Below are 56450 nucleotides of genomic sequence, written 5' to 3' on the forward strand. Positions count from 1 at the left end.
CGCCCCCTCCGGGCGGAAGACCGGCACCACCACTCCGGTGTCGGGCAGGCCCCGGTAGGCCACCCGCAGCCGCATGCCGATCCTCAGTTCCCCCTCGGGGCAGTCGATCACCTCGGCCGTCATGCGCGGCCCCTCGTCCAGGTCGACCACGGCGGCCGCGTACGGCAGGCGCGAACCGAAGGGCGGGAGGTCGTTCCGGTGGACGACGGACCAGGTGTAGAGCGTCGCGCCCCCGCCCGCCTCCTCCCAGCCGACGTCCGTGCTCCAGCAGTACGGGCAGAACTCCCGTGGGTAGTGGTGCGCCCGTCCGCACCCGGCGGCACGGCAGCGGCGTATCAGCAGCCGCCCCTCGGCCGCGGCGTCCCAGTAGGGGCGCGTGAAGTCGTCGATCTCCGGCACGTCGGCCCTGGCCGGTCGCGTCAAGGGGCCCTCCTCCCCGATCCGTTTCCGATCGTTTCGGCGCACACCCTGTTCCTGATGAACCGTCAGCTCAGTAATCTGACTTACCGTCAGCTTATCGGCCATTGAGCAGGAGTGGGCGAGAACGATGCTCGGATCGACTCACGGCACCCTCACCACCACCTCCCGTCCCGCCCGGGTGGCGGCCTGCGGCCGGCACCCGGGCCCTGCTGTCCATGGCACGACCGCAGCCGCCGAGGACACCGACGTCAGCGGGCGTCCCCTCTCCTCGGACGTCCCCGACCTCGACCGGCTCTTCCGACCCGAGACCATGGCCGTCATCGGCGCCTCCGAGGCCGAGGGCAGGCCCAACACCGCCATCACCCGGCAGCTCATCGACTGGGCCGAGCGCGTCGGCGCCCGCGTCCACCCCGTTCACCCCACCCGTACGACCGTGTTCGGCCTCCCCTGCCACGCCTCCGTCCGCGACCTTCCCGAGCGGATCGACCTCGCCGTCCTGCTCGTCGGCGACCCGGTCCCCGTGCTCGAGGAACTCAAGGGGATCCGGGCCGGGTTCGCCGTCGTCTTCGCCTCCGGCTTCGCCGAGACGGGCGCCGAAGGCGCCACTGCCCAGGCCCGGCTCACCGCCGCGCTCCAGGGCACCGGCACCCGGCTGCTCGGCCCGAACACCAACCTGAACGCCTTCGAGCGCTTCCGCGACGACCTCGACGGCCCCGCCATCGCCCTGATCACCCAGTCAGGCCACCAGGGCCGGCCGGTCTTCGCCCTCCAGGAGCTGGGCATCCGGCTCTCGCACTGGGCGCCGACCGGCAACGAGGCGGATCTGGAGTGCGCCGACTTCCTCTCCTACTTCGCCACCCGACCCGAGGTCGGGGCCGTCGCCGCCTATGTGGAAGGGCTCAAGGACGGCCGCGCGTTCCTGCTCGCCGCCGACCGGGCCGCCCGCCACAAGGTGCCCGTGATCATGGTCAAGGTCGGCCGGACCGAGACGGGCGCCCGCACCGCCGCCACCCACACCGGCAAGCTCACCGGCGCGGACGACGTGGTGGACGCGGCCATGCGGCAGTACGGCGTGATCCGCGTGAACGGCCTGGACGAGCTCCAGGACACCGCGGCCCTGCTCGCCCGCGCCCGCCCGCCCCGCGCCCAGGGCGTCGCCGTGTATTCGATCTCCGGTGGCACGGGAGCTCACTTCGCGGACCTCGCCTCCGCAGCCGGTCTCGACCTCCCCGTCCTGTCCGCCGGGAAGCAGAGCGAACTCCACCAGTGGATCCCCGACTACCTGAGCGTGGCCAACCCCGTCGACAACGGCGGCCACCCGGTCGGCGACTGGCGCGGACGGAAGATCATCGACGCGATCCTCGCCGACCCGTCCATCGGTGTGCTCGTCTGCCCGATCACCGGCCCCTTCCCGCCCCTGAGCGACCGCCTCGCGCGGGACCTCGTGGACGCGGCGGAGAAGACCGACAAACTCGTGTGCGTGGTGTGGGGTTCGCCCGTCGGCACCGAGGACGCCTATCGCACCACTCTCCTCGGCTCCTCGCGCGTGGCCACCTTCCGCACGTTCGCCAACTGCGTCACCGCCGTCCGTGCCTACCTCGACCACCACCGCTTCACCAGCGGCTACCGTTCCCCCTTCGACGACGCCCCGCGCACCCTGTCCCCGTCCGCCCGCAAGGCGCGGGCGCTGCTGCGCCCGGGCGAGCAGCTGAGCGAGCACGCGGCGAAGCAGCTCCTGCGCGCGTACGGCATACGCGTGCCCCGGGAACAGCTGGTGACCAGCGCCGCCGCGGCCGTCCGGGCGGCCGGTCAGATCGGCTATCCCGTGGTCATGAAGGCTTCGGGGCCGCGGCTCGCCCACAAGTCGGAGCTCGGCCTGGTGCGGATCGGGCTGACCTCGGCCAGCCAGGTCCGCGACACCTACCGGGAGCTGACCGAGATCGCCCGCTACGAGGAGCTGCCGCTGGACGGGGTGCTCGTCTGCCAGCTCGTCGGCCAGGGCGTCGAGATGACCGTCGGCATCACGCACGACGCCCTCTTCGGCCCCACCGTGACGACGGGCCTGGGCGGCGTCCTGGTGGAGGTCCTGGACGACACCGCCGTACGCGTGCCGCCGTTCGGCGAGGACCACGCGCGGGCGATGCTCGACGAACTGCGCGGACGTGCCCTGCTGGACGGCGTCCGAGGGGCTCCCCCGGCCGATGTGGACGCCCTCGTCGAGACCGTCCTGCGCGTCCAGCGCATGGCCCTGGAACTGGGCGACGGCCTCGCCGGACTGGACATCAACCCGCTCGTGGTGCTGGAGCGCGGCCAGGGCGCCGTGGCCCTCGACGCGCTGGCCGTCTGCCGCTGAGACACCGGGCACACCCGCCGTACCCCGCGCGGCCGGGCCGCGCCCGGCCGCCCGTAGGACAAGGAGCTTCCCCATGACGCTCTCCCCCCGTGAGACATCCCCCGGGACCGGTGGACGCGACGAACCGGACGGGTCCGCCACGTCCACCGGATCCGCTGAGTCATTGGTACTGCACGCCACTGACAACGGGGTGGCGTGGCTGACCCTCAACCGGCCCCAGACCCTCAACGCCATCACTCCTGACCAGCGCGAACACCTGATTTCCCATTTCGGGCGGGCTTCGTCCGACCCGGCCGTCCGGGCCGTGGTCCTCACCGGCGCCGGCGCGGGCTTCTGCTCGGGCGCCGACCTGCGGGCGGCGCCGGGAGCGGCCCTCACCGACCGCGCCCCCGGCGATGTGGCCCGGACGATCCGGGACGGCGCCCAGCGGCTGATCGGGGCGGTGCTGGACTGCGAAAAGCCCGTGATCGCCGCCGTGAACGGCACGGCCGCCGGGCTCGGCGCGCATCTCGCGTTCGCCTGCGACCTGGTCCTGGCCGCGGAGTCGGCCCGATTCCTCGAGGTGTTCGTCCGCCGGGGCCTGGTCCCCGACGGTGGCGGCACGTACCTGCTGACCCGACTCGTGGGCCCGCGCCGTGCGAAGGAGCTGATGTTCTTCGGCGACGCGCTCTCCGCCCCCGAGGCGGAACGTTTCGGCCTGGTCAACCGCGTCGTCGCGGACAAGGAGCTGGACGAGACGGCACGGGCCTGGGCCCAGCGGCTGGCCGACGGCCCGACCCGCGCCCTCGCCCTGACGAAACAACTGGTCAACGCCTCGCTCGACGCCGACCGCGGCACGGCGTTCGCCGCCGAGGCGGCGGCGCAGGAGATCAACGCCACGACGGCGGACGCGGCCGAGGGCGTCGTCGCCTTCCTCGAACGCCGGAGCCCCGCCTTCCGGGGGCGGTGACCGCCATGGGCGCCGGGTCCCGCGCACGGGGTATCGATCTCACACACCATCAGTTTCAATGGAGGTCATGATGGGACACGCCGGCATGGCGGACGTCGCCCTGCGGTATCTGCGATCGGCCGGCTCACCCGCCCCGGTCGCCCCGCGTCTTCCCCCGCTTCCCCGCCCGGCACTGCGGGCCGTACGAGCGGACGAGCCTCCTCCGCCGAACCCGGAGGACTTCCGGACGGTGCTGGGGCATTTCGCCAGCGGAGTCACCGTGATCACGGCACCCGGAGCGGACGGCGAGCCTCCGGCCGGCTTCGCCTGTCAGTCGTTCGCCTCGCTGTCCCTCGACCCGCCCCTGGTCGTCTTCATGGTCGGCCGTACGTCCACGACCTGGCCCCGTGTGGCCCGCGCGGGCGTCTTCTGCGTCAACATCCTGGGCTCCGGACAAGGAGCGCTGTGCCGAGGTTTCGCGGTCAGCGGCGCGCAAACGGCCGACAAGTTCGCCGGAGTTCCCCACACCCCCGCTCCGGCGACCGGTTCGCCCAGGATCGAGGGCGTGCCCGCCTGGGTGGACTGTGTGATCCACGCGGTGCACACGGCCGGGGACCATCTCATCGTCGTGGGGCGCGTGGCGGCCCTGGGGGCGGACGAGAACGCGGCGAGCGCCGGCCCCCTGCTGTTCCACCGGAGCGGCTTCGGCACCTTCGACGCGTTCGGGACGTACGACGAGGTGGCGTCCCGCCCCTGACAGGCGCGTCCGCCCGGTCGCGCCCCTCCGGTCACTTCTTCCTGTGCTTGACCATCTTCGTCAGTACGTAGCGCTTGCCGGAGCCCGGCTTGCCGATCTCGTGGAAGATCCGCGGCTCCTTCTCCGTACCGATGACGCTCCAGTCCCGTGACAGCTCGCAGGAGCTGATCCGCATGGAGACGCCCTGCACCCGGCCGCCGTCCTTGACCGGCGTCCAGGTGCCGGAGCCGTCGCAGTCCTTGGGCCGGTCCTTGCCCGTGCCGTCCCAGATGAAGTTGTCGAGCCCCTCCGCGATCGCGTTGCCGTCCGAATCCAGCTTGACCGTGCCGCCACGGCCGTCCGTCCAGGTGCCGGCGAGGTCCGACTTGGTCAGGCGCGGCGGCTCGTACACGCTCACCAGGCCCGTGCCGTAAGCCCCGGCGCCGAGCACGCCGACGACCAGCCAGGCCAGCAGGCCGTCACGCGTCACCCGGCGGGCCACGCTGCCGGAGCGGCTCTCACGAGCGCGACGAGCAGCCGCCCTGCCTGCCAGAGCGGCGGGCACCAGCACGGCCGTGAGGGCGCCCCACCAGATCGGATAGCTGAGCGGCCACGCGAGGGAGAGGCTGCCGAGCGCGGCCACGCCACCGAACACGACGACGGCCGCCGCGGCGACGGCGGTCGTGGCCCCGGCGGTCCACAGCGCGCCGGCGCTCCGCTCCCGCGCGTGTGCCGTCCGCCGGGCCAGCGTCAGCGCGGGCATGACGACGGCGGCCGTGACGAAGCCACTGAGCAGCACGGTCAGCAGCAGGGCGCCGAGGGCCACGGCGGCGATCAGGACGGGGCCCTTGGGAAGCCCGTCGTGCTCCCGGGAGAGAAGGACGAGCACACCGGCCGTCGCGGCGACGACGATCTCCGCGCAGAGCGCGGCCATCGAGGCGCAGAACGCCGCGCCGAACCCGTCGTCGCGCGCCGTCCGGTGCGGCGCTGCGCAGCACGGCGCGGACGCGGCGTCCGCCGCCTCGTCCGGTATCTCTTCCGCTACCGGATGCGGCTCAGCCTGCTGTGTCATGTCAGCCCCTCTCTCCAAGAAAGATTCCCCCAGAGGCCGCGAGGTTCCGTTCCCGCCGGTCCGGGACCATGCCCGTCCCGCCGGTCCGCCGGCAAGGAGGCCCGGGCACACCACCGCACCCACGGTGGCCGACGACGGACCATTCTTACCGAATAATCCGTCTTGGCCTGAATCCGGGCCCGCTCGGCACAAAAGGCACGGGCCAACCCCACACTCAGGCGACGGCCCGCGCAAGACCCGCGACGGGGATCACATGGAGGACGACCGGCTCACCGGTCGAAGGAGAGGACGCCTCGGGCCACCGTACGGTTGTTCATGTCGTCCATGGCCTGCGCGAATTCCTCGACGGGGTAGATCCGGCTGACGAGTTCGTCGAGCATCAGGCGGCCCTCTCGGTACAGCCGGGCGTAGAGCGCGATGTCGTGCTGCGGCCGGGACGAGCCGTAGCGGCAGCCCAGGATCGACTTGTCCAGATAGAGGGACGAGACCGGGAACGACGCCTCCGCTCCAATGGGCGGCACGCCCAGGAGGACCGCCTGGCCATGGCGCCCGAGGAGGTTCACCGCCTGCCGGACGAGCCGGACGTCGCCGACGCATTCGAAGGCGTGGTCGGCGCCGGCGGGCAGGACCTCCCGGACGACGGCGAGGACGTCGCGGCCGGCGGAGGCGTCGACGAAGTGCGTGGCGCCGAGGAGCCGGGCCGCTTTCTCCTTCGCGGGATTCGCGTCGACGGCGACGATCGGGGCGGCACCGGCGATCCGCGCGCCTTGCAGCACGTTAAGGCCGACCCCGCCCGCCCCGATGACGATGACGGACTCGCCCTGGCCCACGCGCGCGCGGTTGAGGACCGCGCCGACACCGGTCAGCACGCCGCAGCCGAGGAGGGCCGCCGGGGCCGGCGGGACGTCGGCGGGGATCCTGACGGCCTGGACGGCCTTGACGACCGTCCGCTCGGCGAAGACGGAGGTGGCCGCGAAGTGGAACAGCTTCTCCTCGTTCCGCCGGAAGGGCCTGCCGGGCCTGCCGAAGGCCGCCCGGCACATGGCGGGCCGTCCCCGGTCGCAGTCGGCACAGGCGCCGCAGGAGGCCAGAGTGGACAGGGCGACGTGATCGCCGGGTGAGACGTGTACGACGCCCGGCCCGACGGCCTCGACCACGCCCGCGCCCTCGTGCCCGAGGACCACGGGGACGGGGTGCGGGATGGTGCCGTCGACGACCGCGAGATCGCTGTGGCAGAGACCGGCCGCGGAGACGGCGACGAGCACCTCGCCGGGACCCGGGTCCCGTACCTCCAGGTCGTCGACGAACCGGGGCCGCTCGCCGTCGAAGATGACGCCTCTCATCAGTGGTGGTCCTCTCCGGGGGCAGGGCTCAGGACGGCCAGACGACCGACTGGAGTTCGCTGTACGCGTCGAGGGCGAACGAGCCGCCGTCGCGGCCGATCCCGCTCTCCTTGAATCCCCCGAAGGGCGTCTCGGGGTGCCGCTGGACGGTGTTCACGCCGACGTTTCCACTGCGGAGCCGGGCGGCGAGGGCCCAGGCGCGGCCGGTGTCGGCGCTGAAGACGTAGTCGTGGAGGCCGTACGCGGTGCCGTTGGCGATACGGACCGCCTCGTCCTCGTCGTCGAAGACGAGCACGGCCACGACGGGGCCGAAGATCTCCTCGCGGGCGACGGCCATGCCGGGGGTGACGTCCGTGATGAGGGTGGGGGCGACGTAGAAGCCCGGGCGGACGGCGGGGCGCGTGCCTCCGACGACGATGCGGGCGCCCTGGTCACGGGCCCCGGCGATGTGGGCCTCGACGCGGTCGCGCTGCTCGGCGGAGATCAACGGGCCCACGGCCGTGGAGTTATCCACAGGGTCCCCGACGATCAGCGACTCCGCGTAGCGTGTGAGACCGGCGACGACCCGCTCGTACAGCGACCGGTGGACGAGTACGCGGGTCGGCGCCGTGCAGATCTGCCCGCTGTGGAAGGACCAGACCGAACCGACCGCCCCGACCGCCGACTTGATCACCGCCTCGTCGGCGTCCTCCAGGACGATGGCCGCGCCCTTGCCGCCCAGCTCCATCAGGGTGCGCTTCATCGACCTCCCCGCGGCCTCGGCGATCTCCTTTCCCACCGCGCTGGAACCGGTGAAGCTGATCATGTCGACGCCGGGGTGCGCCACGAGCGCCTCCCCCGCTCCCGCGCCCGAGCCGGTGACCACGTTGAACACCCCGTCGGGAAGCCCGGCCTCGCGGCACAACGGGCCCAGCTCCAGGCAGCAGAGCGGGTCCTGCGGCGCCGGCTTCGCGACGACCGTGTTGCCCATGGCCAGGGCGGGCGCCGCCTTGCCCGCGAGATTGACGAGAGGGAAGTTGTAGGAGGTGATACAGCCGACGACGCCCACGGGGCGGCGTACCGCGGCGGCGCCGAGCAGGCCGCCGGGTGCGAGGGGGCTCGCCCTGACGGGGCGCGGTGCGAGAGGGACGACGCGCGATTCCGTCGCGCCCCGCGCGTACCGGTGGAAGCGTTCGGCGGCGGTAGGAAGTTGCATGGTCGAGGTGACGCGTGTCGTCGCGCCGGTCTCGGCCTGGAGGAGGGGCACGAGCTCCTCGCTCCGCTCGGTGATCAGATCAGCGATCCGGTCCAGTACGGCCGCGCGCTCGCGCGGATCCGTACGGGACCAGCCGTCCTGCGCGGCCCGCGCGGCGGCCACGGCGTCGGCGACTTCGGCGGGAGTCGACTCCGGGGCCTCCCCGACGACCTTCTCGGTCGCCGGATTGACAACTGGATAGTGCCCTTTTTCCGGCGCGCGCCAGGCGCCGGCGATCCAGTGCCCGTACGCCGTCATGTCCGTGCCTCCTTGGGCAGACCGAGTACGCGCTCCGCGATGATGTTGCGCTGGATCTCGTCCGAGCCGCCGTAGATGGTGTCGGCTCGGCTGAAGAGGAACAGGCGTTGCAGGGTGTCCAGCCGGTACGGGCTGTCGGCGCTCCAGGGGTCCGGCCCCAGGGTGGCGGGGGCGCCGCGCACCCGCATCGCCAGTTCACCGAGCCGCTGGTGCCAGCCGCCCCACAGCAGCTTGGCGACGCTGGGCGCCCCGGGGGTGTCCGCGGACCCCAGGGTCCGCAGGGCGTTCCAGCGCATGACCTGGAGTTCGGCCCATTGCCGTACGAGCCGGTCCCGTACCGCCGGCTCCTCTGCGGCGCCGGACTCCACGGCCAGGCGGACCACCCGCGCCAGTTCGGCCGCGAAGCCGATCTGCTGGACGAGGGTGGAGACCCCGCGCTCCCTGGCGAGGAGACCCAGGGCGACCCGCCAGCCGTCGCCCTCACCACCGACGAGGTGTTCGGCGCGGGCCTCGGCGCCGTCGAAGAACACCTCGTTGAAGTCGGTGTTCCCGGTCAGCTGGCGGATCGGCCGGACCTCGACGCGGCCGGGCTGGTCCATCGGCACGAGGAGGAAGGAGAGTCCGTGATGGCGCCGTGAGCCCTCGGTCGTGCGGGCGAGGACGAAGCACCAGTCGGCCTCGTGGGCGAGAGAGGTCCAGATCTTCTGCCCGTCGATCCGGTAGACGCGGCCGCCGTCGGCGCGTGTGGCGGTGGTACGGACACCGGCGAGGTCCGAACCCGCGCCGGGTTCGCTGTAGCCCTGGCACCAGATCTCCTCGCCCCGGGCGATGGCGGGGAGGAAGCGGGCGCACTGGGCGTCGTCGCCGTGGGCGAGAAGGGTGGGTGCCAGGAGGTTTTCGCCCAGGTGGCCGAGGCGAGCGGGCGCCCCGGCGCGGGCGTACTCCTCGGCCCAGACGACCTGTCCGGCGAGGGAGGCCGTGCGGTTGCCGTGGGTGCCGCGGTGGGGGCTCCAGCCGAGGCCGATCCAGCCGCCGGTGCCGAGTTCGCGCTCCCACGCGCGGCCGGGCGCGGGGCGTCCGTCGTCGTCCTGGTGCCGGGCCGTGTGTTCCGGCAGATGCCCGGCCAGCCAGGTCCGGGCCTCCTGGCGGAAGGCCTCGTCCTCCGGCCCGAATGCGAAGTCCATGGCGCTGTGCCTCTCCCTTCGCGGTCCGTCGTGTCACGCGTTGGGGCGCCGGCCGGAAGCGGCCGCGTCGGCCATCGCCCGGAGCCGGTCCAGCAGGGGCATCGGATCGGTGCCGACGGTCTCCGGGAGGATCTCGGCGATCCGTTCGGGGGTCCAGCGGTCCTCGGCGTAGGCGGCGCGCAGTTCGCGCGGCTGGGCCCAGACAGCGATCTTGGGTCCGGCGGCGGTGTAGACCTGGCCGGTGACGCCCTGCTCACGGGCACGGTCGCTGAGCAGGTAGACGACGAGGGGGGCCACGTCCTCGGGCTCGCCGATCTCCTTGAGTTCCATGGGGACGCCCGCGGACATCCGGGTGCGGGCCACGGGGGCGACGCAGTTGGCGGTGACGCCGTACTTGTGCAGCCCCAGGGCGGCGCTGCGGACGAGGGAGATGATCCCGCCCTTGGCCGAGGAGTAGTTGGCCTGGGACACGCTTCCCTGGTGGTTGCCGCTGGTGAATCCGATGAGGGTGCCGGCGCGCTGTTGGCGCATCACGGCTGAGGCCGCGCGGAAGACGGTGAAGGTGCCCTTCAGATGGGTGGCGATGACCGGGTCCCATTCCTCCTCGGCCATATTGAAGATCATGCGCTCGCGGAGGATGCCCGCGCCGCACACGACGCCGTCGAGGCGGCCGTACCGGGCGATCGCCGTGTCCACGATCCGCCGGCCGCCGGCCATCGTGGAGATGTCGTCCGCGACGGCCGTGGCCTCGCCTCCGAGGGCCTCGATCTCCTTGGCGACTGCGGTGGCGATCTCGCTCGAGGGCTCCTCGCCCGCCACGGACACCCCGTAGTCGTTGACGACGACCCTGGCCCCCTCGGCGGCGCACGCCAGGGCGACCGCTCTGCCGATCCCCCGTCCGGCGCCGGTGACGGCGATCACCTTGCCTGCCAAGAAGTTCCCCATGGTGTGGCCCCTCCCGCAGTTTCTGACGGTCCGTTAGATTTTTGAGGCAGCACGGGCGTGAGCACAAGCCCCACGACTGAAGCCGCGGCGGAGCCGCACAGGTGCCATCCGGGAGGACTTCCATGTCGTTGCCGTCCGAGTTCTACGAACTGGCCAAGCGTGTTAACAACTGGGGACGTTGGGGCGAGGGTGACGAGATAGGCACGCTCAATCACATCACCGACACGGTGGTGCGCGAGGCCGCCGCGACCGTGGCCGACGGAAGGCGAGTCCCGCTCGCGTTGCCCCTGCACCAGGACGGCGTACAGACGGGGGTGATCCCGGGCAGGATCAACCCGCTGCACACCATGGTGGCGATCAATGTGGAGCTGTTCGGGCCGGGCACCGTCGCCACCAGCGACGATGTCGTGACCATGGGGCTACAGGCCGGTACGCACTGGGACGGGCTCTCGCACGCCTCCCACGGCGGGAAGCTCTACAACGGCCGCCCGGCGGAATCGATCACCGCCCAGAGCCGCTCGGCCTTCAACGGCGTGGAGAAGGCCGGGCACATCGTCTCGCGCGGCGTACTGCTCGACGTCGCCCGCGCCAGGGGCGTGGACCGGCTCGACGGCGGCCACGCCGTCACACCGGAGGATCTGGAGGCGGCGGAGGAACTGGCCCGGGTCACGGTCCGGCCGGGCGACATCGTGCTCGTCAGGACGGGCCAGATCCAGCGCTTCCTGGCCGGCGACAAAAACGCGTACGCCCATCCCTCCCCCGGCCTGTCGATCCGCACGCCCGCGTGGTTCCACGCCCGCGATGTGGCCGCCGTCGCCAATGACACCCTCACGTTCGAGATCTTCCCGCCGGAGATCACGGACCTCTGGATGCCCGTACACGCACTCGACCTGGTGGAGATGGGCATGCCCCAGGGCCAGAACTGGAATCTGGAGGAACTCTCCGCCGTGTGCGCGGAAGAACGGCGCTACACCTTTTTCCTGGCGGCCATGCCGGAGCCGTTCGTCGGCGGGACGGGAACGCCCGTGGCACCTGTGGCGATCTTCTGACGACGGCCCCAGGGCGCGGGGACGCGGGGGGGCACGGGGGGACGCGGGGGCGACGCAAGTCCGGCCGCCCTCTGCCCGGCCGACATCCGGCCGGCACCTGTCCGGCCGACTCCGGGCGGGGCCCGGCGGGCTCCCGGGGCAACGGGTGGGCGGCGGCGCACAGATGCGCACCCCGAGCACGGCACCGTGCGCCGCCAACCAGCTCCGGCGCCTCAGCCCTGTGGTCGCGCCGGTTCGCGACCCGCACTCGCCAAGGCGGCCCAGGACAGCCGGACCTCTCGACGTCCCCTCGCAACGAATCGCTGCATCCAAGGGTGATCACGTGACCACTTCACGTCAACACCTGGTCTGGACTTTGTCGACTACGCCCGATTTGTCGCGGCGTGTTGTGGCTCGAAAGCACTACTCCAGCACGGCCCGCCACGATCGACCTCGCACCAGACGCGCTTGCCGGCACCCTCGCGCTGCCAGCCCCAGCGGTCGGCGAGCCCGTCCACCAACTCCAGACCCCTGCCGCCCGTGTCGCCACCCTCGGCCCACCGCCGCGCCGGCGGCCGGGCGCTGATGTCGGCCACCTCGACCCGGACCGTACCGGGCCGGGCCTCCGGCGCCGGGCCGGCGGGGCTCGCGGCGCCGGGGAGGAGCATCCGCAGGACGGCCGGACAGCCGGTGTGCACCACGGCGTTGGTGACCAGCTCCGAGATCAGCAGGATCAGCGTCTCGGCCAGCGGTTCGTCGAGCCCTATCCCACACCCGACGAGCCGCGACCGCGCCCACCTACGGGCCCGCCCCACTTCCGAGGGGTCGGCCCCCACCTCGATCTGCACCTGAAGCACCTGCACCGCTCACACCATCCGAACCGGCGGACACAACGCCTCGCTGCTCGATGAGATCACTGAGCGTGACCCCCTTCGGCGACAGCATGGTTGACGTACAGTCACCCCGACAAGCGCTTCGGGCATATTCCGGCGCAAAGAGGTATGCGTACTGCATACTGTGCTGCGCGCGCTTGAGGGTCTCGGACACCGGGGCATTCTCGCCTCCGGGCCGACAAGGACGAAGGGCGCTTCCCCACCCGGTACCGCTTCTTCGGCGGGACCGGATTTATTGCACCCCTGAACCACTCGCATCTCACGGAGAGTACCGGAAGTCCGGCACGACTCCACACAGTGACGAGTTGCGCGAAGAACACAACTCGATATCGACGCAGCGTGATCATTCCAGGCGGTAAGGGCGGCCTTTCGGTCGTGTCGATTACCCGGCGTTATTCGAATGGTTCGCGATTTCCGTCGGGCAATTCTCCGGGCGGGGCGAGCAGGGCCCGGGTCAGCGCCTCCTCGGCCTCGTCGGCCGACTGCCACTGCGTCCGCCTCAGCCAGGCCCGTTTCAGGTGGGGGTGAACATCCGCCTCCCAGGTGAAACCCATGCCGCCATGCACTTGCAAACAGTCGCGGGCATTACGGATCGCGGCCTCGTCCGCCAGCAGTTTGGCTCCGGCGATATCACTTTCGGTAGCCGTGAGTGACGCGGCATATACGCTTACACGTGCGAGTTCCGTACGGGCGAGCATTTGTGCGCACAGGTGCTGCACGGCTTGGAACGCGCCGATCGGGCGGCCGAACTGTCTGCGGGACTTCGCGTGGGAAACGGCCATGTCCAGGGTGCGGCCGGCGCTGCCGAGTTGCTGGGCGGCGGTCAGCAACGCCGCCTCCCGGCAGAGGCGGACGGTGCCGCCGTCGGCGCCCACGAGCGGCAGTTCCCGCACGTCCTTGGGCAGCCGCTCCACATGATGCAGCGGCGTCGTGGGGTCCACCGACCACAGCGGACGGCCCTGTAGCGCCTGCGGACCACGAGCGCCCGTCACCTCCAGCACCCGGGGGCAGTCGCCTCCCATGACGAGGTCCATGACGAGATCCATGACGAGCACGGCGTCGGCGACGGAGAGGTGCTCGACCATGCCGGGTCCCTCCAGGGCCGTCACCACGGTCTCGCCCTCGGCCGCGCCGGGGATCAGTCCGGCCGCCAAGTGGGTGGCGACGAGCGGGCCGGGGAGCAGATGGCGGCCCGCCTCCTCGAAGAGGAACACCGCCTCGGGCAGGCCGAGCCCGGCTCCGCCGTCCTTCTCCGAGAGCCTCAGGGAGAAGAATCCGCACTTCCCCAACTCCCGCCACAGAGAGCGGTCGAGAGTGTTTTCCGGCACTTCGGCATCGACGGACTCCCGGAGTTTCTCCCGGGGGAATCGCGCCGCCAGGAGCGCCCGCATGCCCGCGACCAGCGTGCGCTGATCGTGACTCGGCCGGAAGTCCATGCCCGTGGTCACCGCCCCTTGGGAAGGCCGAGGACGCGCTCGGCGATGATGTTCTGCTGGATCTGGGAGGTACCGGCGGCGATGGTGTAGGCGAGGGACGTGAGGCGCCCGGTGGTCCATTCGTGATCGGCGTCCAGTGAGAGCGGGCCCAGCACGTCGGCGGCCGCGTCGTAGAGCTCCTGCCGCGCCTGGGAATAGCGCAGTTTGAAGACCGAGGCTCCGGCACCGGGCACCCCGTCGCCGCCCGCACGGAGCGACGCTTCCGCCTCGCTCGTATTCCACTGGACGAGCCGCCACAGCGCGCCGAATTCGGCGTTGAGGCGGCCCAGTCGGCGCCGTAGGACGGGATCGTCCCAGCGCCCGTTCTCCCGTGCCGCGTGAGCCAGCCGCACGAGGGTGCGGCGGCAGGCGACGACTTCCCCCGCGAAGGCGGTGCCGCGCTCGTGGGAGAGCGTGACCATGGTGACGCGCCAGCCGTCGTTCTCGGCGCCGACGCGATGGGAGAGCGGCACGCGCGCCCCGTCGAGGAACACCTCGGCGAACTCCGCCGACCCGGCGAGGGTCCGCAGGGGGCGGACCGTCACCCCGGGGGCGTCCATGCGCAGGGCCAGCCAGGTCAGGCCCCGGCGCCCGGAGTCCGGGGGGCCGGTGCGGACGAGCAGTTCGCACCAGTCGGCGACCTCGGCGTGCGAGGTCCAGATCTTGCCGCCGGTGACGACATAGGCGTCGCCGTCACGGACCGCGCGGGTGCGCAGGGAGGCCAGGTCGGAGCCCGCGTCCGGCTCCGAGAAGCCCTGGCACCACACCTCCTCGCCGCGCAGGATGGGCGGGAGCCACCGGGCGCGCTGGGCGGCGGTCCCCTCGGTCGCGATGGTGGGGCCCGCGTGCAGGAGGCCGACGAAGTTGGCGCCGACGTAGGGAGCGCCCGCCCGTTCGGTCTCCTCCAGGAAGATCAGGTGCTTGCCGGGGAGCGCTCCCCCGCCGCCGGCGTCGGCGGGCCAGTGCAGTCCGGCGTACCCGGCGTCGTACAGCGCCCGTTGCCAGGCGCAGTCGTAGGCGCGACGGGCGGGCCAGTCGTCCGGTGACGGCTTGGGGGGCAGCTTGGGCAGCATCGTGTCCAGCCAGGCGCGGAGTCCCTGCCGGAACTCCTCCTCTTCCGCGGTGTGGGCGAGGTCCACCGGCTCAGCTCCCCGGCTCGTCGAGGTCCAGGTCCAGGTCCAGGTCGAGGCCCGGGTCGAGGTCCAGGCCGAGCATGCGGATGGCGTTGCCGCGCATCAGCTTGTGGACGGTCTCCTCGTCGAGGCCCTTCACATGGTCGAGCGCCACTTCCTTCGTGTGCGGCCACGTCGAATCCACGTGGGGGTAGTCGGTCTCGAAGGTGGCGTTGTCGCGGCCGACCGCGTCGAGTGAGGCGATGCCGTGCCGGTCGCGGAAGAAGCAGCAGTAGATCTGCCGGTAGTAGTACGTCGACGGTGGCTCGGGGATCAGGTCGCGGACGCCGCCCCAGGCGCGGTGTTCCCGCCAGACGTCGTCGGCGCGTTCCAGAGCGTAGGGGATCCAGCCCATCTGTCCCTCGCTGTAGGCGAGTTTCAGGCGGGGGAAACGGACGAGGACGCCGCTGAAGAGGAAGTCCGACATCGAGGCCATGGCGTTGTTGAAGGACAGCGTGGCCTGGACGGCGACGGGCGCGTCGGGGGAGGCGGCGGGCATCTGGGAGGACGAGCCGATGTGCATGCACACCACCGTCCCCGTCTCCTCGCAGACGGCGAAGAACGGGTCCCAGTAGCCGGAGTGGATCGACGGCAGCCCGAGATGTGTCGGGAGCTCGCTGAAGGTCACGGCCCGCACCCCGCGCGCCGCGTTGCGCCGGATCTCGGCCACGGCCAGTTCCACGCCCCACAGCGGGATCAGGCACAGCGGGATCAGCCGGCCGCCGCTGTCGCCGCACCACTCCTCGACCATCCAGTCGTTGTACGCCCGCACACAGGCCAGCGCGACCTCCTTGTCACGCGCCTCCGCGAACGTCTGCCCGCAGAAGCGCGGGAAGGTCGGGAAGCACAGGGACGCCTCGACGTGACCCAGGTCCATGTCCGCCAGCCGGGCCTTCGGATCCCAGCACCCCCGGCGCATCCCCTCCCGCGTGATGCCCTCCAGGGTCATCTCGTCCCGCGAGAAACCGACAGCCGCGATGTTGCGCTTGTACGGGAAGCGGAGGTCCTCGTAGACCCACCAGTCGGCCGGGGGGCCGTCCGGGTCCATGGTGACGCGATAGGCACCCCCGGCGTACTCCAGCTCCCCGATCCCGGCGGTCAGGGGGCGCGGGCCGCGGTCGCGGTACTTCACCGGCAGCCAGGTCTCGAAGAGATGGGCCGGCTCGATCACATGGTCGTCGACGCTGACGATGCGCGGCAGCTCCATGGGGCCCCTTCGCCGTATCCGACGCCGTACCTGACACTCCGTCAGTCACCAGGAGGCTAGCCCTCGCCCTCTGGACCGACAAGAAGCGACGGCCTACGCTCCGGCGCAGATATGACATACCGTCAGATCGGAGTGGGCTCTCATGCCGAACGGTACCGACGCCCGGGAACTGGCGGACTCCCGCACACTCTGGGAGCTCCTGGAGCGCCGCGCGGGGCTCACTCCGGACGCCCTCGCGCTCGTCCAGGCGGACGAGCCCGCCAGGGAGGCACGGGACGGAGCACCCGGCGGCGACCGGCGGATGACCTTCGGCGGACTGCGCTCCCGCGCCGAGCGCGTGGCCGCCTGGCTCCACACCTTCGGCGTGGGGCCGGGGAGCCGGGTCACCTGGCAGCTGCCCACCCGTGCCGAAACCGTCGTCCTGGCCTTCGCGCTGGCCAGGCTGGGCGCCGTCCAGAGCCCGCTCGTCCCCGCCTGCCGCGACCACGAGGTCGGGCACGCGCTCAGGTCCACCGGAGCCGAGTACTTCGCCGTCCCCGGGCTGTGGCGGGGCTTCGACCATACGCCGATGGCCCACCGCGTCGCTCTGACGCTGCCCACGCCACCCCTGGTGTTCCTGGCCCACGACGCCCTCCCGGAGGCCGACCCGGCGATCCTCCCGCCCCCTCCGGCCGACGGCACGACCGTCCGCTGGATCTTCTGGACGTCCGGCACCACGGCGGGACCCAAGGGCGTGCTCCACACGGACCGCGCCCTCATCGCCGCCGGCGGCTGCCTCGCCGACGCCCTCCGCCTCACCCCCGACGACGTGGGCTCCATGGCCTTCCCCTACGCGCACGTGGCCGGGCCCGACTACACCGTCGCGATGCTCCTGCGCGGCTTCCCGGCACTGCTCGTCGAGCACTTCTCCCTGCCCGGTTCGCTCGCCGCCTACCGGCGCCACGGCGTCACCGTGGCGGGCGGCTCGACCGCGTTCTACGCGATGTTCCTCGCCGAGCAGCGCAAGAACCCCGCCCGCAGGCTGCTCCCCACGCTCCGGCTCATGGCCGGCGGCGGGGCGCCCCGGCCGCCCGCGCTCCACCACGACGTGGTCCGCGAACTGGGCTGCCGGCTCGCCCACGGTTACGGGATGACCGAGGTACCGATGATCACCATGGGGTGCCCCGACGACCCCGAGGAGAAGCTGGCCACCACGGAGGGACGGCCGCCCGCCGGCATGGAGGTCCGGGTCGTCGGCCGGGACGGCGCGCCCGTCCCCACCGGTGCGGACGGGGAGATACGGCTGCGCGGCGAGGCGGTCTGCCGGGGCTATCTCGACCCGGTCCAGACGGCCGAGGCGTTCGACGAGGACGGTTTCCTCCGCACCGGGGACCTCGGCCGGCTCACCGAGGACGGCCATCTCGTGCTCACCGGCCGGGTGAAGGACATCATCATCCGCAAGGGCGAGAACATCTCGGCGCAGGAGGTCGAGCGGTTCCTCCACGACCACCCCGGCGTCGAGGACGCCGCCGTCATCGGCCTGCCGGACGCGCTGCGCGGGGAGCGCGTCTGCGCCGTGGTCCAGCAGCCGACGGGGGCCCGGCCGCTGACCCTCGAAGCCGTCACGGCCCATCTGCGCGCCGCCGGGCTGGCCGTGCACAAACTGCCCGAGCAGTTGGAACTCGTCGACGCGCTGCCCCGCGACGACACCCTGCGCAAGGTCCTCAAACAGACGCTGCGCGAGCGCTTCGCCGACTGAGCGACTCGGCCCCGGGTCCCGGCCCCAGGCCCGGGCCCGGGACCGTCACGCGGTCAGCCGCCCGTCCGGTAGGTGGCCATGGCCTGCTCGAAGAAGGTGTCCACCGACCGCTGTTCGTCCATCGGGCCGCGTACCTGGAGCAGGTGGTAGCGGTCGCCCAGGATCATCGCGGCGTTGCGTACGTAGATCTGGCGGCCGCCGCTGTCGTTCCAGTGGAACGTGCCCTCCGCCGTCGCCGTACCGCCGACGTCGACGCGCCGCAGGCCGAAGGAGCCCGACCAGGACGAGGCGCGGTACGGGGCCAGCTCGGGCTCCTTGTCCTGCTGGTAGGCCATGGGGTCGCCGCCGAACTCGGCCACCGCGTCCCGGCCCGGGACCACGATCAGCTCGTAGTCCCCGCCGGCGTAGACGACCTGGCCGCGCTCGTTCTCGCCGCGCCGCTGCCAGTCCTCGGAGACGGCCACGGCGAAGCCCTTGGGGTCCTTGCGCAGGGCGAACCCTTTGGCAGCGGCGGCACCGGAACCCGCGCCGTCCTCGGCCCGGCCGTCCCGGGCGCCGTCGGTGGAGGCCCGGCCCGCCGTCCCGGAGGGGACGGATCCGCCCGGGGCCGCGCTCAGGGCGCCGGCCGCGCCCGTACGGTCCACCGGGGCGCGCCCCGTGCCCTCCTCCGCACGCGGCATGAACAGCACCGCGTACAGCACGGCCCCGATGAGGGCGAGCAGGATCAGGCCCAGCAGCAGCCTTCCCAGCCGCAGCGGGGAGGCGGCCGTCGTGGGAACGCGCTCCTCCCGCAGATGGCCTGTGGTGTGGAAGCCGTTCCGCTCCTGGGCACGGGGCTCCGCGTGCCGTTCCCCGCCCGTCCGCTTGTGCCGCCCGTGGGCACTCGCCGGAGCCTGCCCGGCCGTCATGCCCTGCCCGGCCGTCATGCCCTGCCCGGCCGTCGTGCCCTGCCCGGCCGTCGTGCCCTGGGCGGCCGTCGTGCCCTGGGCGGACGCGCGGCCGCGCCGCCTGCGGACCAGCTCGCCACGCCGGCGGACGACCGGGAGCCGGCGTGGATCGCCGGGGGCGGGGGCCCCGATCGACGGCACGGTGACGGTCCGGCTGCCGAGCTCGGGCTCCGGCGCCGAACGGATCAGCGAACGGAGCCAGCCGCGGAGCTCCTCGAACTCGGGCCGTTCGGCCGGGTCCTTGCGCATCAGCGACTCGACGACCGGGCGCAGCGCGCCGCACTCCTCGGCGTACGCGGGCGGTTCCGCGCAGACGACCTGGACGAGCTCGGCCGCGCTTTCCTCGGGGTAGGGCGCGTGGCCCTGGACGACGCGGAAGAGCAGGGCGCCCAGGGCCCATAGATCGGCGGCGGGGCCGACGGGGGGCGCGAGCTGCCAGTTCTCCCGCACCGGCCAGGCCTGTTCGGGCGCCCAACGCTCGGTGACGGCTCCCACCACGACCATCCGCGCCTGCCGGGCGCGCTCGGCGGCGAGCGCGTCGGCCGGGCCCTTGGGGTGCCCCCAGCCGTTCGAGGGGCGGCTCCCCGGGGCCGACGCCGGTCCTCCGGCGGGCCCGCCCTGGGCCGCCCCGGCGGGCTGGGCGCCCCCGTCCCCGGCGCTGGGCTTGTCCTGGCCGGGTACGCCGGGCCCACCCTGCCCCGGAGCCGCGGTACCGGGCGCGGCCCCCGGGCCCGCCCCGCCGCGTACCAGGCCGTTCGCGTTCCAGGGGCGGGTGGTCTCGGGGGCGGGAGCGGTGCCGCTGGACGCGCTGCCGCCGCCCCAGGTGGAGGCGCCGGCGGCCGGGCGGGCGGCGCCCTCGACCGCCGCGCGCGCGGCGGCGCGGGCTGCCGCGTGGTAGACGGCGATCGCCCCGGAGCGGGCCGCGCGGGCGTTCCGCGTCTCGTCCCGTTCGTCCCCCGTGCCCTGGACCGCCGTACCGCCCGCCGGGCCGCCCGTCGTACCGCCCGCCGCGGCGCCGCCGCCCTGCCGGGGCACGCCCTCGGCGCGCGTGCCCGGACCACCGCGGCCCGGCTGCCCGTACGGCGAGGGGCGCGACCGGTCCCCCCGGCCCGTCGTCTCCGGGACCGGGTCGTAGCCGCACAGCGCCTCCTCGGCCGCGCCGGCGGCCAGGCCGGTGAGGACGGCACGGCCGTCGTCGCAGATGAGGACGGTCCGGGCGGTGATGTTGCGGTGGGTCCAGCCCTGGGCGTGCAGGGCGCGCAGGGCGGTGAGGACGTCGGCGGCGACCTCGGCCGCGCGGTGCGGGGAGAGCGTGCGCTCGGCGAGGAGGGCGGCCAGGGGACGGGCGGAGACGAGCTCGCTGACGATCCAGAGGCTGCCCGCCTCGGCGAAGACGTGGAAGACCTGGTCGAGCCGGGGGTGGTCCGGGATCTGCGCGGCGGCGGTGGCGGCCTTCAGCGCGCGGCGCACCGCCGGGTCGCCGGGCGCCGGGGCCGTACGTCGCGCACCCGCGCCCCCGGTCCCCGCCCCGGCCGGGCCCCTGGCGGCGACGGGACCGTGGGGGCCGTCGTCCCCCAGGACCTCGGCGTCGACGACCTCCGGCAGCGGAATCTGCCGGACCAGGACCTCCTGACCGCTGTAGGTGTCGAACGCCCGTGTCTCCACGAGTTCGAACGCCTCGGACGGGGGCAACGGCAGACGGTAACGGTCGGCGAGCACCCGGCCCGCGTAGTCGTCCACGACGCCTCCCCACTCGTGCGATCCGCCGTCGCGCGGTCCGCCCCGACGCACCGACCGGCCGCCAAAGCCGGTCGTTCAACGGCGCCTTGCGGGCGTATCGCGACTGCGTACGGTCCACGACGACTCACGATACGTGCCGAACCCGCCCCTTAGGGCGCGTACGGCTCAGTACGTCCCCACCACTCCCCAGCAGTCCGGCCCTGTATGCGCACGTGTCCCTCCCGCCCCGGGAAGCCACATGACATCGGCGCGAGCCGACGCGCGTCAGTTCGCGCGCGAGAAGCCACCCGGGCCGCCCAGGACGTCCCGGGTGTCCCGGTCGTTCAAGCCGTCCCGGGCGGCGTACACCGGGGCGGTCGAGACGATCGCGGCCTTCTTGTGCTTCGTGGACGAACCGCCCTTGCCGTTGTCGTCCTTGTTGCCGCTCACGGCGATGGCGATCACCGTGCCGATGACGGCGAGGACGACCACGACCGCCGCGACGAGCAGCACGCGGCGCGGCACGACGTCCATGAGCGAGGCCCGGCCGTAGGTCGTGCCCCGCGCGTCGCGGCTGCCCCTGGCACCGGCCGCGACGCTGCCGACCCGCAGCCTGACCGGCTGCCCGGCGCCCTCGGACCCGGCGGTGACCGACGAGCCCGTGTCCGCGTCCCGCAGGGGCCGGAAGGCGCCCCGCGCCGGCACGGACGGCGAGCCGGACCGCGCGGCGCCGGACACGCCCCCGGACCGGGAGGACGGCGTCGACGACGCCGACGAGGAACGCGAACCCGACACGGCGGAAGAGGAGCCCGGCGAGGAGAACGAGGCGCCCGAAGAGCCCGGGGACGCCGGCGCGGACGACCGGGCGTCGTCGTAGCCGTACCCCCCGCGGTCCTTCTTCGGCCGCGCCGGACCCGCGGCGCGGACCGGCTTCTCCGGTATGGACGGCACGGCGATGGCCTGGGTGGCCTCAAGGTCGGGCTTGGGCTCGGGCGGCTTGGGCAGCCGCTCGTCCGGCGCGTTGACGGCGGCCGTCAGCAACGCCCGCGCCCCCGCCTCGTCCAGACGCTTCTGCGGATCCTTGGCCAGCAGCCCGTACATGACATCCGCCAGCGGACCGGCGTTGCGCGGCGGGCCGAGGGGCTCGGTCATGACGGCCGTGAGGGTGGCGATGGCCGAGCCCTTGTCGTACGGCGGGGCGCCCTCGACGGCCGCGTACAGCAGGCCGCCCAGCGACCACAGGTCGGCGGGCGGGCCGGGCTTCTGGCCGCGGGCGCGCTCGGGGGATATGTACGAGGGGGCGCCGACGAGCATGCCCGTCGAGGTGACCGAGGGGTCGCCCTCGACCTGCGCGATGCCGAAGTCGGTGAGGACGACGCGGCCGTCGTCCGCGATGAGGACGTTGGAGGGCTTCACGTCGCGGTGGAGGATGCCCTCGCGGTGCGCGGCGCGCAGCACGTCGAGGACGGCGAGCCCGACCTCGGCGGCCCGGCGCCACTTCAGCGGACCGTCCTCGCGGATGACGTCGGCGAGCGAGCGGCCCTCGATGAGCTCCATGACGATCCACGGACGGTCGTCCTCGTGCACGACGTCGTAGACGGTGACCGCGCCGGCGCTGCGGATCCGGGCGATGGCCTTGGCCTCGCGCAGCGTGCGCGTGATCAGTCGGCGCTTCTCGTCCTCGTCGATGTTGGACGGAAAGCGCAGCTCCTTGACCGCGACCACTCGGCCCAGGGTCTCGTCCGTCGCCCGCCAGACCGTGCCCATGCCACCGCGCCCGAGGACGTCCCCGAGGCGGTATCGCCCGGCGAGGAGGCGCCCTGCCGTGCCCTGCGTCTGCTCCGCCTCCGACATGCGTCCCCTCTGGCATTCAGCTCTGCGACCAACCGACCCTGGCAGAGGGACCATTGTCTCTCATCCGCGGACCAGCGGAAGGCCAGGGTCCGAGAGCCCTGGTGAGAAGCGTGTGCCGACGCGCACCGTCAACCCCCGTCGCACGGCGGACGGAGCCTTCCGTAACGCGCCGGGACGGTGTCGAGGACGACGGGATGCGGTGGCGTCGTCGCCCGCTCCCCTGAACAGGACCTGTCACTCCCACAGGACTCGCTGGGGCGACGGGCGGTTCCCGAAGCTGCCGGGCTGTCACACACCGCTCATGAGCGCACCCCTCGTGAACGCACCCCGTACCGGTGACCGGCGGTGGCTCATATCGGAGGACATCGACGGACATCATGACCCCGACAACCCCGGACGGGCCGTCAGACCGGCTGGATGTCCGGCGCGCCCAGCCGGGCCGCGTCCGCCGTCAGGTCGTCGGGCTGCCGCTGCGACTCGCGCTCGGCCTCCACGCGCTTCTCGTAGTGCTCGACCTCCTTGTCGACCTGGGCCGCGTCCCAGCCCAGCACGGGCGCGATCAGCTCGGCGGCCTCGCGGGCGCTGCGCGTGCCGCGGTCGAAGGTCTCGATCGAGATCCGGGTCCGCCGGGTGAGGACGTCGTCGAGGTGGCGCGCGCCCTCGTGGGAGGCGGCGTAGACGACCTCCGCCCGCAGATAGTCCTCGGCACCGGTCAGCGGTTCGCCCATCGCCGGGTCGGCGATGACGTAGGACAGCACCTCGTCCACCAGCGAGCCATAGCGATTGAGCAGGTGTTCGACCCGCGCGACGTGCAGCCCCGTGCGCCGGGCGAGCTGGGCGCGCCCGTTCCACAGGGCCCTGTACCCCTCGGCGCCGACGAGCGGCACGTCCTCGGTGACGCAGTCGGCCACCCGCTGGGCGAGCCCGTGCACCGCCTCGTCGACGGCGTCCTTCGCCATCACCCGGTACGTGGTGTACTTGCCGCCCGCCACGACCACCAGCCCCGGCACCGGGTGGGCCACCGTGTGCTCGCGCGAGAGCTTGCTGGTCGCGTCCGACTCACCGGCGAGCAGGGGGCGCAGCCCGGCGTAGACGCCCTGGACGTCGTCGCGGCCGAGCGGCACGGCGAGCACCGAGTTCACGTGCTCCAGCAGATAGTCGATGTCGGCGCTGGAGGCGGCCGGGTGGGCCTTGTCCAGGTCCCAGTCGGTGTCCGTCGTCCCGATGATCCAGTGCCGGCCCCATGGGATGACGAAGAGCACGCTCTTCTCGGTGCGCAGGATGAGCCCGCTGGTGGAGTGGATCCGGTCCTTGGGGACGACCAGGTGGATGCCCTTGGACGCCCGAACATGGAACTGGCCGCGCTCGGCGATGAGCTGCTGGGTGTCGTCCGTCCACACCCCGGTGGCGTTGACGATCTGCCGGGCGCGGATCTCGAACTCGCCGCCCTGCTCCAGGTCCCGCACCCGGGCGCCGACCACGCGCTCGCCCTCCCGCAGGAAGCCCACGACCCGCGCCCGGTTGGCGACGTCGGCGCCGTAGGCGGCGGCGGTGCGCACGAGGGTGGTGACGTAGCGCGCGTCGTCCATCTGGGCGTCGTAGTACTGGAGGGCGCCGACGAGCGCGTCCTTGCGCAGGCAGGGCGCGACCCGCAGCGCCTTCCGGCGGGTGAGGTGGCGGTGGGCGGGCAGTCCCCTGCCGTGGCCCGAGGAGAGGGACATGGTGTCGTAGAGGGCCACGCCCGCGCCGGCGTAGACCCGCTCCCAGCCTCTGTGCTGGAGCGGGTAGAGGAAGGGCACCGGCCTGACCAGGTGCGGGGCCAGTCGCTGGAGCAGCAGCCCGCGCTCCTTGAGGGCCTCGCGCACCAGGGAGAAGTCGAGCATCTCCAGATAGCGCAGCCCGCCGTGGATGAGCTTGCTGGACCTGCTGGACGTGCCGGCCGCCCAGTCCCGCGCCTCGACGAGGCCGGTCGTCAGGCCGCGGGTCGCCGCGTCCAGGGCCGTGCCCGCGCCGACGACGCCCGCGCCGACCACGAGGATGTCCAGTTCCCGCTCCGCCATTCGGGCGAGAGCCTCGCCGCGCTCGGCCGGGCCGAGTGTCGCTGTCCTCACCACTGCCTCCCGCCTGGCCGATCCCGCCGCCGCTGCCGGTGGCCGCGCGGACGGAGCCGAGACCGTACGTCGTGACGCGTCCTCCTTCGATGCTGCCCCAGATCGGCCGCTCCGGCCGGGCCACGGACGGAGGCGACTCGACGCGGACCCGGTCGCACCGCGACGCGGCCCCGGACGCACCGCGACGCGGCCCCGGACGCACCGCGACGCGGCCCCGGACGCACCGCGACGCGGCCCCACCGGGAGAGACACAGAAATACCGGACAACAGTCATATATCCGCCTAAGCTGATGTACCGGGCCGTTTTGGCCGGGAACCCACCGGCCGCCGGCCATCGCCTCCGGACGTCGCCTCCGGGAAGGACCGCATCCCGCCATGCCCGCCATGCCCGCAGATCTCGCCGTCATCGGCCTCGGTCACCTCGGGCTCCCCCTCGCCCAGGCCGCCACCGCCGCCGCCATCCCCACCGTCGGCTACGACACCGACGCCCGCACCGTCGCCGAGCTCCGCGCCGGACGGCTGCCCCCGGAGGGCGCCGACGGCATCACCGCGGGCCTGGTCCGCCGCATGGTCTCCGCCGGTTTCCGCGCCACCACCGAGGACGCCGAGCTCGGCAGGGTCCGTACGGCCGTGATCTGCGCCCCCACCCGGCTGGGCGAGGACCGGGCACTGGACCTGAGCGCCGTCGTCGCGGCGGCCCGCGCCCTGGCGGCCCGGCTCCGGCCGCACACCACCGTGATCCTGGAGTCCGCCGTCTACCCCGGCACCACCGAGGACCTGCTGCGCCCCCTCCTGGAGTCCGGCTCCGGGCTGCGCGCCGGCCAGGACTTCCACCTCGCCTACTCCCCCAGCCGCCTCGACCCCGGCAACCGCCGGCACGGCCTGGTCAACACCCCCAAGGTCATCGGCGGCCTCACCCCCGCCTGCACCGAGGCCGCCGCCGCCTTCTACGGACGGATCTGCGAGAAGGTCGTCCGCGCGCGGGGCCCCCGCGAGGCCGAGGCCGTCAAGGTCCTGGAGACCAACTACCGGCACGTCAACATCGCGCTCGCCAACGAGATGGCCGTCTTCTGCCACGACATCGGCGTCGACCTCTGGGACGTCCTGCGCTGCGCGGAGACCAAGCCCTTCGGCTTCCAGTCCTTCCGCCCCGGCCCCGGGGTCGGCGGCCACGGCGTCCCCATCGACCCCAACTACCTCTCCTACAAGGGCCGCAGCCTCGGCTACCCCCTGCGCATGGTGGAGCTGGCGCAGGAGGTCAACGGACGGATGCCGCGCTACGTCATCCAGCGCTGCGCCACCCTCCTCAACGAGCACGGCAAATCCGCGCGCGGCGCCCGGGTGCTGCTGCTGGGGGTCAGCTACAAGGCCGACATCGGCGACCAGGAGGGCTCGCCGGCGCGCGAGATCGCGTCCCGGCTGATGGAGATGGGCGCCCTGCTCAGCTATCACGACCCCTACGCCGCCCAGTGGCGTGTCATGGGCCAGCCCGTACCGCGCGCCGACTGCCTCTACGAGGCGGCGGCCGACGCCGATCTGACGGTGCTTCTCCAGCACCACCGCACGTACGACCTCCAGGGGCTCGCGGTCAAGGCCCAGCTGCTGCTGGACACCCGGGGCGCGAGCCCCACCGGAGCGGCGCACCGGCTGTGACAAGCGCCCCGGGGGCAGGCCCGGCCACAGCCGACCCCGCTACAGCCGGCCCGCCAGCAGGCGCGGCTGGGCGTCCAGCACCGTGCGCATCGAGGCGAAGTTCTCCACACAGCGGCCGGTGCCGACCGCGACGCAGTCGAGCGGCTCGTCCGCGACGAGCACGGGGATGTCGAGCTCCTGGCTCAGCCGGACGTCCAGGCCGCGCAGCAGCGCGCCGCCGCCGGTAAGCACGATGCCCCGCTCCATGATGTCGCCGGAGAGCTCCGGCGGGGTCTCGTCGAGCGTCTGGCGCACCGCCATCACGATGGCGTCCACCGGCTCGGTGAGCGCGTGGCGGATCTCGTCGGCCGTCAGGTCCAGCGTCTTGGGCAGACCGCTGACCTGGTCCCGGCCGCGCACCGTCAGCCGGTCGCCGGGGCGCAGGCCCTGGGTCTCCTCCGGGTCGCCGCCGCCCGCGTCCGCGTAGCCGGTCGGGGAGGCCGAGCCGATGGTCAGCTTGATCTCCTCGGCGGTGCGCTCACCGATGGCGAGGGCGTACTCCTTCTTGACGTAGGAGATGATCGCCGTGTCCATGGCGTCGCCCGCCGTGCGCACCGAGCGCGCGGTGACGATCCCGCCCAGCGAGATCACCGCGACCTCGGTGGTGCCGCCGCCGATGTCGACGACCATGCAGCCGGTCGGCTCGCTGACCGGCAGCCCCGCGCCGATCGCGGCCGCCATGGGCTCCTCGACCAGGTGCACCTGACGGGCACCGGCCTGCGACGCGGCCTCGATGACCGCCCGTCGCTCGACGCCCGTGATGCCCGAGGGCACGCAGACCACGACGCGCGGGCGGGAGAAGCGGCGGTTGCCCATGACCTTCTTGATGAAGTGCCGCATCATCCGCTCGGCTATCTCGAAGTCCGCGATGACGCCGTCCCGCATCGGGCGGATGGCGACGATGTTCGAGGGGGTACGGCCGATGGTCTCCTTGGCCTCGGAACCGACCGACAGCACACTGCCGTCCTCGGCGTTGACCGCGACGACCGAGGGCTCGTTGAGCACCACTCCCTTCCCTCGCACATACACCAGCGTGTTCGCGGTGCCGAGGTCGATACCCATGTCCCTGCCGCTGAACGACTTGCTTTGCGCCATAAGTCGCCAGTATTCCCTAAGATCGAATGCTTATACGGCACTAACGTCGGTGGCAGGCCATGCGGAAGGCCCGGCCCGCCGAAGCGGACCGGGCCTTGAAGGGAAGACGAAGCGTCAGCGCTTGTCGTGCTGCGACGGCGCGACCGTCACCTCGACGCGCTGGAACTCCTTGAGCTCGCTGTAGCCCGTGGTGGCCATCGCCCGGCGCAGCGCGCCGAAGAAGTTCATCGAGCCGTCCGGGGTGTGCGAGGGGCCGAGGAGGATCTCCTCGGTGGAGCCCACGGTGCCCAGGTTCATGCGCTTGCCGCGCGGCACGTCCTCGTGGACGGCCTCCATGCCCCAGTGGAAGCCACGGCCGGGGGCGTCGGTGGCGCGGGCCAGCGGGGAGCCCATCATCACGGCGTCGGCACCGCAGGCGATGGCCTTCGGCAGGTCGCCGGACCAGCCCACGCCGCCGTCGGCGATGACGTGGACGTAGCGGCCGCCGGACTCGTCCATGTAGTCCCGGCGGGCGGCGGCCACGTCGGCCACGGCGGTCGCCATCGGGACCTGGATGCCCAGGACGTTACGGGTGGTGTGCGCGGCGCCGCCGCCGAAGCCGACGAGGACACCGGCCGCGCCCGTGCGCATCAGGTGGAGGGCGGCGGTGTAGGTGGCGCAGCCGCCCACGATCACCGGGACGTCGAGCTCGTAGATGAACTGCTTGAGGTTCAGCGGCTCGGCGGCGCTCGAGACGTGCTCGGCGGAGACGGTCGTACCGCGGATCACGAAGATGTCCACGCCGGCGTCGACGACGGCCTTGGAGAACTGCGCGGTGCGCTGCGGGGAGAGCGCGGCGGCGGTCACGACACCGGAGTCGCGGACCTCCTTGATGCGCTGCCCGATCAGCTCCTCCTTGATCGGAGCGGCGTAGATCTCCTGGAGTCGCTTGGTCGCGGCGGTCTCGTCCAGCTCGGCGATCTCGGCCAGCAGCGACTCGGGGTCCTCGTAGCGGGTCCACAGGCCCTCGAGGTTGAGCACGCCCAGGCCGCCCAGCTCGCCGATGCGGATGGCGGTCTCGGGCGAGACGACCGAGTCCATGGGGGCGGCCAGGAACGGCAGCTCGAAGCGGTAGGCGTCGATCTGCCAGGCGATCGAGACCTCCTTCGGGTCGCGGGTACGGCGACTCGGGACGACGGCGATGTCGTCGAACGCGTACGCCCGGCGGCCGCGCTTGCCGCGCCCGATCTCGATCTCAGTCACGTGTGTGGCCTTTCACTTTCCTTGGCGCTCCGTCTGCCGCATACCAGTATCCCCGACGCGGCGGAGCCCGCGGCCTTATCGGTCGCGGGCTCCGACGGACTTCTGTGCGAAACTCCGACTACTACCGGAAGCAGTAGCCGGGCGCGTCAGCGACGCGAGTAGTTCGGCGCCTCGACCGTCATCTGACAGCGCTTCCCGGGGGACAACCCCCGGACCCCCGGCCGGGGGTCCGTATCAGCGACGCGAGTAGTTCGGCGCCTCGACCGTCATCTGGATGTCGTGCGGGTGGCTCTCCTTGAGACCCGCGGACGTGATCCGCACGAAGCGGCCCTTGTCCTTGAGCTCCTGGATGTCGGCCGAGCCGACGTAGCCCATGGAGGCCCGCAGGCCGCCGACGAGCTGGTGGGCGACCGAGGACAGCGGGCCGCGGTAGGGCACCTGACCCTCGATGCCCTCGGGCACCAGCTTGTCCTCGGAGAGGACGTTGTCCTGGAAGTAGCGGTCCTTGGAGAAGGACCGCGCCTGGCCGCGGGACTGCATGGCGCCCAGCGAGCCCATGCCGCGGTAGGACTTGAACTGCTTGCCGTTGATGAAGACCATCTCGCCCGGCGACTCCTCGCAGCCCGCGAGCAGCGAGCCGAGCATCACCGTGTCGGCGCCGGCGGCGATCGCCTTGGCGATGTCGCCGGAGTACTGGAGGCCGCCGTCGCCGATCAGCGGGACGTCCGCCGCGTGGCACGCCTGGGCGGCCTCGTAGATCGCGGTGACCTGCGGGACGCCGATGCCGGCGACGACGCGGGTGGTGCAGATCGAGCCCGGGCCGACACCGACCTTGACGCCGTCCACGCCCGCGTCGATCAGGGCCTGGGCACCGTCGCGGGTGGCGACGTTGCCGCCGACGACGTCGACGCTGATGTTGGACTTGATCTTGGCGATCATGTCGAGGATGCCCCGGCTGTGGCCATGGGCGCTGTCGACGACCAGGAAGTCCGCGCCGGCCTCGACGAGCGCCTGGGCGCGCTCGAAGGCCTCGGCGCCGACGCCCACCGCGGCGCCGACGACCAGGCGGCCCTCGGCGTCCTTGGCGGCGTTCGGGTACTTCTCGGCCTTGACGAAGTCCTTGACCGTGATGAGGCCCTTGAGCACACCGGCGTCGTCCACCAGCGGCAGCTTCTCGATCTTGTGGCGGCGCAGCAGCTCGATGGCGTCCTCGCCGGAGATGCCGACCTTGCCGGTGACCAGCGGCATCGGGGTCATGACCTCGCGCACCGCGCGGCCGCGGTCCATCTCGAAGGCCATGTCACGGTTGGTGACGATGCCCAGCAGCTTGCCCGCCGGGTCGGTGACCGGCACACCGCTGATGCGGAACCGGGCGCACAGCGCGTCGGCCTCGGCCAGCGTGGCGTCCGGGCGGACGGTGATCGGGTCGGAGACCATGCCGGACTCCGAGCGCTTGACGAGGTCGACCTGGTTGGCCTGGTCCTCGATCGAGAGGTTGCGGTGGAGCACGCCCGCGCCACCCTGGCGGGCCATGGCGATGGCCATGCGCGCCTCGGTCACCTTGTCCATGGCGGCGGACAGCAGCGGGATGTTCACCCGTACGTTGCGCGAGACCCGGGAAGCGGTGCTCACACCGTTCGGCAGGACCTCGGAGGCGCCCGGCAGCAGCAGGACGTCGTCGTATGTCAGACCGAGCATCGCGAATTTTCCGGGCATTCCGTCGACGTTGTCAGTCATGACACCTTCCCAAATGGTCTTGCCCCAGCGAGGACTACCATGCTAACGGCCGTGGCGGGTGTCCCATTCCACGAGCCCTGAGGCCCACGTCACTTGGATATTCCTACGAAAACACCGTCGGTCGGCGCGTCCGTGCGGTGTGCGCACCCCGGTGGGCCGGGACGCGCACACCCCGCGCTCACTGTTCCGCGAGCGCCCTGAGCCTGCTGAGCGCGCGGTGCTGGGCGACCCGGACGGCGCCGGGCGACATTCCCAGCATCTGTCCGGTCTCCTCGGCCGTCAGCCCGACGGCGACGCGCAGCAGCACGAGCTCGCGCTGGTTCTCCGGAAGGTTGGCGAGCAGCTTCTTCGCCCACTCGGCATCGCTGCTGAGCAGCGCCCGCTCCTCGGGCCCGAGCGAGTCGTCGGGCTGTTCCGGCATCTCGTCGGAGGGCACGGCCGTGCTGCCCGGGTGGCGCATGGCGGCGCGCTGGAGATCGGCGACCTTGTGCGCGGCGATGGCCACGACGAAGGCCTCGAAGGGGCGCCCGGTGTCGCGGTAGCGCGGCAGGGCGCACAGAACGGCGAGACAGACCTCCTGAGCGAGGTCGTCCACGAAATGGCGGGCGTCGCCCGGCAGCCGCGACAGGCGCGTACGGCAGTAGCGCAGGGCGAGAGGGTGCACCAGGGCGAGCAGATCATGGGTGGCCTGCCGGTCGCCCTCCACCGCACGGGCGACGAGCGCGCCAATGGCGGTGGTGTCGTCGTCGCGCATCGGTCCATGGTGCCCCGGCGCCGGATTCTCCGTGGCACCGCCCTCGTGGTTGTGCATCGAACCGTTACGCGTCGGTGTCCTCGCACTCACGTCTAGCGCCTCCCCCTTTCGGGTATGCCCGCCCCAGCACTCACGACTCCACCGATAGCTTGCACCCGTGCCGTAGGGCACGTGGCAGGGCTTGTCCGTCATGAGGTCTCTTCTGGCCGAGCGAGAAACCTCGGCCTCCGCCGGGGAGGAGTCACACCTCAAGGATGCGGCATCCCTCGAGCTTTCGGCGTCGGGCCGTCGACGCGGCGAGGTCGCGGCGCACACCACGGGGGTCGCGGTGGGCACCACCCGCCGGGGTGGCGCGCACCGCGACCTCGAGACGCTGCGCGCCACACCGCCTCAGCGGACCAGGCCCCAGCGGAAGCCGAGGGCCACCGCGTGCGCCCGGTCCGAGGCGCCCAGCTTCTTGAAGAGCCGCCGCGCGTGGGTCTTCACCGTGTCCTCGGAGAGGAAGAGCTCCCGGCCGATCTCCGCATTGGAGCGGCCGTGGCTCATGCCCTCCAGCACCTGGATCTCCCGCGCGGTGAGCGTGGGCGCGGCACCCATCTCCGCCGAGCGCAGCCGCCGGGGGGCGAGCCGCCAGGTCGGGTCGGCGAGCGCCTGGGTCACGGTGGCGCGCAGCTCGGCGCGCGAGGCGTCCTTGTGCAGATAGCCGCGCGCCCCGGCGGCGACCGCGAGAGCGACCCCGTCGAGGTCCTCGGCGACCGTGAGCATGATGATGCGGGCGCCGGGGTCGGCGGAGAGCAGCCGGCGCACGGTCTCCACACCACCGAGTCCGGGCATGCGTACGTCCATCAGAATGAGGTCCGAACGATCGGCGCCCCAGCGGCGGAGGACTTCCTCGCCGTTGGCCGCCGTCGTCACGCGCTCGACGCCGGGCACGGTCGCCACCGCGCGACGGAGCGCTTCTCGGGCAAGCGGGGAGTCGTCGCAGACGAGGACGGATGTCATGGCCGCCCTCCGCAGCTGATGCGCGTCACCTTGAGCCTCCAGGGGCTGGTACTGGTCGTCACCTTGCGCGGTTGACGGCACCCGGGCCCTGCCACCCGCCCGACTGCTTCATGCGTCAACCGCCTCCGCACTCTCAACGACGGTCACCCGAAAGAGTTACGGGCTTGGTCGGCCGTGTTCGGCACTCTACGTGAGGGCGCGGACACGGAGCAGGGCGCACAGGGGGCGCCCGGCCCACCAGCCAAGCTATGCCCCATTTGCCCAGTCGGACCCGCATTTCTTCCCATTTACCGGCATCTGTGGCTAGATTCAACAAGAGTCATATTTTCATCTGCTCACACGACAGTCACGACAGATGTACGGACACGGGCACTGCATCGGACAGATCGTTTCGAGGGGATAAGCAATGGCAGATTTCTCCCGCCTTCCCGGTCCCAACGCCGACCTGTGGGACTGGCAGCTCCTGGCGGCGTGCCGAGGGGTCGACAGCTCGTTGTTCTTCCACCCCGAGGGCGAGCGCGGCGCGGCGCGCAGCGCCCGTGAGACCTCCGCGAAGGAGGTGTGCATGCGCTGCCCCGTACGCGCCGAGTGCGCGGCGCACGCGCTGGCGGTGCGGGAGCCCTACGGCGTCTGGGGCGGCCTGACCGAGGACGAGCGCGAGGAGCTCATGGGGCGCGCGAGGCACCGGCCCATCTCGGCGAGCGGCGCGGGCGCCGGCGCGATGACCGCGTGAGCGCCTGCGGCTGCGCTTCCACCGACGGCCACGCTCCCGCACGCCCCCGCGCGCCCGGCGCCGGTGTTCAGCGGGTCGCGGCGGCCGCGAGGCGGTTCAGCATGGCCCCGACCGCCGGCACCCTGGCCAGGTCCGGGAGGGTCAGGGCGACGATCTCCCGTTGTACGACCGGCTCCACCGGCACCGTCCGCGCCCCCTTGGGCCGTACCGACTCCAGCGCCAGCTCGGGCATGACCGCGACCCCGAGCCCGGCCCCGACCAGGCCGAAGACCGCCGGGTAGTCGTCCGTCGCGAAGTCGATGCGCGGGGTGAAGCCCGCGCTCTCGCACACCTCCACCAGATGTCGCCGGCAGCGCGGGCAACCCGCGATCCACGGCTCGTCCTCCAGCTCGGCGATCCCTATCCGCTCCGCCCCGGCCAGCCGGTGCCCCTCGGGCACCACGCCGATGAGGCGGTCGGTCAGCAGCGGCCGGACGACCAGGTCGTCCCACTCCGCGCCGGCCGCCGGGTCCGCGCCGCGCACATCGGGGTAGCGGAAGGCGAGCGCGATCTCGCAGTCGCCCTCGCGCAGCATCTCCACCGAGCGCGGCGGCTCCGCCTCGACGAGGGAGATCTGGGTGCCCGGGTGGGCGGCGCGCATCTCGGCGAGCGCGGTCGGCACGAGCGTGGAGCTGCCGCTGGGGAAGGACACCAGCCGCACCCGCCCGGCCCGCAGCCCGGCGATGGCCGCGATCTCCTCCTCGGCGGCGGTCAGCCCGGCCAGGATCCCCGTGGCGTGGCGGACCAGGGCCTCGCCGGCCTCGGTCAGCCGCATCTCCCGGCCCGTGCGGACCAGCAGCGGTGTGCGCGCCGACTGCTCCAGGGCCTTCATCTGCTGACTGACGGCGGGCTGGGTGCAGCCGAGCTCGCGGGCCGCGGCCGAGAACGAACCGGTGGCGGCCACCGCGCGCAGCACCCTCAGATGACGTGCCTCGATCATAGAACCGAGCATAAGGCCACCTTGGGGCCGATGCGAAATATTCGCTCGACGCTTTGAGGGCGCGCCGCTTAGGCTCGTCCCATGGATCGCGCCACGGCTTCCCCCATGCGTCTGCTCTCCCTCAACGTCGGCCGGGCCCGGACCTCGGGCGATCGACCGGGCCATGAGGGCGCCTTCGCCGACGGGCTCGCGAGCGGCATCGACAAGCGCCCCGTCCCCGGCCCGGTCGCCGTGGCCGCCCCCGGCCCGAAGGGCACGGCGGGCAGCGGCCTCGCGGGCGACGCGGTGGTCTCCCTCCGCCACCACGGCGGTGACGACCAGGCGGTCTACGCCTTCGCCCGGGAGGACCTCGACGGCTGGGAGCGGGCGCTGGGCCGCCCGCTGCCCCACGGCGCCTTCGGGGAGAACCTCACCACCCTCGGGGTCGACGTCAACGGCGCGCGCATCGGAGAGCGTTGGCGCATAGGTACGGATCTGCTGCTGGAGGTCACCTCTCCGCGCATCCCCTGCCGCGTCTTCGCCGACTGGCTGGGCGAGTCGGGCTGGATCCGCCGCTTCACCCAGGAAGCCGCGCCCGGGGCCTATCTGCGTGTCATCGAACCCGGGGAGATCCGCGCGGGCGACCCCATCACCGTCGTCCACCGCCCCGCGCACGAGGTGACCGTCTCCTACGCCTTCCGCTCGCTGACGACGGATCAGGCGCTGCGGGCCGGCCTCCTCACGGCGGGCGACGCGCTCCACCCCGAGCTCCGGGAGAAGGCCCTGGCGTACAGGGAACGTCAGAATCGCGCCGCCGCGCGTCCGAAGGGGCGGGCGGAGGAGGGGGAAGGCAGCCGGGAGGGTGTGCCGGGCACTAACGTTCCCGTATGACGACTGCACTGATCACGGGAGCCACCGCGGGCATCGGCGCGGCCTTCGCCCGGCGGCTGGCGGCCGACGGACACAATCTGGTCATCGTGGCCCGCGACGAGAAGCGGCTGAGCGAGCAGGCGACGGAGCTCCACGACCGCCACCGCGTGGAGGTCGAGGTGCTCCGCGCCGACCTGTCGCGGGAGGAGGACATCGCGGCGGTCGAGGCCCGGCTCTCGGATCGCAAGAACCCGGTCGACCTGCTGGTCAACAACGCGGGCTTCGGCAACAAGGGCCGCTATCTCGAGGTCGCGATGGCCGACGAGCTGACGATGCTCAAGGTGCACTGCGAGGCGGTGCTGCGGCTGACCTCGGCCGCGGCGGCCGGTATGCGGGAGCGCAGGCGCGGCGGTGTGGTCAACGTGGCCTCGGTCGCCGCGTTCGTCCCCCGGGGGACCTACGGAGCGAGCAAGGCGTGGGTGGTGCAGTTCACCCAGGGCGCCGCGCGGGATCTGGCGGGCAGTGGGGTGCGGATGATGGCGCTCTGCCCCGGCTTCGTCCGCACCGAGTTCCACCAGCGGGCCGGCATGGGGACGGACAACGTGCCCGGCTGGATGTGGCTGGACGCCGACAAGCTGGTCGACGCGGCGCTGAAGGACCTCGCCCGGGGGAAGGCGCTGTCCATCCCCGACCCCCGCTACAAGGCGCTGACCGGTCTGCTGAAACTGGCCCCCCGCCGCGCGGTCTCGCGCGCCGGCTCGTCGACGGGCCGCCGCTACGGGCCCAACTGACGGCACCGGCTGACGGCACATCGGCACCACAACGGGCCGGGGCCCGGCCTCCCCACGAGGGAGGCCGGGCCCCGGCCGTATCACCCGGATGGGCGAAGGGTGCGTCAGTGGGCGTGGCCGTGACCGTGACCGGCCTCGGCGGGCTCCTCTTCCTTCTTCTCGACGACCAGGGTCTCGGTCGTGAGCAGCAGGGAGGCGATGGACGCGGCGTTCTCCAGGGCGGAGCGGGTGACCTTGACCGGGTCGATGACGCCGGCCTTCACCAGGTCGCCGTACTCGCCGGTCGCGGCGTTGAAGCCCTGGCCCTTGTCGAGCTCCGCCACCTTGGAGGTGATGACGTAGCCCTCGAGGCCGGCGTTCTCGGCGATCCAGCGCAGCGGCTCGACGGCGGCGCGGCGGACGACGGAGACACCGGTGGCCTCGTCGCCCTCCTTGCCCAGGTTGCCCTCGAGGATCTTGACGGCGTGGACCAGAGCGGAGCCACCACCGGAGACGATGCCCTCCTCGACCGCGGCGCGGGTCGCGGAGATGGCGTCCTCCAGACGGTGCTTGCGCTCCTTGAGCTCGACCTCGGTGGCCGCGCCCACGCGGATGACGCAGACGCCACCGGCGAGCTTGGCGAGGCGCTCCTGGAGCTTCTCGCGGTCCCAGTCCGAGTCGGTGGACTCGATCTCGGCCTTGATCTGGGCGACGCGGCCCGCGACGTCCTCGGAGTTGCCGCCACCGTCGACGATGGTGGTGTCGTCCTTGGTGATGGTCACGCGGCGGGCGGTGCCCAGCACGTCCAGACCGGCCTGGTCGAGCTTGAGGCCGACCTCCTCGGCGATGACGGTGGCACCGGTGAGGGTGGCCATGTCGCCCAGCATCGCCTTGCGGCGGTCGCCGAAGCCCGGGGCCTTGACGGCCACGGCGTTGAAGGTGCCACGGATCTTATTGACGACCAGGGTCGACAGGGCCTCGCCCTCGACGTCCTCGGCGATGATCAGCAGCGGCTTGGAGCCACCCGCCTGGATGATCTTCTCCAGCAGCGGCAGCAGGTCCTGGATGGAGGAGATCTTGCCCTGGTGGATCAGGATGTACGGGTCGTCGAGGACGGCCTCCATACGCTCCTGGTCGGTGACCATGTACGGCGAGAGGTAACCCTTGTCGAAGGCCATGCCCTCGGTGAAGTCCAGCTCCAGGCCGAAGGTGTTGGACTCCTCGACGGTGATGACACCGTCCTTGCCGACCTTGTCCATGGCCTCGGCGATCAGCTCGCCGACCTGCTTGTCCTGCGCGGACAGCGCGGCGACGGCGGCGATGTCGGCCTTGTCGTCGATCGGACGGGCGGTGGCCAGGAGCTCCTCGGAGACGGCCTTGACGGCGGCGTCGATGCCCTTCTTCAGGGAGGCCGGGGAGGCACCGGCGGCGACGTTGCGCAGACCCTCGCGGACCAGCGCCTGGGCCAGCACGGTGGCGGTGGTGGTGCCGTCACCCGCGATGTCGTTGGTCTTGGTCGCCACCTCCTTGACGAGCTGGGCGCCCAGGTTCTCGTACGCGTCGTCGAGCTCGACCTCGCGGGCGATGGTGACACCGTCGTTGGTGATGGTGGGGGCGCCGAACTTCTTGTCGATGACGACGTTGCGGCCCTTGGGACCGATCGTCACCTTCACGGTGTCGGCGAGCTTGTTGACGCCGCGCTCAAGGGCGCGACGGGCGTCCTCGTCGAACTTCAGGGTCTTGGCCATGGGGTACGTATCCTTCGCCGGGTCTCAAAACGAACCGCGCCCCCGGCGCCCGGCTGTGCAGGCGCGGGAACCAGGGGCACTGTTCACAAGCTTCGAAGGCTCAGGGAGCCTCGGGTGAACTACTTCTCGATGATCGCGAGAACGTCGCGAGCCGAGAGGACGAGGTACTCGTCACCGTTGTACTTCACCTCGGTGCCGCCGTACTTGCTGTAGAGCACGACGTCGCCGACCTTCACGTCGAGCGGCAGGCGCTCGCCGTTCTCGAAGCGGCCCGGGCCCACGGCCAGGACAGCGCCCTCCTGGGGCTTCTCCTTGGCGGTGTCCGGAATGACCAGGCCGGAGGCCGTGGTCTGCTCGGCGTCGAGCGGCTGGACCACGATGCGGTCCTCGAGCGGCTTGATGGCAACCTTGGAGCTGGCGGTCGTCACGATCCGACCTCCCCCTTCGGAGATCTCACGGGGTTAACTGTCTGAGGTGGCGACCAGGAGTCCCGTCGTCGCGGGTGCCGGAACCTGCCCGTCGCCGTGTTTGGCACTCACCGGTGGAGAGTGCCAACGGAGCCGAGACTATGACGCGGTTAGCACTCGGTCAAGCGGAGTGCCAATTCGCCGTGCGGCGAGCTTTGATCTACCCCGTGGACGGGGGCGTACTCCTACGATCTCCCGGGCCCGGGATCGACCCCTCTACAGGTAGTCCTCCAGCCGGGCCACCGTGAAGCCCTGCGCCTGGATGCTGCGCAGCATGTTGGTCACCATCCTGGTCATCGTGGTGCCCTTGAGCTCCTGGGGCCCGCGGAAGTGGGCCAGGACGATGTCGCCGGGCCGGAGGCCGCCGCCCTGCGCGTAGCGCATGTCGTTGATCTGCATCGTCGCCTCCCACAGCACGACCGCGCGCACCCCGCAGCCGGCCGCCGCGGTGAGCGTGGCGTCGTTGTAGTTGCCGTAGGGCGGGCGGAAGAGGACCGGGCGGCCGCCGAACCGCTTCGCCAGGGCGTCCTGCTGCCCGCAGATCTCGCGCTTCTGCGCCTCGGCGGAGAGGGTGCGCAGGTTGGGGTGGGAGAGGGTGTGGTTGTCGATGCCGTTGCCGAGGGCGCGGAGCTTCTCGAAGTAGCCGTAGCCGGCGCCGGCGCGGGCGATGTCGTCCGTCAGGAACATCGTGAACGGCACCTTGAGGTCCGCCGCCATCTTGAGGAACTCCGGGTCCTTCTCGGCCCCGTCGTCGAAGGTCACGAAGACGACCTTGTCCTGGGTGGGCACGCGCCGGATCACCTGCGGCGTCGCGCCCGGCCCGAAACCGTCGGTGAGCTTCTTCGCGGGCGGGGCCGGGGGCGCGGCCAGCGGCTTGTCCAGGCCCCAGCGGCGGTACGCGTCGGGGGCCGCCGGGGAGGCGGGGGCGGAGGAGGGCGCGGTGGGCGTCCCGGCCGCCTTGTGCGGCTTCTCCGGGCCGCCGGAGGAGGAGCCGGAGCATCCGGCGAGGACGCCGGTCAGCAGCAGGGCGGCGGAGGCGAGGGCGGCGGCGCGTATTCGGCCGGAAACAGACGTGCTCACATACACGATTCTTGTTCACTCGTTCGGGTACCGCACGGGCCCCCTCACCCTCCTCCCGCTCCCCACGCCGCGAGAGGTGGCGAGAGAATGAGACACGTGCCCGCACCGAACGCCCCCGCCACCGATGCCTTTGCCGCCCTCCTCGCCGACGAGGGCCGCGCCCTCCTCGACGAGCTGCGCGACTTCGACCCCGCCCAGGAGCTCGCCACGGCGACCCGGCTGCGCCGCGACCACCCCGCCGAGCTGGTGTCGGCGGCCATCGGTCAGGCCCGGCTGCGGCAGCGCGCGGTCGCCAAGTTCGGCGCCGAGGACGCGTACCGCATGTTCTTCACCCCGAACGGTGTCGAGCAGGCCACGCGGGCCGGTGTCGCCGCCTACCGGGCCCGGCGCTTCGAAGCCCTCGGCGTGCGCAGGCTGGCCGACCTGTGCTGTGGCATCGGCGGCGACGCGATCGCGCTGGCCCGCGCCGGCATCGAGGTGCTCGCCGTCGACCGCGACCCGCTGACCTGCGAGGTCGCCCGCGCCAACGCGGCCGCCCTGGGCCTGTCCGAGCTGATCGAGGTGCGCTGCGCGGATGTCGCCGAGATCGACACCTCGTCCTACGACGCCGTCTTCGTCGACCCCGCGCGGCGCGGCGGCCGGGGCCGGATCTTCGACCCGGAGGCTTACTCGCCCCCGCTGTCCTGGGCGATCGAGGCGGCCCGTACGGCCCCGCACGCGGCCCTGAAGATCGCCCCCGGCGTACCCCACGAGGCGGTGCCCGAGGACGCGGAGGCCGAGTGGATCTCGGACGGCGGCGATGTGAAGGAGGCCGTGCTGTGGTTCGGCACGGACGCCGGCACCCGCCGGGCGACCCTGCTGCCGGGCGGCGCGTCCCTGGTGGGCCGGGGCCTGCCGGACCCGGCCGTCCGGCCCGTGGGCCGCTACCTCTACGAACCGGACGGCGCGGTCATCCGCGCGCACCTGGTGGCGGAGGCCGCGGCGGAGCTGGGCGACAGCGGTCTGGACGGCGGCCTGATCGACGAGACGATCGCGTATGTGACGAGCGACGAGCTGCGACCGTCGGACTACGCCACGGCGTACGAGATCACGGACGTGCTGCCGTTCAACCTGAAGAAGCTCAAGGCGATCGTGCGGGAGCGCGGCATCGGGGTCGCCGTCATCAAGAAGCGGGGGTCGGCGGTGGAGCCGGAGGAGCTGCGCAAGAAGCTCAAGCTCTCCGGCCCCCACTCGTGCGTGATCGTGCTGACGCGGGTGGCGGGTGCGCCGGCGATGCTGCTGGGGCAGCCGGTCCGGGCATGACCCGGAACCGGCGGGGCCCTCACTCGTAGAGGTTCTGCTTGCTCAGCTCGTGGACGTGGTCGTGGTCATGCGCGTGCCCATGACCATGGCCGTGCTCGTGGTCATGCTCGTGGTCGTGGCCGTCCTCGCCCGGCACGTGCGTCTCCGTCACCGGCAGCGACGAGTCCGCCGACAGGTCCCACGACGAGGCGGCGCGGCCCCGGGCGACCATCTCGGCGCCCAGCGCCGCCACCATCGCGCCGTTGTCGGTGCACAGCTTCGGCCGCGGCACACGCAGGGTGATGCCGGCGTCCTCGCAGCGGCGCTGGGCCATGGCGCGCAGGCGGGTGTTGGCGGCGACGCCGCCGCCGATCATCAGGTGGTCCACGCCGTGGTCCTTGCAGGCGCGGACGGCCTTGCGGGTCAGGACGTCGACGACCGCCTCCTGGAAGGAGGCCGCGACGTCCGCGACCGGCACGTTCTCGCCGGCCGCGCGCTTGGCCTCGATCCAGCGGGCTACGGCGGTCTTCAGGCCGGAGAAGGAGAAGTCGTACACGGGGTCGCGGGGGCCGGTCAGGCCGCGCGGGAAGCGGATGGCGTCGGGGTTGCCCTCGCGGGCGTAGCGGTCGATGACCGGGCCGCCGGGGAAGCCCAGGTGCAGCACCCGGGCGATCTTGTCGAAGGCCTCGCCCGCCGCGTCGTCGATGGTCGAGCCGAGCGGCCGGACGTCCGAGGTGATGTCGGGCGCCAGCAGCAGGGACGAGTGGCCGCCGCTCACCAGCAGGGCCATCGTGGGCTCGGGCAGGGCGCCGTGCTCCAGCTGGTCCACGCAGATGTGCGAGGCGAGGTGGTTGACGCCGTAGAGGGGCTTGCCCAGGGCGTAGGCGTACGCCTTCGCCGCGGAGACGCCAACGAGCAGGGCGCCCGCGAGGCCGGGGCCGGCGGTGACCGCGATGCCGTCGAGGTCCTTCGCGCTGACGCCCGCTTCCTTCAGCGCGCGCTGGATGGTCGGGACCATCGCCTCCAGGTGCGCCCGGCTGGCGACCTCGGGGACGACACCGCCGAAGCGGGCGTGCTCGTCGACGCTGGACGCGACCGCGTCGGCGAGCAGCGTGTGGCCGCGGACGATACCGACGCCGGTCTCGTCGCACGAGGTTTCGATGCCGAGGACGAGGGGTTCGTCAGTCTTGCGAGCCATGGGACATTCCTTGCACTGCGGACAGGGGATCGGAGAGGCGCATCACGAGCGCGTCGATGTTGCCGGGCTGGTAGTAGCCGCGGCGCACGCCCAAGGGCTCGAAGCCGAAGCGTTCGTAGAGGCGCTGGGCGCGGGTGTTGTCGACGCGCACCTCGAGCAGCACCTCACGGCACTCGAAGGCGTTCGCGGTGGTGAGGAGCTCGGTCAGCAGGCGGGCGCCGAGGCCGGTGCTCCAGTACTCCTTGGACACGGCGATGGTCTGCACGTCGCCGGTGCCGTCGACGGCGGCGAGGCCCGCGTAGCCGACGACCCTGGCCGCCCCGGCCTCGTCGACGGCCTCCGCGACGACGTAGCGGCGGTTGGCGTTCGCCCCGCGCGCGTGGGCGAGCTCCGACCAGAACAGGCCCTTGGACCAGGCGTCGTGCGGGAACAGCGCACGCTCCAGCTCCAGCACGGGCGCGATGTCCCACCAGCGCATCTCGCGGACGCGGATGGTGGCGGCTGCTGCGGCGGCGGCCGCTTCGGCTGGCCCGGTCACTGCGGCGTGACCACCTTGTAGTTGGCCGGCACCTGGGCGTCGGGACGGCGCAGGTACAGCGGCTGGTCCGGCAGGAACTCCCCGCCCGTGCGGAGCTTCTCGGCGGCCAGCGCCGCCAGCGAGGCCGCCGACTGGTGCTGCGGCAGCTCCTCGCGCACGTCCGAGAAGGCGTCCCGGTAGAGCACCGCGCCCGCGCCGACGGCGGTCAGGCCCGCGAGTCTCTCGGTGAGCTCGGCGGGACGGTCCACGGCGGGCTCGGTGATCCGGGTCCGGGCGTCGGCGTAGCGCGCCCAGTAGACCTCCTTGCGGCGGGCGTCCGTCGCCACGACGAACTCGCCCGTGAGCCCCTGCTGCCCGGCGGCGTACGCGATGCCGTCCAGCGTGCACAGACCGTGGACGGGAACGGACAGGGTGGCGCCGAAGGTGGCGGCCGTGACGATGCCGACGCGCAGACCGGTGTACGGGCCGGGGCCGACGCCCACGACGATCCCGGTGACGGCGTCGAGCTTGGTGCCCGCCTCGCGGAGGACCCGGTCGACGGCGGGCAGCAGCAGCTCCCCGTGCCGACGGGCGTCCACCTGGGTCGACTCGGCGACGACGGACTCGCCGTCGTGGAGGGCGACGGTGACGGCGGGGGTGGCGGTATCCAGAGCGAGCAGCAGCACGTGACAAGCCTACGGCGCACCATGGGGCGGGCGGCGCGCGCATGGGCCCCAAGCCGGGGGCGCGGCGGGGGCACGGGCGGGTGCTACGGTCAGCCGCATGGCCGTACGAAGCCGCGGTACGGCCGCTCCGCACGGGCCGGCACGCCGGCGCCGGGACGACGGCGGGACAGCGGCGACAGCACACAGCAGCACAGCAGCACGCGGGACGAAAGGTGCGCAGCGTGGCACGTAGCAGCTCGGGGATCATCGTGGCCACGCTCACCGCGGCGGCCCTGGCCGGGGTCGGCTTCCTGGCCGTCCAGGCGGAGGCCGCCCCCGATCACCCCGCCACGCACGCCTCGGGCAAGGCCGCCGGCAAGGCGAAGGGCGGGGAGCAGGGCAAGGACAAGGCCGTCGGCGCCACCGGGCAGGAGCAGGGCAAGGCGCCGAACGCGATCCCGGAGAACTCCGGCACCGGCCTGCGCGTCATCTACGGGCTCGCGCAGAAGCGGGTGTGGCTGGTCGGCTCGGACGGCAAGGCCACCCGTACGTTCGAGGTGGCGCCCAGCACCGTGAGCCCGCCCCCGGGCAGCTACGCGGTCACTTCGCGCGCGCCCACGGTCACCGGCTCGGACGGCATCCCCATCGAGCACGTGGTGCGCTTCCACCGGGACGCCGCCGGGGTCGTCTTCGGCTTCAGCGCGGCCGTGGACGGCTCCTCGCCCAAGCCGGACGTCACGAAGAAGACGGGCGGGATCCGCGAGCAGCCGGCCGACGGGCGGGCGATGTGGGAGTTCGCGGTGAACAACACGCCGGTCGTCGTCGTTCCGTAGCCCAGGTCGTTCCCTAGCCCAGGTCGTTCCGTAGGTCTTTCAGGCGGCGTCGCGCGCGGCGCCGCCCTCGTCGTCGTCCGCGTGCCCGGTGGCGGGCTCCGGCGCCTTCGGGGGCGTGGAGACGGCGTCGGCGGCGGCACAGTACGCCAGGAGGTCGCGCACCGACAGGGGGCGGGGGCGCTCCTCGGCGGCGGTGGGCGTGGGCTCGGGCTCGTGGGCCGACATGAATGCCTCCTGGGGCGGCTCGGGCCGGTCGGAGGCGCCGCGGTCACCTTCTACTTAGGTAGACCTAACCGACCCTCCTGCCCTCCATGTGACCACGCCCGGTGTCGCGCGCGCAACATCTTGCCGACGGCTTGTCGGAACGAGCTCCGTCACCACCCCAGAGGCGCGAGGTCCACGCCCGCCCAGCGGGCACCGACGCCGGTGACGGTCACGCTGCGTACGTCGTCGGCGTCCTCGTCGCCCTCGGCCGGGGCGTCCGCGCCCACCGCGCGCTCGATCACGACCCGCAGACGGTCCTCGGACAGCTCCTCGACCTTGCCGTCGCCCCACTCCACGACGATCACCGACTCCGGCAGCGAGACGTCGAGGTCCAGGTCCTCCATCTCGTCCAGCCCGCCGGACAGCCGGTAGGCGTCGACGTGAACGAGGGCGGGGCCGTCGCCCAGCGGCGGGTGCACCCGGGCGATGACGAAGGTCGGGGACGTGACGGCACCGCGCACACCGAGCCCCGCGCCGAGCCCCCGCGTCAGCGTCGTCTTGCCGGCGCCCAGCTCCCCGGAGAGCAGCACGAGATCACCGGGCCGCAGCAGTGCGGCGAGCCGGCGGCCCAACTCCCGCATGTCGTCGGCGGACTTGACGGTGAGACGTGCGGCGTTCGGCGCGGAGGTGTCCTGCGGGGTGCTCATGTACGCCGATGGTAGCCGCCGCGCGTTGTGGGCAATCGTTCCGCGGGGCTGGGGGCACCTCCCGGCGGTAGCCGGGGGAGGGTGGGCACAACGCCGGAACGACGGCGTCGGCCACCCCGCCCTGGCCACCGTGCGGGGCGCGGGTCGTTTACTCGGGTGCGGCCCGGTGGGCGGTCGGCGCCCACCCGTTCCGCTCTGCGGAACGATCGCCCACCAACCGCATGAGGTGGCCCGACACCAGTTCGGAAACTTCCAGCATCACCAGATGCCCCGCCCCCGGCACGATCACCAGCTCCGCCTCCGGGAGCGCCTCCCCGATGGCCCGGCTGTGGTCGCTCGGCGTGACCATGTCCTTCTCGCCCGCCAGGACCAGCACCGGCCGCCCCGCGAACGCCGCCAGCGCCGCCACCTTCTCGTGCTCCGCGAAGGCCGGATAGAACTCGGCGACCACGTCCACCGGCGTCGCCTCGATCAGCCGCTCGGCGAACCGCGCCACCGCGGGGTCGACGTCCCGCGCCCCGAACGAGTAGCGCTTGATGATCCCGCCGATGAGCTCGGCGGCCGCGCGCCGCCCCTTCTCCACCAGGTCGGTCTGGGTCAGCATCAGTCTGAACGCGCCCGGCAGGACCGTCCGCCGCAGCACGTTCATCCCCATCGGCGGCAGGCCGTACGTCACCTCGCCCATCCGGCCCGAGGACGTGCCGATGAACGCGCCGGCGACCACGCGCTCGGCGATCAGCTCCGGGTAGTGGGCGGCGAGGGCCATCGTGGTCATGCCACCCATCGAGTGCCCCACGAGCACCAGCGGCCCCTCGGGGGCGGCGGCGTCGACGACGGCCTTCAGATCGCGGCCGAGGAGGTCGATGCTGACCGGCTCGCCCGCCTCGCGCTGGCCCTTGCCGCGCGCGGAGCGGCCGTGGCTGCGCTGGTCCCAGTAGACGGCGCGCACACCGGCGGCGCGCAGGGCGGCGCGCTGGAAGTGCCAGGAGTCCTGGCTGAGGCAGTAGCCGTGGCTGAAGACGACGGTGAGCGGCGGTTCCGGGCGGCGCCCGAAGAAGCCCTTGGCCCGGCCGGGCTCGGCTTCCGGCTCGTCGACCTCGTAATAGATCTCGGTGCCGTCCTCGGCGAGGGCCGTGCCCGGGGTGCCGCGCAGCGTCCCGTACGGGCCGGCCGAGTCGAGGGCCAGCCGCGCCTTGCGGCGCATGCCGCGCCCGACGGTCAGCCGTTCCACGGCGACCCCGACCGCGGCTCCGGCGGCGACGACCCCGACGGCCGCGCCCGCGATGCCCGCTCCCCGCCGCCAGGCGGCGCCGCCCAGGACCTCCACGGCCCCCGCCGCCACCGTGCCCGTACTGTCGCCGCCGCCCTCGCTCATGTCAGGCCCCCGTGTCCTCGAACGTGTCCTCGACGTCGTTGTCTCCGACATAGACGCGCGGCACACGCGCGGAGATGCGCGTGACGACTTCATAGGCGATGGTTCCGGTCGCCCGCGCCCAGTCCTCGGCGGTCGGCTCGCCATCGTCGCCGGGGCCGAAAAGCACCGCCTCGTCGCCGGGGGCCGCGCTGTCGCCGCCCAGGTCGACCACGAACTGGTCCATCGCGACCCGCCCGGCCACCGTGCGCCACTTGCCGCCCACCAGCACCGGACCGGTGCCGGAAGCGGCGCGCGGGATGCCGTCCGCGTAGCCGACGGGGACGAGCGCGAGAGTCGTCTCACCCGGGGTGGTGTACAGGTGGCCGTACGACACGCCGTGCCCGCCCGGCACCCGCTTCACCGAGGCGAGGGACGCGGAGAGGGTCATCACCGGCCGGATCCCCAGCTCCTCGGGGGTGCCCAGCTCGGGGCTCGGGGATATCCCGTACATCGCGACGCCGGTACGGACGAGGTCGAAGTGGGCCTCGGGGAGGGTGAGGGTGGCCGGGGAGTTGGCGATGTGCCGGACCTCGGGGGTCAGGCCCTGGGCCTCCGCGTAGGCGATGGCGTCCTTGAAGACGTTCAGCTGGGCCCTGATGGAGGGGTGGCCCGGCTCGTCGGCGCAGGCGAAGTGCGACCAGATGCCGGTGACCTTGATCAGCACGGCCGTCTCGGCGTCGCGCGCGGCGGCGACGAGCTTCTCCCAGTCGCCCGGCTGGCAGCCGTTGCGGCCGAGACCGGTGTCGATCTTCAGCTGGACGCGGGCGACGCGGCCGCTCGCGCGGGCGGCGGCGGTGACCTCCTCCAGCGCCCACAGGCCGCTGACGGAGACGTCGATGTCGGCCTCCAGGGCCTCCCGCCACGGGTCGCCGGGCGTCCACAGCCAGCACATCAGCCGGCCGGTGTCACCGGCGGCACGCAGGGCGAGCGCCTCGTGCGGGGTGGCCGTGCCGAGCCACTCGGCTCCGGCCTGACGGGCTGCCCTGGCGCAGGGCACCGCGCCGTGGCCGTAGGCGTTCGCCTTGACGACGGCCATCAGCTGCGCCCGGGGGGCGCGGGCGCGCAGAGCGCGTACGTTGGCCCGCAGGGCGGCCAGGTCGACCACGGCTCGGGCGCGCATCGGTGTCTCAGTCATCGCAGCCAGTCTCTCAGGCCAGGGCCGCGGTGTGGGCGCCGACCGGTTCACGGGCAGTCGCGCCCGCACGCGAAACGGGCGCCCCGCCGCCGCGCGCATGGCAGGCTGACCCCCATGAGGACTGCCCACAGCGTGGACACCGTACGGGCCGCCGAGTGCGCCCTCATGGCCGAGCTCCCGGAAGGCGCGCTCATGCAGCGCGCGGCGGCGGGCCTGGCGGCCGCCTGCGCCGACCTCCTGGGCCGCCGCGTCTACGGCGCCCGCGTCGCCCTGCTCGTCGGCAGCGGCGACAACGGCGGCGACGCCCTCTACGCCGGCGCCCGCCTGGCCCGCCGCGGCGCCGGGGTGACGGCCGTGCTGCTCACCCCCGACCGCGCCCACGCCGGCGGCCTGCGGGCGCTCCGGAGCGCCGGCGGCCGGGTGACCACGGCCGACGGAGCCGATGGAGAAGCCGGCGTACGGGCCGTCCGCCGCGCCGACCTCGTCGTCGACGGCATCGTCGGCATCGGCGGCAAGGGCGCCCTGCGGGAGCCCGCCCAGGAGCTCGTCGCGGCGGCCGAGGGCGCCCTGATCGTCGCCGTCGACCTGCCGAGCGGCGTCGACGCCGACACCGGCGAGGTCCCGGGCGCGGCGGTGCGCGCCGACGCGACCGTCACCTTCGGCACGTACAAGCCGGGCCTGCTCATCGACCCCGCCCGCGAGCACGCGGGCGCGCTGCGCCCGGTCGACATCGGCCTGGGCCCATGGCTGCCGGCCGAGCCGGACGCCGAGGCCCTCCAGCACGCGGACGTGGCCGGTCTGCTCCCCCGCCCCGAGGCGGCGAGCGACAAATACCGCCGCGGCGTCGTGGGAATCGTGGCTGGATCGGCCCGCTACCCGGGCGCGGCCGTGCTCGCCGTGGCGGGCGCGCTCGCCGGCGGCGCGGGCGCCGTGCGCTACGCGGGACCGGCGGCCGACGCCGTGATCGCCCGCTTCCCGGAGACGCTGGTGACGACGGGCCCGCCCGCGAAGGCCGGGCGGGTGCAGGCCTGGGTCATCGGCCCGGGCCTCGGGGACGGCCCCGAGGCGCGCCAGGCGCTGGTGGACGTCCTGACGTCCGACGTGCCGGTCCTCGTGGACGCCGACGGCCTGCGGCTGCTCGACCCACAGGCCGTCCGCGCGCGCTCGGCGGAAACCCTGCTGACCCCGCACGCGGGAGAGGCGGCGGCGCTGCTCGGCCTGTCCCGGGAGGAGGTCGAGACGTCCCGCCTGTCGTCGGTACGGGCGCTGGCGGACCGCTTCGGGGCGACGGCCCTGCTCAAGGGCTCGACCACACTCGTCGCCGACCGCACCCACGCCGTGCGGGTCAACCCGACGGGCACGCCGTGGCTGGCCACCGCCGGCAGCGGGGACGTCCTGTCCGGCCTGACCGGCTCCCTCCTCGCGGCCGGCCTGAGCACCCGCGACGCGGCCTCGGTGGGGGCGTACCTCCATGGCCTGGCGGCGCGGGAGCTGGGGAACGCGCCGATCACCTCGCTGGCCGTGGCGGAGGAGCTGCGGCGGGTGTGGCTGGACGTCGCGGCGGGGTGACGCGTGGGAGCAGCCCCTCATAGATGTCGGGCGTCGGCCCCACAGAACCGCTCAGCCGCTCGACGGCCTCGACGCTGACCGAACCGCTGATCTGCACCTTGGGCCGGCCCCCCAACCGCAGGAACGCGTCGATATGGTCGTCCGACTTCACCACGAACATGAGCTCCCCCTCCCCCAGGTCCTCGTACAGCAGTCGCCCGATCACCATGTCCGCGTAGTGGTCCGTGTCGAACCGGTCCCACGCCCACGCCAGCTGCGCCCGCACCGCCAGCGACGGATGCGCCGCGTAGCGGGCCAGCAGGGGGATGGCCCGGTCGTCGCCGACCACCGTGGCCGTCACGACCACCGCGTACGCCACCTCGTCCGGCAGGCCCACCGGCCCCGGCAGCAGGTCCAGTACGGCGCTGCCCGCCTCGGCGAGCGCCTTCGCGGCCGCCACGGTGCGTGGCGGCACCAGCTCCGCCGCCGCCTTCTCTACCCGGGTCCGCGTCTCCGGGTCGACCTCGGTGGCCTGCTCCAGGCAGGCCGCGGCCAGCAGGTGGAGCCGGCGCCGGTGGAGCTCCTCCTTGTCGCCCCGCTCCAGCAGCATCCCCAGCAGCTCCGCCCGGGCGCGCGGCGGGGCGTGGCCGACCGCCATGCGCAGGACGTCCTCCCACTGATCGTCGTGGGCGTGGTTGACGAGCAGGTCGAAGTCCCAGTCGTCGACGGCGGCCCGGGCGCCCAGGTAGTCCTGGAACGTGCGGTGGATGAAGTCCAGCGTCCCGCTGGTCGGCTGTCGCAGCACACCGCTGCGGACGACCAGGTGGCGCAGGATCTCCTCCGCGCTGCCGCGCGCGGCCACGGCCGGCATCGCGGGCAGGGCGCGTTCGAGGATCTCCACCGCCTTGTGCCACTCGATCTCCGAACGGCCGTTCCTGATCAGCCAGTAGGCGATCTTCTGGAGGAGCGCGGTCTGCGCCTGTTCCAGTTCCGGTCCCTCCAGGCCGACCGTGATCTCGCGCTCGCGGTCCCGCCGGATCAGCAGCAGGTCCAGGGCGGCGCGGTAGAGCTCCATGCGGCCGTGCGGCAGATGGCCGCGCCGGGAGCGGTTGAGGGCGCAGATCATCGCGCACATCAGCGGGTTGGTGGCCAGCCGGCCGAGGTCCCGTTTGGCGACCACGGCGGCGCTCAGCGACTCGCCGAACACCCGTAACCGCTCGTCCTCGCGCTGGCCGGCCGCGTTGTGCCACCGTTCGATGAAGGCCAGGACGTCGGCGCGGCTCATCGGGAGCAGTTCCAGCTCCACGAAGCCCGCGTCCGCGAGCCAGCCCTCGCGGACCGCCGAAGGGCGGGTCGTGATCACGTAGCGCGCCTCGGGGTAGGCGGCCAGGAGGTCCTTCACCCAGGCCAGGGTGCGGCGCCGGTCCGCCTCGGGGACCTCGTCCACGCCGTCGATCAGCAGCAGCGCCGTGCCCTCGGCCAGCCGCCGGGTCACCCAGCCGCGCGCCGCGGGCAGCCCCGCGAGCGGCGCGGCCACGGCGGCCAGGAAGTCCTCCGGGCGGGGCAGCTCGCCCCTGCGGATGAGGGTGCGCAGGGGCAGCGTCAGCGGTACGCAGCCGCTCAGGTGGCCCAGGCCGGGCGGCAGGTCGCCGCGCGCGGTGATCGTGGCCAGCCACTGCGACAGCGTCGTCTTCCCGGACCCGGCGGCGCCCCGCAGCAGCACCCGTTTGTGCCCGGCCAGCGCCTCCTCCGCCCGCCGCGGGGAGGGCAGGGGCCCGCCCTCGGCGTCACGGGAGGCGCCGGTCAGCTCCAGGCTGAGGTACGCCGCGTCGAGCGGCCACGTCTCCGCCTCCCCGTCGCCCAGCGTCAGCCCGATGATGGTCAGCTCGCCGGACTTGCCGACGATGTAGTCCCGCAGCCGGCGCTCGAACGCCTCGGTCTCCAGCTGCCGGGGCGAGGCGAGCGAACGTGATGTGGGCTTGTGCCCGGCGATCAGGCACTCCTGGAGGAAACGGAACTCCTGCCAGAGCGTCTCGGACGGCGTCACCGTCAGCCGCCCGTGCCGCCAGCCGGCGGGGTCGGCGCAGACGACCCCGGCGAGCGCCCCGTCCACGAACACGGCGGCGCCCGACATCCCGGCCCAGGGCGAGCCGCCGTCGCCGGGCGGCGCCGGAGCGCCGTGGTCGCTGTCGAGGACGTACCGCCCGCTGAGGAGATTGCTCCCGGGCTTCAGCGTGCCCACGATCTGCTCGGTGTCGAGCGCGTCCGCCCCGTCCCGCTGGACCTGCGGATAGCCGATGGCCTGCGCCCCCGGCCAGACCCGCAGATCGTACGAACGCCCCCAGACCAGCGGCTCGAAGTCCGGGAGCGCCTGTTCCGTCACGACGTCGCGCTCGGCCACCAGCAGCGCCACGTCGCAGCGCCGCCGGTCGTCCCGCGCCCACACCACCCGGCAGCGCACCCTGCCGACGCCGCCGGGCACGACGACCATGGGGGCGTCGCAGTCCGCGACCACATGCGCGGCGGTCAGGATCAGGTCCGGTGTCAGGAGGTAACCGCTCCCCTGACTCCGCCCGAACACCGCCGCGATGCGTTCCCTCACCGGGTGCACGCCCGAACCGCCCCCTCCGCCTCCACCCCTGGCCTGACGAGCACCTGACGATACGCCAGGGGCCGGGGTGGGGACGGGGGAACGGCCGGTTGAACGCGCTACCGCACGTCGTACGCCCGCAGCGCGGCGATCAGCCACTTCACGGCCGGGCCCATCCGCGGCCCGGGCCAGCCGTTGATCGCGGAGACGAGCTGCCAGTACCGCTCGTAGCCGGACTCGTCACCGATCTCCAGCCGCTCCAGCAGCCAGGCCCGGAACCCGGGCCCGTCCGCCCGGCCGGCCTGCTCCGCGCAGGCCCGCGTCAGCTCGTCGACGACCGGCCGCGCGGCGGGCGAGCCGGGCTCGGTCCCGGCCTCCCGGGCCGCGTCGGTACGCGTCCGGATCAGCTCGGCGAGCTGCCATCCCGCGTGCGGGTCCAGCTCCCCGGCCTCGTCACGGGCCCGCACCTGGTCGGCCGCCGCCCTGCGCATGGCGGCACGGAATCCGTCGTCCTGGACGAGCCCGGCCAGCTCGATCCAGGCGTCGACCTGCTCCGGCGCGGGGTCGTCCGGCAGCATCGGCATCGCGTCGCGCAGCATGGCCAGGAAGTCCGGGCCGACGTCGATGCCCTCGAAGGCGTTGTCGATGAAGTCGCCGATCAGACGGCGTCGTTCCCGCTCGGACAGTTGGGCGAGTTTGTGCATGGTTTCCAGCTCCTCGGGTGTCGACCCGCGTACGGCCACGGCTCGCAGCACGGCCCGGTGCATCCGCAGGGTGCGGATCTGCCGGTCCAGGGCATCGGCGTGCACGGCCGCGATCCGGGCCACGGAGACCTCCCGCCCCAGCACGCGCCGGACGGCGGAGAGCCCGACGCCGAGTTCGCGCAGCGTGCGGACGAGGCCGAGCCGGGCCAGGGCGTCCGGTCCGTAGAGCCGGTAGCCCGCGGGTGTGCGGTCGGTCGGCGGCACCACACCCGTGTCGGACCAGAACCGGATGGTCTTGACCGGCAGACCGGTCAGCCGGGCCAGTTCGCCGATGGAGTAGAGGGTGGTGTCGTCGTCCATGCCCGCCACCGTGGTGTCTCCCGTCGCTGGAGAGTCAACTCGCCTACTCTCATCCTGCCGGGAACCGGAGAGAAGGCCCCCGCGTCCACCTCGGCAGCGGAAGATCACCGACATCGCCACGAGGAGTTTTCCCATGGCCATGGCTGCGCGATACCTCTACCTGGCCCGGCACGGCGAGGCGGTGCCGGACCAGAGCGCCTTGACCGAGGCGGGCCGCCGCCAGGCGGAACACCTCGGCAAACGCCTCGCCACCGCCCCGCTCACCGCGATCCACCACAGCCCCCTCCCCCGCGCCCGGCAGACGGCCGAACTGATCGCCGGGCAGCTCGACGGCGTCCCGCTGCGGAGCACGGAGAGGGCGGGGGAGCACGTCCCGTACGTGCCGCAACGGGACGAGCTGCCGCCGAAGTTCGCGGACACCCTGCTCAGCCGCTTCGCGGACTTCACGGAGGAGGAGCTGCGGCGGGGCCCGGCCCTGGCCCGCGAGGCGCTGGCGGAATTCACGGGCCCGGTGGAGGGCGACGAGCCGCGCCGCGAACTCGTGGTCACCCACAACTTCCTCGTGGCCTGGTTCGTCCGCGCCGCGCACGACGCCCCGGACTGGCGCTGGATGGGCATGAACCAGGGCAACGCGTCGCTGACGGTGATCCGCTACGCCCCGGACCGCCCGTCGACGGTCCTGATCCACAACGACATGAGCCACTTGCCAGAGGACCTGCGATGGACGGGGTTCCCGCCGGAGCTGCGGGTGTGAGGTCCGACACCCTTGACCTCAAGCCGACTTGAGGTACCAAGATCACAGCACGAGCGAGGCCGGATCCCGGCCCGGACGAGCCACGGGGGTGCACGTCCGGGCCGGGCCCACAACTCAGCGCTTTCCTTAAGCCTGCACCACCGCCGGCTGCGGATTCCCGCTGTCTGCGGCGGGCACAGGCGCCGGATCGTCCTCCCGCAGCTCGAACCACACCTGCTTGCCCACGGGCCTGAGCTCGTCCCACACCCACGTCACCCCGGACGCGTGCGCCAGGCGGCGCAACAGCGCCAGCCCCTTGGCATCCCCCCCGCCCGCGTACGGCTGCCGCGGCCACGGGGGCCGCCCGGGGTCGTCGTCCCGCACGGCCACGACCACCCGGCCGGGGTGGACGGACACCTGGACGACGAGCTCGGGCACGCGCGCGTGCCGTACGACATTGGCGACGGCGTCGGAGACGCAGATCTGGGCGTTCTCGATCAGCGGCCAGCGGCCGGCCGCGACGAGCGAGGCTGTCACGAACTCCCGGGCCAGCCGTGCCGTGCCGGGAGCGACGGGGGCGGACAGGAGGTAGGTCTCGACGGGGGCGGTCATCGTTCCACCGCCACGAGGTCGATGCCGTGCGCGGTGATCACGACGCGGTACGGGGGCCCCGCCGGGGGGCAGGTCCCCTGCCGGGGGCTGGGCGGCACCGGTGGGCGGGAGCCGTCGAAACGGGCTCTCGCCCACCGGACCAGGCGGCGGATAGTGTTGCGCATCGTCAGCGCTCCTCTTCGGCGTTGGCCATGCCCCCGGGCCGGTCGCACGGTCGCGGGGGTCTTCCGACCATCACAGCCTGCCGACACCACAAGGCCGGAACTATCAGAGGTCACTGATAGCCCCGGCCAGCACCTTGCCGTGCGTTACCTCCCCAGCCAGGCCCCGTAGTTGCTGAAACTTTCGGGCATGCGCCGCTTCGCCGACTCCAGTCCGGCGAAGGTCTCCCGGACGGTCGGGTGGTAACGCGTCTGCTGCGGTGCCACCTTGCGGGCCAGCTGCAGGTTCTTGAAGGCCGCGTCCGTGCGGCCGGTCCACATCTCGGCACGGGCGACCTCGGTGTAGTGGTGAGCCCGGCGGGAGGGCGGCCAGTGGTCGGGGAGCAGGTCCTCCTCGGCGGCCCGCACCGCCTCGGGGTAGCGGTCGAGCTCGGCGAGGACGCTCACGTGGTGGGCGACGACGTTCGTCGGCCCGAAGGACAGCCAGTGCACCTTCTCCGCGGCGCCCGTGCGTTCGGCGATCCGTCGCGCCTCGGCGAGGTGGCCGTCGGCGGCGGCCTCGTCCTTGTCACGGCCCGCCAGGACCGCGGCGCCCAGGTGCAGCTGTCCGGTGACGACATCACGGACGCGGCCCGGCTCGGCCTGCGCCAAGGTGGACATCCCCAGCGCCACGAGCCGCTTTCCCGTGCGGTAATCGCTGGCTCGAAGGTAGGCCAGGGCCCGCAGATACTGGCGCATCCCGCACAGCACCGGATCCGAGGCACGCTGTGCGGCCCAGTCCATGCGATCCAGCGCGACCGTGCAGAGGTCGGAGAAGCCCAGCTTCGTGGTCACGTCGTAAGCCGTGCGGTACGCGCTGGCGAGGACACGCCAGTTGCGGTCCTTGGGCGTCGCGTGCGCGGCAGTGGTGGCTTCGTGGATCAGGCCGGGGAGGTCCGTGGCGACCTGCTTGATGCGCGTCGCGCGGACCATGGCGCACAGCTCCTCGGCGTGCGCTTCCAGCTCCTCCACGGGGCGGGGCGTCACATCCGGGTCCACCCCGAGGTCGTAGATGTTCAGCGCCTCGCGGATCGGCTGGATCAGCCCGTCCAGCTGGTCCGCCCGGAGTTCGTCGAGGTAGGGCTGTCCGGTGAGTTCGGTGACGGGCACCGAGAGCGCGCGGGCCAGGGCCCCGGTGACGGAGGGGCTCGCGGGCAGGGCGCCCTGCTCGACCTTGGTCAGCGCGCTGTAGGAGACGTGGGAGAGTTCCGACAACTCCCTCTGGGTCAGGCGGCGTACCTTGCGCGCACGCGCGATGCGCGCGCCGGTGTGGTCGTCACTGTGCGGGGGCATACAGAGCTCCGTTCTGACACGACACAAGAACGGTACCGCCGCTCACCGACAGGGCAATGGTGAACCGTCCCCTCACAGAGGGTCGTTCACACCGCGCCCTGCCCCGCCGGAACCCCGTGTCGCCGGATGCGACAGCTTGCCCTCAATATCCACCATCAAAGTGCCCGTCGGGCCCGAAGGGCCGCTGACCTGCCCGGATACCGGGGCTACCACCGCCTCCCCCAAGGTGCGAGACTGAGAGACGGGGCCCTGAAAGGGGTCAGGCATGGACCGTCCGGACGAGACAAGGCCCCAGTGGCAGGTACCGGCAGGTAACGCGCACGGCTCGGCGAAAGAGCCGTTCGCTCCGACTCACTCGGTGCCCGGAACGGGCCTGGAGTTCTGGCGGACGCCCGACGCAATGAAGCAGCCCGACGGCCGCCTGGATCCCGGCACACGTGTGCAGGTCATCGAGCGGGCGCCCAGCGGCTGGGCCCGCGTCGCGTGCGCTTCGGGCGGCTGGCCCGTCTGGGTGGACGGGCATCGCCTGCAGGAGTCGGCAGAATCCGAGCAGGCCATCGGGATGGAGCTGTTGTCGCAGCTCAAGGCCTCCCTTGATACGTATCGACAACTCCTGGACGACCTCCAGGCACGACGCATCGACTTCGACTCGTTCCGCCGCCAGGCGTTCCGCGCCGGGCTCGTCATGCGTGACAGCGGCGCCCTCCTTCTCGATCTCTCCAGCGCGACCTGGTACTGGTACGACGGCATCCGGCTCCACACCATGGGCTCGTTCCTGGACCAGGAGCCGCCGACGGACCGGGCTGCCGGATCAGCGGAGGGCTGAGCCATGGCCGTCACGCCGGAAGAGGAACAGGCCCTGCAAGCCGCCTTCGAGGCTTTCGTATCGAGGCAGCAGAACAACGTGAGGATCATCGGAAAAGGCCTGTTGGAGATGGAAGAAGGTCTCCGCACCGGCGCCATGCAACTCGGCGACTACTACGGCAGCACCCTGGAGGAGACCGTCGAGGAACACTGCGAAATGCTTCGTGAAACGTTCCCCCGCCTGCAGGCCGAGCTCCATGCCGCCCTGGACGCCGGTGCCGCCGGGTTCAAGGACTTTCTCGCCAACGTCATGAAGTGGTCTCCCGGGGCGATCACGCGGTTCCTGCAGGACAACGCCACCAAGGTCGGGACCCTGGGCACCGCCGCACGCGTGGCGACGGCGGCCCCCGCAGCCAGTGCCGACGCGGCGACGGTCGCACCGGGCGCGGCCACCCCGAGTGCGGCAGCCGGCGAGGGCGCCGCCGTGGGCGAAGGAGCCGCCCTCGGTGAGGGCGCCGCCGTGGGTGAAGGCGTGGCGGTGGGCGAAGGCGTGGCCGTGGGCGAGGGCGTCGCCGTAGGTGAAGGGATCGCCGCCGGTGAGGCGGTCGCGGCAGGCGAGGCCGTGGGCGGCGCGGCCGTCGCCGAGGGCGTGGGCGGCATCGCGGGGCTCGGCCTCGGTTCGCTGATCACGGGCGGTGTGATCATCCTGGCGCTCGCCGGCGGGGCGGTCTACCTCTGGAACCGCACCCACCCGCCGACGCCGGCGCATCCGCCTGCCGCCCCGGCCCCGCAACAGCCCGGCAACCCCGCGCCGGGGAACCCGCAGGCGCCCGAACCGTCGACCCCCTCGAACCCGCCGCCCGCCGCTCCGACGACCTTCGACATCA

Annotated in this window: 48 protein-coding genes and 1 pseudogene (2 of these 49 running past the window's edge); 15 read left to right on the forward strand and 34 right to left on the reverse strand. The window is 72.8% G+C overall.

Translation table 11 applies throughout. The annotated features are described in order from the left end of the window. Positions 1 to 423 carry the 5' portion of a Zn-ribbon domain-containing OB-fold protein gene (locus AB0E98_RS13185; protein ID WP_361701804.1) on the reverse strand. Its footprint begins 9 nt before the window's first position, so 423 of the gene's 432 nt are visible here — the first part of the coding sequence; the start codon lies at positions 421 to 423; the stop codon falls past the left edge of the window. A 124-nt stretch (positions 424 to 547) separates the two neighbouring features. On the opposite strand from AB0E98_RS13185, the gene AB0E98_RS13190 reads away from it, so the two are divergent. The 3 genes from AB0E98_RS13190 to AB0E98_RS13200 all read left to right on the forward strand — a co-directional run bounded on the left by AB0E98_RS13190 (position 548) and on the right by AB0E98_RS13200 (position 4458). Continuing rightward, positions 548 to 2773 (forward strand): acetate--CoA ligase family protein, encoded by a 2226-nt coding sequence (locus tag AB0E98_RS13190; protein ID WP_361701806.1) that lies wholly within the window; start codon positions 548 to 550, stop codon positions 2771 to 2773. A 73-nt stretch (positions 2774 to 2846) separates the two neighbouring features. Continuing rightward, entirely contained in the window at positions 2847 to 3722 is an 876-nt protein-coding gene (locus AB0E98_RS13195; RefSeq protein WP_361701808.1) for an enoyl-CoA hydratase-related protein, read from the forward strand. Between the two features lie 58 nt (positions 3723 to 3780). Further along, positions 3781 to 4458 (forward strand): flavin reductase family protein, encoded by a 678-nt coding sequence (locus AB0E98_RS13200; RefSeq protein WP_361701809.1) that lies wholly within the window; start codon positions 3781 to 3783, stop codon positions 4456 to 4458. A gap of 31 nt (positions 4459 to 4489) precedes the next feature. Here AB0E98_RS13200 and AB0E98_RS13205 read toward each other — a convergent pair whose 3' ends face one another. From AB0E98_RS13205 to AB0E98_RS13225, 5 genes are all read right to left on the reverse strand, one after another. After that, entirely contained in the window at positions 4490 to 5509 is a 1020-nt protein-coding gene (locus AB0E98_RS13205; protein ID WP_361701811.1) for a hypothetical protein, read from the reverse strand. A gap of 269 nt (positions 5510 to 5778) precedes the next feature. Then, a complete protein-coding gene (locus AB0E98_RS13210; protein ID WP_361701812.1) occupies positions 5779 to 6852 on the reverse strand; it encodes an alcohol dehydrogenase catalytic domain-containing protein in 1074 nt (357 codons plus the stop codon). 28 nt (positions 6853 to 6880) lie between these two features. Continuing rightward, positions 6881 to 8344 carry an aldehyde dehydrogenase family protein gene (locus AB0E98_RS13215; RefSeq protein ID WP_361701813.1) on the reverse strand — a complete coding sequence of 488 codons (1464 nt, stop codon included), beginning with the start codon at positions 8342 to 8344 and terminating at the stop codon, positions 6881 to 6883. Continuing rightward, positions 8341 to 9528 (reverse strand): acyl-CoA dehydrogenase family protein, encoded by a 1188-nt coding sequence (locus tag AB0E98_RS13220; protein WP_361701815.1) that lies wholly within the window; start codon positions 9526 to 9528, stop codon positions 8341 to 8343. Before AB0E98_RS13220 ends, AB0E98_RS13215 begins: the two co-directional genes overlap by 4 nt. Before the next feature lie 33 nt (positions 9529 to 9561). Continuing rightward, positions 9562 to 10473, reverse strand: a complete 912-nt coding sequence (locus AB0E98_RS13225; RefSeq protein ID WP_361701817.1) for an SDR family NAD(P)-dependent oxidoreductase — start codon at positions 10471 to 10473, stop codon at positions 9562 to 9564. A 122-nt stretch (positions 10474 to 10595) separates the two neighbouring features. On the opposite strand from AB0E98_RS13225, the gene AB0E98_RS13230 reads away from it, so the two are divergent. Then, positions 10596 to 11522, forward strand: coding sequence for a cyclase family protein (locus AB0E98_RS13230; protein WP_361701818.1), 927 nt, complete (start codon positions 10596 to 10598; stop codon positions 11520 to 11522). 362 nt (positions 11523 to 11884) lie between these two features. Here AB0E98_RS13230 and AB0E98_RS13235 read toward each other — a convergent pair whose 3' ends face one another. The 4 genes from AB0E98_RS13235 to AB0E98_RS13250 all read right to left on the reverse strand — a co-directional run bounded on the left by AB0E98_RS13235 (position 11885) and on the right by AB0E98_RS13250 (position 16248). After that, positions 11885 to 12364, reverse strand: coding sequence for an ATP-binding protein (locus tag AB0E98_RS13235; RefSeq protein WP_361701820.1), 480 nt, complete (start codon positions 12362 to 12364; stop codon positions 11885 to 11887). Positions 12365 to 12786: 422 nt separating this feature from the next. Next, entirely contained in the window at positions 12787 to 13830 is a 1044-nt protein-coding gene (locus AB0E98_RS13240) for an acyl-CoA dehydrogenase family protein (protein ID WP_361702121.1), read from the reverse strand. Between the two features lie 8 nt (positions 13831 to 13838). Then, complete coding sequence (locus AB0E98_RS13245) at positions 13839 to 15008, reverse strand: acyl-CoA dehydrogenase family protein (protein ID WP_361701821.1); 1170 nt, start codon at positions 15006 to 15008, stop codon at positions 13839 to 13841. 4 nt (positions 15009 to 15012) lie between these two features. Next, a complete protein-coding gene (locus AB0E98_RS13250; protein ID WP_361701823.1) occupies positions 15013 to 16248 on the reverse strand; it encodes an amidohydrolase family protein in 1236 nt (411 codons plus the stop codon). Between the two features lie 142 nt (positions 16249 to 16390). Here AB0E98_RS13250 and AB0E98_RS13255 point away from each other — a divergent pair, with 142 nt between their 5' ends. Then, positions 16391 to 17986: an AMP-binding protein gene (locus AB0E98_RS13255; RefSeq protein ID WP_361701824.1), complete on the forward strand. Its 1596-nt coding sequence runs from the start codon at positions 16391 to 16393 to the stop codon at positions 17984 to 17986. Positions 17987 to 18039: 53 nt separating this feature from the next. Here AB0E98_RS13255 and AB0E98_RS13260 read toward each other — a convergent pair whose 3' ends face one another. The 3 genes and pseudogenes from AB0E98_RS13260 to AB0E98_RS13270 all read right to left on the reverse strand — a co-directional run bounded on the left by AB0E98_RS13260 (position 18040) and on the right by AB0E98_RS13270 (position 24617). After that, positions 18040 to 20673 carry a protein kinase gene (locus AB0E98_RS13260; protein ID WP_361701826.1) on the reverse strand — a complete coding sequence of 878 codons (2634 nt, stop codon included), beginning with the start codon at positions 20671 to 20673 and terminating at the stop codon, positions 18040 to 18042. 408 nt (positions 20674 to 21081) lie between these two features. Then, positions 21082 to 22506 (reverse strand): annotated as a pseudogene (locus AB0E98_RS13265) (serine/threonine-protein kinase); the annotation flags it as partial. A gap of 404 nt (positions 22507 to 22910) precedes the next feature. Then, a complete protein-coding gene (locus tag AB0E98_RS13270) occupies positions 22911 to 24617 on the reverse strand; it encodes a glycerol-3-phosphate dehydrogenase/oxidase (RefSeq protein ID WP_361701827.1) in 1707 nt (568 codons plus the stop codon). A gap of 384 nt (positions 24618 to 25001) precedes the next feature. Here AB0E98_RS13270 and AB0E98_RS13275 point away from each other — a divergent pair, with 384 nt between their 5' ends. Next, a complete protein-coding gene (locus AB0E98_RS13275; RefSeq protein WP_361701828.1) occupies positions 25002 to 26270 on the forward strand; it encodes a nucleotide sugar dehydrogenase in 1269 nt (422 codons plus the stop codon). Between the two features lie 39 nt (positions 26271 to 26309). Here the strand turns inward: AB0E98_RS13275 and AB0E98_RS13280 are convergent, their stop codons facing one another. The 5 genes from AB0E98_RS13280 to AB0E98_RS13300 all read right to left on the reverse strand — a co-directional run bounded on the left by AB0E98_RS13280 (position 26310) and on the right by AB0E98_RS13300 (position 32139). Beyond that, positions 26310 to 27404 (reverse strand): rod shape-determining protein, encoded by a 1095-nt coding sequence (locus AB0E98_RS13280; RefSeq protein WP_361701829.1) that lies wholly within the window; start codon positions 27402 to 27404, stop codon positions 26310 to 26312. A gap of 114 nt (positions 27405 to 27518) precedes the next feature. After that, positions 27519 to 28646, reverse strand: coding sequence for a GuaB3 family IMP dehydrogenase-related protein (locus AB0E98_RS13285; protein ID WP_229347413.1), 1128 nt, complete (start codon positions 28644 to 28646; stop codon positions 27519 to 27521). Positions 28647 to 28880: 234 nt separating this feature from the next. Then, positions 28881 to 30383 (reverse strand): IMP dehydrogenase, encoded by a 1503-nt coding sequence (guaB, locus tag AB0E98_RS13290; protein WP_311608863.1) that lies wholly within the window; start codon positions 30381 to 30383, stop codon positions 28881 to 28883. 178 nt (positions 30384 to 30561) lie between these two features. Beyond that, positions 30562 to 31137, reverse strand: coding sequence for a sigma-70 family RNA polymerase sigma factor (locus AB0E98_RS13295; protein WP_206279852.1), 576 nt, complete (start codon positions 31135 to 31137; stop codon positions 30562 to 30564). A gap of 390 nt (positions 31138 to 31527) precedes the next feature. After that, a complete protein-coding gene (locus AB0E98_RS13300; protein WP_003948568.1) occupies positions 31528 to 32139 on the reverse strand; it encodes a response regulator transcription factor in 612 nt (203 codons plus the stop codon). Between the two features lie 406 nt (positions 32140 to 32545). Here AB0E98_RS13300 and AB0E98_RS13305 point away from each other — a divergent pair, with 406 nt between their 5' ends. Beyond that, entirely contained in the window at positions 32546 to 32872 is a 327-nt protein-coding gene (locus AB0E98_RS13305) for a WhiB family transcriptional regulator (protein WP_126914647.1), read from the forward strand. Between the two features lie 67 nt (positions 32873 to 32939). On the opposite strand, the gene AB0E98_RS13310 is transcribed toward AB0E98_RS13305, so the two are convergent. Next, positions 32940 to 33851, reverse strand: a complete 912-nt coding sequence (locus AB0E98_RS13310; RefSeq protein WP_361701830.1) for a LysR family transcriptional regulator — start codon at positions 33849 to 33851, stop codon at positions 32940 to 32942. A 105-nt stretch (positions 33852 to 33956) separates the two neighbouring features. Here AB0E98_RS13310 and AB0E98_RS13315 point away from each other — a divergent pair, with 105 nt between their 5' ends. Continuing rightward, complete coding sequence (locus AB0E98_RS13315; protein ID WP_361702122.1) at positions 33957 to 34721, forward strand: MOSC domain-containing protein; 765 nt, start codon at positions 33957 to 33959, stop codon at positions 34719 to 34721. Further along, positions 34718 to 35491 (forward strand): SDR family oxidoreductase, encoded by a 774-nt coding sequence (locus tag AB0E98_RS13320; protein WP_361701832.1) that lies wholly within the window; start codon positions 34718 to 34720, stop codon positions 35489 to 35491. The genes AB0E98_RS13315 and AB0E98_RS13320 overlap by 4 nt, the downstream gene beginning before the upstream one ends. A gap of 104 nt (positions 35492 to 35595) precedes the next feature. Here AB0E98_RS13320 and groL read toward each other — a convergent pair whose 3' ends face one another. The 3 genes from groL to AB0E98_RS13335 form a co-directional block, all read right to left on the reverse strand. Further along, the gene (gene groL / locus AB0E98_RS13325) at positions 35596 to 37218 is read right to left on the reverse strand and encodes a chaperonin GroEL (RefSeq protein ID WP_361701833.1); all 1623 of its coding nucleotides are present in this window, start codon (positions 37216 to 37218) and stop codon (positions 35596 to 35598) included. A gap of 119 nt (positions 37219 to 37337) precedes the next feature. After that, positions 37338 to 37646, reverse strand: a complete 309-nt coding sequence (gene groES, locus AB0E98_RS13330) for a co-chaperone GroES (protein ID WP_004955293.1) — start codon at positions 37644 to 37646, stop codon at positions 37338 to 37340. A 255-nt stretch (positions 37647 to 37901) separates the two neighbouring features. Further along, complete coding sequence (locus tag AB0E98_RS13335; RefSeq protein WP_361701835.1) at positions 37902 to 38765, reverse strand: polysaccharide deacetylase family protein; 864 nt, start codon at positions 38763 to 38765, stop codon at positions 37902 to 37904. A gap of 87 nt (positions 38766 to 38852) precedes the next feature. On the opposite strand from AB0E98_RS13335, the gene AB0E98_RS13340 reads away from it, so the two are divergent. Then, the gene (locus AB0E98_RS13340) at positions 38853 to 40067 is read left to right on the forward strand and encodes a methyltransferase domain-containing protein (RefSeq protein ID WP_361701836.1); all 1215 of its coding nucleotides are present in this window, start codon (positions 38853 to 38855) and stop codon (positions 40065 to 40067) included. Positions 40068 to 40086: 19 nt separating this feature from the next. On the opposite strand, the gene tsaD is transcribed toward AB0E98_RS13340, so the two are convergent. From tsaD to tsaB, 3 genes are read right to left on the reverse strand one after another with little or no spacing between them, the layout of a single operon-like run. Beyond that, positions 40087 to 41244, reverse strand: a complete 1158-nt coding sequence (gene tsaD, locus AB0E98_RS13345) for a tRNA (adenosine(37)-N6)-threonylcarbamoyltransferase complex transferase subunit TsaD (protein WP_361701838.1) — start codon at positions 41242 to 41244, stop codon at positions 40087 to 40089. Further along, a complete protein-coding gene (rimI, locus tag AB0E98_RS13350; protein WP_361702123.1) occupies positions 41228 to 41722 on the reverse strand; it encodes a ribosomal protein S18-alanine N-acetyltransferase in 495 nt (164 codons plus the stop codon). Before rimI ends, tsaD begins: the two co-directional genes overlap by 17 nt. Before the next feature lie 56 nt (positions 41723 to 41778). Further along, on the reverse strand, positions 41779 to 42447 hold the full coding sequence (gene tsaB, locus AB0E98_RS13355) for a tRNA (adenosine(37)-N6)-threonylcarbamoyltransferase complex dimerization subunit type 1 TsaB (protein WP_361701839.1): 669 nt from the start codon (positions 42445 to 42447) through the stop codon (positions 41779 to 41781). Between the two features lie 221 nt (positions 42448 to 42668). Here tsaB and AB0E98_RS13360 point away from each other — a divergent pair, with 221 nt between their 5' ends. After that, the gene (locus AB0E98_RS13360) at positions 42669 to 43259 is read left to right on the forward strand and encodes a hypothetical protein (RefSeq protein WP_361701841.1); all 591 of its coding nucleotides are present in this window, start codon (positions 42669 to 42671) and stop codon (positions 43257 to 43259) included. Positions 43260 to 43298: 39 nt separating this feature from the next. Here AB0E98_RS13360 and AB0E98_RS13365 read toward each other — a convergent pair whose 3' ends face one another. The 4 genes from AB0E98_RS13365 to alr form a co-directional block, all read right to left on the reverse strand. Further along, positions 43299 to 43484: a hypothetical protein gene (locus AB0E98_RS13365; RefSeq protein ID WP_361701843.1), complete on the reverse strand. Its 186-nt coding sequence runs from the start codon at positions 43482 to 43484 to the stop codon at positions 43299 to 43301. Between the two features lie 149 nt (positions 43485 to 43633). Continuing rightward, positions 43634 to 44170, reverse strand: coding sequence for a tRNA (adenosine(37)-N6)-threonylcarbamoyltransferase complex ATPase subunit type 1 TsaE (tsaE, locus tag AB0E98_RS13370; RefSeq protein WP_361701845.1), 537 nt, complete (start codon positions 44168 to 44170; stop codon positions 43634 to 43636). 148 nt (positions 44171 to 44318) lie between these two features. Next, on the reverse strand, positions 44319 to 45545 hold the full coding sequence (locus tag AB0E98_RS13375; protein ID WP_361701846.1) for an alpha/beta hydrolase: 1227 nt from the start codon (positions 45543 to 45545) through the stop codon (positions 44319 to 44321). Between the two features lies 1 nt (position 45546). After that, a complete protein-coding gene (gene alr, locus AB0E98_RS13380) occupies positions 45547 to 46719 on the reverse strand; it encodes an alanine racemase (protein WP_361701847.1) in 1173 nt (390 codons plus the stop codon). A 114-nt stretch (positions 46720 to 46833) separates the two neighbouring features. Here alr and AB0E98_RS13385 point away from each other — a divergent pair, with 114 nt between their 5' ends. Then, positions 46834 to 48288, forward strand: coding sequence for an NAD(P)H-hydrate dehydratase (locus tag AB0E98_RS13385; protein WP_361701849.1), 1455 nt, complete (start codon positions 46834 to 46836; stop codon positions 48286 to 48288). On the opposite strand, the gene AB0E98_RS13390 is transcribed toward AB0E98_RS13385, so the two are convergent. After that, entirely contained in the window at positions 48227 to 50869 is a 2643-nt protein-coding gene (locus AB0E98_RS13390) for an NACHT domain-containing protein (RefSeq protein ID WP_361701850.1), read from the reverse strand. The genes AB0E98_RS13385 and AB0E98_RS13390 overlap by 62 nt on opposite strands. A gap of 107 nt (positions 50870 to 50976) precedes the next feature. After that, positions 50977 to 51921 (reverse strand): MerR family transcriptional regulator, encoded by a 945-nt coding sequence (locus tag AB0E98_RS13395; RefSeq protein ID WP_361701851.1) that lies wholly within the window; start codon positions 51919 to 51921, stop codon positions 50977 to 50979. A 133-nt stretch (positions 51922 to 52054) separates the two neighbouring features. On the opposite strand from AB0E98_RS13395, the gene AB0E98_RS13400 reads away from it, so the two are divergent. Continuing rightward, positions 52055 to 52675: a histidine phosphatase family protein gene (locus AB0E98_RS13400; RefSeq protein WP_361701853.1), complete on the forward strand. Its 621-nt coding sequence runs from the start codon at positions 52055 to 52057 to the stop codon at positions 52673 to 52675. A 126-nt stretch (positions 52676 to 52801) separates the two neighbouring features. Here the strand turns inward: AB0E98_RS13400 and AB0E98_RS13405 are convergent, their stop codons facing one another. The 3 genes from AB0E98_RS13405 to AB0E98_RS13415 all read right to left on the reverse strand — a co-directional run bounded on the left by AB0E98_RS13405 (position 52802) and on the right by AB0E98_RS13415 (position 54759). Continuing rightward, positions 52802 to 53266: an ATP-binding protein gene (locus AB0E98_RS13405; protein ID WP_361701854.1), complete on the reverse strand. Its 465-nt coding sequence runs from the start codon at positions 53264 to 53266 to the stop codon at positions 52802 to 52804. Continuing rightward, positions 53263 to 53430 (reverse strand): hypothetical protein, encoded by a 168-nt coding sequence (locus AB0E98_RS13410; RefSeq protein ID WP_361701855.1) that lies wholly within the window; start codon positions 53428 to 53430, stop codon positions 53263 to 53265. Before AB0E98_RS13410 ends, AB0E98_RS13405 begins: the two co-directional genes overlap by 4 nt. A 144-nt stretch (positions 53431 to 53574) precedes the next feature. Further along, positions 53575 to 54759, reverse strand: a complete 1185-nt coding sequence (locus AB0E98_RS13415) for a helix-turn-helix transcriptional regulator (RefSeq protein ID WP_361701856.1) — start codon at positions 54757 to 54759, stop codon at positions 53575 to 53577. A gap of 400 nt (positions 54760 to 55159) precedes the next feature. On the opposite strand from AB0E98_RS13415, the gene AB0E98_RS13420 reads away from it, so the two are divergent. Next, entirely contained in the window at positions 55160 to 55585 is a 426-nt protein-coding gene (locus tag AB0E98_RS13420) for a hypothetical protein (RefSeq protein ID WP_361701858.1), read from the forward strand. A 3-nt stretch (positions 55586 to 55588) separates the two neighbouring features. Beyond that, on the forward strand, positions 55589 to 56450 hold the 5' portion of the coding sequence (locus AB0E98_RS13425; RefSeq protein WP_361701860.1) for a hypothetical protein. 392 nt of this gene lie beyond the right edge of the window; the window shows 862 of its 1254 coding nt (coding positions 1-862); it begins with the start codon at positions 55589 to 55591; its stop codon lies beyond the right edge, outside the window.

It is taken from the genome of Streptomyces sp. NPDC037389, from assembly GCF_040636475.1.
Lineage (GTDB): Bacteria > Actinomycetota > Actinomycetes > Streptomycetales > Streptomycetaceae > Streptomyces > Streptomyces hesseae.

What these genes read in the sequence shown, in the direction of transcription:
- AB0E98_RS13190 (WP_361701806.1), top strand. Translation starts at nt 548, where the DNA reads ATGCTCGGATCGACTCACGGCACCCTCACCACCACCTCCCGTCCCGCC.
- AB0E98_RS13195 (WP_361701808.1), top strand. Translation starts at nt 2,847, where the DNA reads ATGACGCTCTCCCCCCGTGAGACATCCCCCGGGACCGGTGGACGCGAC.
- AB0E98_RS13200 (WP_361701809.1), top strand. Translation starts at nt 3,781, where the DNA reads ATGGAGGTCATGATGGGACACGCCGGCATGGCGGACGTCGCCCTGCGG.
- AB0E98_RS13205 (WP_361701811.1), bottom strand. Translation starts at nt 5,509, where the DNA reads ATGACACAGCAGGCTGAGCCGCATCCGGTAGCGGAAGAGATACCGGAC.
- AB0E98_RS13210 (WP_361701812.1), bottom strand. Translation starts at nt 6,852, where the DNA reads ATGAGAGGCGTCATCTTCGACGGCGAGCGGCCCCGGTTCGTCGACGAC.
- AB0E98_RS13215 (WP_361701813.1), bottom strand. Translation starts at nt 8,344, where the DNA reads ATGACGGCGTACGGGCACTGGATCGCCGGCGCCTGGCGCGCGCCGGAA.
- AB0E98_RS13220 (WP_361701815.1), bottom strand. Translation starts at nt 9,528, where the DNA reads ATGGACTTCGCATTCGGGCCGGAGGACGAGGCCTTCCGCCAGGAGGCC.
- AB0E98_RS13225 (WP_361701817.1), bottom strand. Translation starts at nt 10,473, where the DNA reads ATGGGGAACTTCTTGGCAGGCAAGGTGATCGCCGTCACCGGCGCCGGA.
- AB0E98_RS13230 (WP_361701818.1), top strand. Translation starts at nt 10,596, where the DNA reads ATGTCGTTGCCGTCCGAGTTCTACGAACTGGCCAAGCGTGTTAACAAC.
- AB0E98_RS13240 (WP_361702121.1), bottom strand. Translation starts at nt 13,830, where the DNA reads ATGGACTTCCGGCCGAGTCACGATCAGCGCACGCTGGTCGCGGGCATG.
- AB0E98_RS13250 (WP_361701823.1), bottom strand. Translation starts at nt 16,248, where the DNA reads ATGGAGCTGCCGCGCATCGTCAGCGTCGACGACCATGTGATCGAGCCG.
- AB0E98_RS13255 (WP_361701824.1), top strand. Translation starts at nt 16,391, where the DNA reads ATGCCGAACGGTACCGACGCCCGGGAACTGGCGGACTCCCGCACACTC.
- AB0E98_RS13275 (WP_361701828.1), top strand. Translation starts at nt 25,002, where the DNA reads ATGCCCGCAGATCTCGCCGTCATCGGCCTCGGTCACCTCGGGCTCCCC.
- AB0E98_RS13280 (WP_361701829.1), bottom strand. Translation starts at nt 27,404, where the DNA reads ATGGCGCAAAGCAAGTCGTTCAGCGGCAGGGACATGGGTATCGACCTC.
- guaB (WP_311608863.1), bottom strand. Translation starts at nt 30,383, where the DNA reads ATGACTGACAACGTCGACGGAATGCCCGGAAAATTCGCGATGCTCGGT.
- AB0E98_RS13295 (WP_206279852.1), bottom strand. Translation starts at nt 31,137, where the DNA reads ATGCGCGACGACGACACCACCGCCATTGGCGCGCTCGTCGCCCGTGCG.
- AB0E98_RS13300 (WP_003948568.1), bottom strand. Translation starts at nt 32,139, where the DNA reads ATGACATCCGTCCTCGTCTGCGACGACTCCCCGCTTGCCCGAGAAGCG.
- AB0E98_RS13305 (WP_126914647.1), top strand. Translation starts at nt 32,546, where the DNA reads ATGGCAGATTTCTCCCGCCTTCCCGGTCCCAACGCCGACCTGTGGGAC.
- AB0E98_RS13310 (WP_361701830.1), bottom strand. Translation starts at nt 33,851, where the DNA reads ATGATCGAGGCACGTCATCTGAGGGTGCTGCGCGCGGTGGCCGCCACC.
- AB0E98_RS13315 (WP_361702122.1), top strand. Translation starts at nt 33,957, where the DNA reads ATGCGTCTGCTCTCCCTCAACGTCGGCCGGGCCCGGACCTCGGGCGAT.
- AB0E98_RS13320 (WP_361701832.1), top strand. Translation starts at nt 34,718, where the DNA reads ATGACGACTGCACTGATCACGGGAGCCACCGCGGGCATCGGCGCGGCC.
- groL (WP_361701833.1), bottom strand. Translation starts at nt 37,218, where the DNA reads ATGGCCAAGACCCTGAAGTTCGACGAGGACGCCCGTCGCGCCCTTGAG.
- AB0E98_RS13340 (WP_361701836.1), top strand. Translation starts at nt 38,853, where the DNA reads ATGAGACACGTGCCCGCACCGAACGCCCCCGCCACCGATGCCTTTGCC.
- tsaD (WP_361701838.1), bottom strand. Translation starts at nt 41,244, where the DNA reads ATGGCTCGCAAGACTGACGAACCCCTCGTCCTCGGCATCGAAACCTCG.
- rimI (WP_361702123.1), bottom strand. Translation starts at nt 41,722, where the DNA reads ATGCGCTGGTGGGACATCGCGCCCGTGCTGGAGCTGGAGCGTGCGCTG.
- AB0E98_RS13365 (WP_361701843.1), bottom strand. Translation starts at nt 43,484, where the DNA reads ATGTCGGCCCACGAGCCCGAGCCCACGCCCACCGCCGCCGAGGAGCGC.
- tsaE (WP_361701845.1), bottom strand. Translation starts at nt 44,170, where the DNA reads ATGAGCACCCCGCAGGACACCTCCGCGCCGAACGCCGCACGTCTCACC.
- AB0E98_RS13375 (WP_361701846.1), bottom strand. Translation starts at nt 45,545, where the DNA reads ATGAGCGAGGGCGGCGGCGACAGTACGGGCACGGTGGCGGCGGGGGCC.
- alr (WP_361701847.1), bottom strand. Translation starts at nt 46,719, where the DNA reads ATGACTGAGACACCGATGCGCGCCCGAGCCGTGGTCGACCTGGCCGCC.
- AB0E98_RS13385 (WP_361701849.1), top strand. Translation starts at nt 46,834, where the DNA reads ATGAGGACTGCCCACAGCGTGGACACCGTACGGGCCGCCGAGTGCGCC.
- AB0E98_RS13395 (WP_361701851.1), bottom strand. Translation starts at nt 51,921, where the DNA reads ATGGACGACGACACCACCCTCTACTCCATCGGCGAACTGGCCCGGCTG.
- AB0E98_RS13400 (WP_361701853.1), top strand. Translation starts at nt 52,055, where the DNA reads ATGGCCATGGCTGCGCGATACCTCTACCTGGCCCGGCACGGCGAGGCG.
- AB0E98_RS13405 (WP_361701854.1), bottom strand. Translation starts at nt 53,266, where the DNA reads ATGACCGCCCCCGTCGAGACCTACCTCCTGTCCGCCCCCGTCGCTCCC.
- AB0E98_RS13410 (WP_361701855.1), bottom strand. Translation starts at nt 53,430, where the DNA reads ATGCGCAACACTATCCGCCGCCTGGTCCGGTGGGCGAGAGCCCGTTTC.
- AB0E98_RS13415 (WP_361701856.1), bottom strand. Translation starts at nt 54,759, where the DNA reads ATGCCCCCGCACAGTGACGACCACACCGGCGCGCGCATCGCGCGTGCG.
- AB0E98_RS13420 (WP_361701858.1), top strand. Translation starts at nt 55,160, where the DNA reads ATGAAGCAGCCCGACGGCCGCCTGGATCCCGGCACACGTGTGCAGGTC.